Genomic DNA, 57,064 nt, shown 5'->3' with positions numbered 1-57,064 from the left:
CAGGACCCGCTCGCTTGCCGTCAGGTGATTGTAGGATGGCATCGGTGCAACACCTTTCCAGGGATTGTTATTTCTCTTTCAACCCACAACCCTAGCCGAGGTGTTGCACTTGCACTTTGAAAACGGGATCGTACGAGAACCCACAGGGGGTGAATCGGGCATCAACCCGGCCATCCCCTGTCGGTCCAACCTTATCCAGCGGTTTCGGCGGCCAGCAGTCAGCAGTAGGCGCCCCTACGGTACTGGTCCGCGTACGGCGCCTGGTCGGCGGGCACACCCAGCTTGTAGGCGGCGCGCAACGGCCAATACGGGTCGCGCAGCGCGGCACGCCCGATTTCCACGACATCCGCCTTGCCTTTGCGCACAATCTTCTCCGCCTGCTTGGGCTTGGTGATCAGCCCGACCGCGCTCACGGGAATCTCGGCTTCCTTGCGGATCGCCGCGGCAAACGGCACCTGCCAGCCGTCTGTGACCGGCACATTCACATGCGGGATGATGCTGCCGGTCGACACATCCATCAAATCGACGCCATGGTCCTTCAGGACGCGCGACAGTTCCACGGTCTGGACCAGATCCCAACCGCCGGCCGCCCAATCGGTTGCGGAGACCCGCACCACAAGCGGCATGTATTCAGGAATCACTTGGCGGACAGCATCCACGACTTCAACCACGAGACGCATCCGGTTCTCCAACGAACTGCCGTACTCGTCCTCACGCCGGTTCGTCAGCGGATCGAGGAACTCCGACAGCAGATACCCGTGCGCGGCATGGATTTCCACCATGTCAAACCCTGCGGCCACGGCACGCGCCGCAGCATCGCGGAACTGTGTGACAATCCCGTGGATCTCATCGATGGTGAGCTCGCGAGGGGCATCCAGTTTCGCATACGGGATCGGGCTGGGGGCGACGGTCTGCCAGCCGCCTTTATCCTGCGGCACATTCTCGTGGATGTACCCCAGCGAGAAACTGCCGGTATTGCCTTTTCTGCCGGCGTGGTTGAGTTGCACGCCGATACGCGCGCCGGTCGCTTTGGCGCCTTCGACAATCCAACGCCACGCTTGGATCTGGTCGTCGTTCCACAAGCCGACATCACACGGGGAGATACGCCCTTCGGGGCTTACCGCGGTGGATTCGACGATGACCATGCCGAACCCGCCAATCGCGCGCGATACATAATGCTGATAGTGGAACGGCGTCGGCTTGCCGTCCTGCGCATACACGGAATACGTGTCCATCGGCGGCAACCAGATGCGGTTGCGCATCTTCAGCCCGCGCAGGGTGAACGGCTCAAACAGCTTGACGTCGTTATGGGACTTCTCCGTCTTGCCGTTCTGCTCCTTGGCTTCTTTTTCGTCTTTTGCCATGTCGGCTCCTTTCAACGGACTGTACCGGAGGGGCATTGACCGCTCCATGCATGAATCGCCCGTATGTCGTCTGTCGTACGTGCCTCTTGTTGCATTGTAAGGTGTTCGGTTGCACATCGTGGGGCGATTCGGTGAACAGCGGACGAATAAGCATATGCATCATTGTCGGTGATGGGAGCCGTGACGGCGGGGCTGGAAGCCCTGTCCGGACGGGACCGGCCGAGGGACGCGCCAAACGCCGATCGCAGCCGGTCGGCATGGCGGCGGCACAATACGGCGGCACAATCCGACAACATCATCCGGCAGCACGCTCCACAACACCATCTGGCAACGCCGCTGCTTGAACGCCCGCGGCACGTCATCGCGTCGAAACGACCGGGAGGCGACCCGCAACCGCGAATCGCCTCCCATGTCTGTATGCCGTCCTGCCGATGCTTCAGCCGAATCACCTCATGTATTGGTCGGAGGGCGTGCCGTAACTGTCATCATTCGGCGCGTTGATTGCGGCAAGGTATGTGTCCATGAACTCCTTCCATGCCGGGGACGCGATGTACATGCCGTACCATGTGCTGTGGCTGACCCCGTTGATGGTCTTGCCGTAGAAGCTCTCCTGCACTTCGGCGTTGCCGACCGCGACGAACGCCGCCACTGTATTGGGGATGAACCCGGCCGTCAGCATGTAGGTCTGCTCGTTCGTACCGGTTTTGGCGAAGGTCTTGCGGTTGTTGTCCAGCTGCGTTGCCTTCGCCTCGCCTTTCAGCACGCCTTGGTTCAGGGCGTACGCCGTGGTCTGTGCGATTTCCGGCGAAATCGCCTGATGGCAGTTCGCACTCGGGACTTTGACGCTCTTGCCGTCCTGCTTGATGACTTTCTTGATGGCGATCGGCGTGCATTCCACACCGTTCGCGCCAAGGGTGGCGTACACGTTCGCCATGGTCAACGGGGATGCCTGGACCGAACCGATGATCATAGGCGGGTTGAACGAGTTGGCCGAATAGACGTCCTCCTGGCCAAGAATCGCGTTATGGTAGCCGACAGTCTTCGCCGCATCCGCAATCGCGCACAGGCCGATCACCTGTGTCATGGACGCCTGTGTGGTGTTATGCGATTTGATCAGACCCTGCAACGGGGTTTCCGGGCTGGTCGTGCCGCCTTCGGAGTTGTGCAACGACCACGTGCCGTGGCCGGAGAACTTCGAGCAGTTGAAGGAACTGTTGGCATACCGCGTGTATGTTCTCAGGGATTCAGTGATGGAATGCCCTTGCAACATCCAGGCGACCATATTGATCGGCTTCCATGTGGAACCGACGTTGAAGCCGATACCTCCCCCGTCTTTCTGGTCGACCGCATAATTGACGGAGGTGCGTGTCGGATCGGTTTTCGCCGCATCCGTCGCATCGTAGGTTCGGTTGATGCCGAAGCCGAGCACTTCACCCGTCCCCGGTTTTATCGCGGCTATCGTCACCTCAAAGCCCGAGGGATCGTCCACCGGAATGGTGTCGCGCGCGGCTTTCATCGCCGCATTGTTCGCATTGACATCCATCGTGGTGTAGATTTCCAGACCTCCTTCGTTCAACAGTTTCTGCCGGGCTTGCTCGGTTTTGCCGAATTCCTTGGAATTGAGGATCTGGTTGGTCACATAACTGCAGAAGAACGCCGCATCGCCGGCGACCTGGCAGCCTTGCTGCACAGACTGGATATTCAACGTGTCTTTTAACGGTGTGGCCTTTGCCTTGTCATGCTGGGTTTTTGTGATGAATTTCTCTTGGAGCATCAAATCGAGCACAATGTTGCGCTGTTCTTCAGCGGTTTTTTGATTGGCTTCGATCGATGGATCGTATTTCTCCGGGTTTTTCGTGATTGCCGCGATGGTCGCCGCTTGCACTACCGTGAGTTTCGCCGCGGTCGTATTGAAGTAGCGTTTCGCAGCCGCCTCCACACCGTACAGACTGCCGGACCCGAACTGGGCGATGTTCAGATATCCTTGCAGGATTTCATATTTTGAGTATTTCTTTTCCATCTGCACAGCGATGAGCATCTCGCGCAGCTTACGTGCGACGGTGTCCTCGGACGCATGGTATTCGGCGATCGGGTCATCGTCTTCGCGAGCCTTGACCATCAGCACGTTCTTGACATACTGCTGGGTCAACGACGAGCCGCCCTGGGTGTCGCCCTTGGCTACATACGTCTGCACGAATGCACGCAACACGCCTTGGACATCGACACCGGCGTGTTCGAAGAACCGGCGATCCTCACGCGCCACGACAGCGCGCTGCATGTATACGGAAATGTTCTTGATCGGCACGACCTCGCGGTTTTGCGCATAGAATGACGCGATCACCGTCTTGCCGTCGGACGCGTACAGCGTGGATTTCTGCGGCAGGCTGGTCACATCGAAATCAATGCCCTCAACAGTCAATGATGGTGCAAGCGCTTTCGCCGCGTTATTCGCCCCGAACACGGCTGGCATCACCATCAGGCTCACGACGACGCCTCCCGCGATGCAGAGGGTAAGATACGCGAGCAGCAAAGCGAGCGCACGTCGAGCAGTCAGGGAATTCTTCTTGGGCATGTGCCCATTCTAGGGTGTCGCCTGTACCTTTATCGCATGGCGGACTGCACAACGGCACGGTATTTGCACATTCGGCAGAAATACGAAAAACGCTGAAAACAAGCCAAAAATCAGCCTACCAACAGGCGGGTGGTTGTTGGAAAACATCATCGGATGCATGGCACCACAAGCACCCAGACCCAAGCTCAAACCCTGTCCGGAACCATGCCGGACTACGGTCGGGCGACAGCCGGCCCTGCCATATCCGACCAGTTCACAGTCGGTTCCCGTAACGGGTTCAGGGGCGGTTCAGCGCTTGGAACGCCGGATCAGCGCCCCGGGCTGATAGATGACGATGCTTCTGCCGTCGCGTGCGATCCACCCACGATTGGCGAAATCAGTCAGCGCCTTGTTCACCGTCTCACGTGAGGAACCCACCAGTTGAGCCAGTTCCTCCTGAGTCAAATCGTGCGGGATTTTGACTCCAGCCTCCACGGGTACGCCGAATCGGGATGCCAGATTGATGAGGGTTTTCGCCAGTCTGGCGGGTACATCCATGAATACCAGGTCGCTGATGCGCTCGTTGTTCGTGCGCATACGGCGTGCAAGCACCTGCAGCATGTCGACGGCGACGCGCGGATACTGATTCAGCCATGCGAACAGCGCATCATGCTCCAGCCACGCCACTTGGGTCGGACTGGAAATGGCGATTGCAGATGCCGTGCGCGGCCCGCCTTCCGGATCGAACACCGGAATCTCCCCCAGCACTTCGCCGGGAGCGTGGATACTCAAGAGTTGCACGCGGCCGTCGCTTGAGCGCCGAGTGAGTTTCACCCGCCCACGTTCCAGCAGATACATGCGGTGGTCGGTATCCCCTTCCGCGAAAATCACGCCGCCCTTGCCGAACTGCGCGCGTTGCAGATACGGCAGGAGCCGCGCAGCCTGCTGCTGGGACACCTGCTTGAACAGCGCAGTGCGCAGCAGGATATTGTCAGGCTCCGGCATCGCGTTGGGCTTGGGCATGACCATGGGCTCCTCCTTGCCGCTTCGCATGGTATCGATGCGACATATACGGCACCCATTGTATCCCGGTTCCCGCCGAATCCCACTGCATTGACCGCAAGCGCGGCGTTCACGGGCACGATGTGCGAGTGCGGCTGAGGAATCCGGGCAACCTGCCGCCGATGCCTGTCACGTGCGGATTCCGTGCACAATCCATCATGCGAACGGCATCACCGGGGGTTGTCTGCGACCTGCCGCTTCCATCAGCCGGTTGACGATTTCGCTGCGGCTCAGCCCGGTTTGCGAACGCAACGGATCGACGCGTTTGACGGCGGATTTGACTGCTTTGTCTTTCATTTTCTCGTGCGAGACCCGCAGTATGCGGGACATGGCGACCGCATCAATGTCATAGGCCATGGTCACATGGTGCAGGACAGCGCCTGGACCTTTCCCGACCGGTGGGAATCGCCGTTGGGCGGCACCCGCGATTTTCCCTGCACTCGATGAGATGTCGTTGATGGCGCTGAATGAGGCTTCGATGCCCAGATCCCGCAACGCGTCGATCAGCCATTGGTCACACAGCCGGTACGATTCCTCGATGTCCATGCCGGTGACGAAATCTCGCGGGGCATACAGGGAGTATGTGATGGTGTTCCCCGGTTCGATGAACATCGCTCCCCCGCCGGTGCATCGGCGGACGACGGTGAATCCTGATTGTTGGGCCCGCTCGAGGTTGACTTCGTCTTCGAGCGATTGGAATCTGCCGATGACGACGGCCGGTGCAGCCCACTCCCAGAATCGCAGCGTTGGAGGCATGCGCCCTGCGGCGACGCGCTCGGCGAGTTGGATGTCAAGATCCATTTGTTCTTGCGGCATGCGGGGAATGTCATGGATCACTTCAGGCGTGAGTGTCTGCCAGCGGGCGCGGCGACGCCGTTCGGCCTTCCGCTCGACTTGTTCACAGGTCCTGTGAGCGTCAGGCGATGCCGATGCGTCGGAATACGCAGGCGAGGCCTGCCGTGCCGGGCTGGGTGATTGCGCCGAGTCAGACATGCCGACCGCCCGGCGGAACGCGATGGTGAATGCGTTCGCGTCGGCGCCAATCAATCGGACGTGTGGGTGCGCGGCGAATACGGTGGCAAGATCTTCTCCATGCCGCAATGCGGTTGCCAATGCGCTCAGCATCGCCTGCTGCTCGGGTTCTTCGCCTTCCATGAAGAAATCACCGTCAATGCTGCATGATGTGACAAAGCCGGCGGGGTCACATGCAACCGTGACCCCGACGAGTTTGCCTCCCGGAGTTTTATACTCGCCGCGCATAGGCCTGTCTTTCGGTGTGTTGTTCAGTCGCGCAGCTCGTATCCTTTGGCGTCGCGATGCCAGTCACTGCCGGTGGACGAGCACAGGATGAGGATTGCTTCGATCAATGCCCAGATGCCGCTGATAATGGATCCGAAACCGAGGGTGAGGATGGTGATCAGCAGTTGTGCGACCGCTTTGCCGGTGTTGCCAAGGTAGAAGTTATGGGCGCCGAAGCATCCGAGGAAGATGCCCAGAAGGCCCGCGGCGACCTTTGATTTCGTGCCGACAGGGGCATACCCGTACCCGACGGTATTCGTCGGCGGATAGGGATAGCCCTGTGCGCCTTGGTACTGTGCACCTTGGTATGGCTGCTGGTACTGCGGCTGATAGGGCTGCTCGTACGACTGCTGATACTGGTATCCCGCACCCGCTGCGGCGCCTGCCGCCGGATAGGCGCCTTGGGCTGCAGGCTGCTCATACTGCGGCTGTTGCGCGGCGTACTGATACCCCTCTTGGTATTGGGCGTTGCCTTGGCCGTAGCTGTATTCCTGTGATGCAGGCTGGGAATACTGCGGATACTGCGATTGATCGGCCTGTGGTTGCTCGTACGCGGACTGACCATAAGCATACTGGGGTTGCTCGTACTGCGGCTGATCAGGCTGGGGCGCAGCTGGCTGTGCAACGGGTGCGCCGTGAGCTTCGTACTCTGTCGGCTGCGGCAATGCAGGCTGCGCATACGGAGACTGTTGCGGTGTCTCCTGGCTGGTGTTGTCTGGAGTCTGGCTGTTTGGGTTGTTTTCTTCCATACCGCAAGTATGGCATAACCCATACCTTTGCTGGTATCAATCGATCATCGAACATGGTCGATTCCCGCAACGCGCCCTTCAGCGGGTTTCGGCCCTTCGCCGCACAATCCGCGAACAACTGCAATGGATACGGTTGCGCCTCACGCGGACCCGTCCCGATACTGCGCCTACCGACGCCAAAACCGGTCCCGGCGTCGGCAGACGGTTGAGACGCATACCGGAATGCCTCACCTGAAACGTACGTCCATGGTCCGAACGCTTCATCATCAAACTCACGGCATTTCACCGTGGATATGGGGGCGATTACGATAAGGAAAATAAACCGCCCTGCATCCCCGTGCTGTTTGACTTCTTCCGTTGCACAGGATTGCAGGGCGGCGGCTCACACGCTTGTGGCGTGAGAGGTATCAGATGCGCGCCAAAATGTCGCGTCCCACTTCTTCAGTGGTGCGCTTGGTGGATCCGAGTTCGGCGATATCCGCTTCGACCGCGCGGTCGATTTTTGCGGCGGCCTCGTCAAATCCAAGGTGGCGCAGGAGCATCGCGCTCGACAGCACTGCCGCCGTCGGGTTGGCGATCCCCTTGCCCGCGATGTCCGGGGCAGATCCGTGGATCGGCTCGAACATCGAGGGGTATTCGTTGGAAGCATTGATGTTGCCGGAGGCGGAATATCCGACGCCGCCAACCACGGCACCCGCCTCATCGGTGAGAATATCGCCGAAGAGGTTGTCGGTGAGAATCACGTCGAAGCGCGAGGGGTTCGACACGAGGAAAATCGTGGTCGCGTCGATGTGCAGGTAGTCGTGCGTGACCTGCGGGAATTCCTCGCCGACCTTGTCGACGATCCGCTGCCACATGTCGCCCGCGTTGACGAGCACGTTCTTCTTGTGCACGAGCGTGACATGCTTCTTGCGCTTCATGGCGAGCTGGAAAGCGTAACGGACCACGCGCTCGACACCAAACGCCGTGTTGATGGACACCTCGGTGGCCACTTCGTTCGGCGTGCCGCGACGGACTGCGCCGCCGGCACCGCAGTACAGGCCTTCGGTTCCTTCGCGCACGACGACGAAGTCGATGTCGCCCGGATTGGCGAGTGGCGAGGTGACGCCGCGGTACAGCTTGGACGGACGCAGGTTGATGTACTGGTCAAGCGAGAAACGCAGCTTGAGCAGCAGGCCGCGCTCGAGGATGCCCGCCTTGATGCGCGGGTCGCCTACTGCACCGAGCAGAATCGCGTCGGTGCCCTTGATGCGTTCGAGATCCTCGTCCGGCAGAATCGCGCCGTCGCGCAGGTAGCGTTCCGCACCGAGATCAAAGTTTTCGTAAGTAAACGATGCCACGCCGTCAGCCGCTTTTTCAAGCGCGGCCTGGGCGACGGGGGTGACTTCTTTGCCGATGCCATCGCCCGGGATGACGGCAATCCGATATGTCTTGGTTGTGCTCATGTTCGCGACAATAGTCGGTTCACCCGCGGCCGAGACACGCGTATTCCGTCAGTTGGACACCAGTCCGAATGATGGAATTACGTCCGTATTTCGGCCGAATACGCGGACTTTTGCTGTGATTGTCCACCAGCGCGTTACCGCCCTGTCTATCAGTCAGACCCATGGCATCATAGAGCATTGCGCAGCGCTGTTCGGACATCCGCCACCGGGGTTTGCGCCACCGGGTTGCGCTACCGGGTGATACCCATCGTCGCCAGACACCATGCATTCTCATACGAAATCTCACGCCACTGCCGATACCTGCCGGACGTGCCGCCATGCCCCGCCTCGGTCTCGATCTTCTCGACGGCATCGACCCCGGCAGTCTGCAAGCGCGCGACCCATTTAAGCGGTTCCACAACCAGCACGCGCGTATCGTTCATCGACGTGGTCACGAAGATCTTCGGGAACCGACTCACCGACGCGTCACCGGGCAATGGCGCGTTCTCATATGGTGAATACGATTTCATGTACTCGTAGACGTCGCGGTCGTGCAACGGGTCTCCCCACTCATCCCACTCCGTCACCGTCAACGGCAACGACGGATCGAGAATCGAAGTCAACGCGTCCACGAACGGTACATCCGCCTCAATACCCGCATAGCATTCGGGAGCCATGTTTGCGATCGCCCCCATCAGCAGGCCGCCCGCCGAGCCGCCCTCCGCGACCGTGCGCGCCGGCGAAGCGAGCCCCATACGCTGCAAGGCGCGGGTCGCATCGACAAAATCCTCGAAGGTGTGCTTCTTGTTGAGCCGTCGACCCTGCTCATACCAGGCGCGCCCCATTTCCCCGCCGCCGCGGACATGCACGCACGCATACAACACGCCGCGATCGAGCAGACTGAGCCGAGCCACCGAAAAACCGGGGTCGGAACTGACTTCATACGCCCCATATCCGAGAATGAACATCGGAGAAGAACCGTCAGCCCGAATACCCTTGTATGACGGCTCGCCGGGCGCTGCGGACAACTTGTCGCGCCGCCACACCAACGACACGGGGATAGACTCGCCATCACGCGCACGCACCCAGATGCGACGTTCCGCATACCTGTCGGCATCGAAATCGCCAAGTACCTGCGCACGCTTGAGCAACGTGTCCGCACCCGTGGCGGGATCCACCTCGTGCAGTTCGCCGGGGCGCGTGTAGCTGCCGAAGGAGTACCGCATGCGCGGGGCATCATAGGACGGATTGCCCGCGGCACCGATGGAATAGAGCCGTCCGCCCTGTTCATTCCCAGCTGTCTGATCGCCCCCGGCCGCCTGATCGCGACCGGCCCCGTTCTTGCCGGCAGCGGTTTGCGTCAGCGGCGGCGGCAGCAATTCGCGGAACCGCCACGGGCGACCCGCAAGAAAGTCCTCGGCGGCATCATCCTTCGCCATCACGGCGAGATGCGGCAGGCTGTCCGCCCGGTACGACAACGCAACGAAATGCCGGTGCAGCGCGATTCCGTCAATGGACAGCCCGCGCGCTCCCTGCAAAATCCCCGGATTGCGCGGATCATGGTATGGCGTGCCGACCGGCATGCGCGACGCCCCGGCGAGCGCAGCATCACCCTGCTCACAGCCGTAGGGCGACCCGGCGGCCACGCATACGCCTTCACCGAGCCGATACGGCGGCTTATGCGACCGCATGTCGATCACATCGATCTCAAAATTCGGATTCGTCGCATTGTGGTCCACGACGGCGACCGGAATGTCTTCGCCATGTTCGCCAGCGCCCTCGAAGCACGCGAAACTGACATCGTATTCGACACCTTCCCGGCGCGGGATAAACGGCGTGAACTCCCCCGTCGGATCGCTTGCGGGAAGCATCAGCACCTCGCTGGTGGTTTTCGACCCCGTGCAGATGACCACATGCCGTTCATCGAAGCTCAAACCGACACCCACCCAGAAGCGTTCATCCTGCTCACGGAACACCTCGACATCGTCGCCGACCGGCGTGCCGACACGATGACGCATCACCGCGTATGGGCGCCAAGCATCATCCAGCAGGGTGTAGAACACCCACGCGCCATCGGCGGTGAAACATGCCCCAGCAATGCCTTTCAGCACTTCAGGCAACTCGGTGCCGTGGTCAAGGTCGCGGATCCGATAGTCGTACCGTTCGTCGCCCGCAGTGTCAACACCATAGAGCAGCCAGCGGCCGTCATGGCTGATATCCATACCGCCGACGCGGAAGAAATCATGGCCCTCCGACTCCTTGTTCGCGTCGAAATACACCTGCTCGCCGGGCATTGAACCCGGTTGCGCATCACGGTCGATATGCGGCGGATCCCAATCATCCGTGCCACGCACCGGAATACGGCAGGATGCGGCATACTGGCTGCCCTCACGGGTCCGGGAGAAATACCAGTACCCGTTGACCCGCGTAGGAACCGACATATCCGTCTCTTGGACATGCGAAGTGAACTCCTTGAACAAGGTCTCACGAAGCTCGTGCAACGGGGCCATGCGGCGTTCGCAGTAGGCGTTCTGCGCGGCGACATACGCGGCGAGTTCAGGCGAATCCTTGTCGCGCATCCACTCGTAAGGGTCTTCGAACACATCACCGTGTTCGATCCGCCGGTGAGGCTCCTGCCGGGCATACGGCGGTCGGTCACCGGAACCGGAGCCAGAACCGTTTCCACAGTCCCTTTGGGGCAGGTCGTCATTGCGCTGTTCGTCACTCATACGCACCATCGTAAGGCATGACTTGGGACGGTCCGATGACGGCGAGTTCAGACACACCCACCGCGCACCATGCGCGATACCGTCGCCGAACTCAAGCGAACTGCCGCAGATAGGGCAGCATCGTCTTCATGAGATTGGCGCCAGTCGTCCCAGTGAATACGGGCACGTCCGTCACCGGAGAAGGCTGCGACTGGGTCATGCCCGAAACCGGGCCGAACGGCGAGGATTCCCGCGGGCTGAGCTGACGAATCCCAATGGCGAGGACACGCCCCGGATACCGCTTCGCAATCGTCGCATACGTAGTCGGGTCTTTCTGCCCGTCATCGCCAATCAGAATGAACTTCATATCGGGAAAATCACCCATCAGCTGCTCGGCATACTCCAGCTTATGCTGCACACCCGAAGGGATGAAGGTCTTCGGACGGGGGTCAAGGTCACGCAACAGCAACGGCCCGGCAGGGAATCCGTAATTCTCAATGAAATGGCGGATGGAACTTTCCACATTCCACGGCGAGGTGGACAGGTAGAAGAACGGGGCGTCAGGGAAAATATCCGCAATCCGGTTGAACAACACCGCCATACCGGGGACAGACGCACGCTTCTGCGGATTAAGCAGCAGCAGATTGTAAGCCGCCTTCCACAAGGTTGGCGCTTGGGTGATCATGACAGTGTCGTCCACATCGGAAATCACACCGACACGCGTTCCAGGAGCGATGGTGAACAGGTTGGAATCGACCGCATGACGGCCCTCCACCTGATAGGAGACATGGTGAATCCCCGGTTCGAGCGCCCGGTCGGCGACCAGATCCAGATACCCGGCGGAATCAGAGACCGCGTAGTCGATACTGCGCTCGCGGATCCTGTCGACACGGTCGTAGACTTCACTCGTGCCGACTTGTACGGTTTCCACCGGGACGCCGTCGATGGACAGTTTGACTTTGACTTTCGGAGCCGGAACCGCGAGCATGCCACGCCATCCGCGCATCAGCGCACCCGGTTTGCGGCGCAAGGGCTCGTACACGGTACGGCAGATCAGCCGGGAGAAATCGCTGGTGCCGTACCCGACATAAGGCTCGACCTGCTGCCGCCAATGCAGGTTGGTCACGATTGCCGTGGAAATCTTCGCCCACAGGCTGAATATGCCAGTGACCAGGCGGCGGAATATCCTCACCGGAAGCGGTTTGACATCGATTTGCTCGTGCTTGGAGGCAGCATCGAAGGTGGTGACCACACGGCGCGCCGGAATCGGCACGGTTGCCATGTCATCCTCATCCCTTTTGTGTGGGAATTGTGTAATGCTGCTCATGCCCCCATCATACGGTGGGGTGCTGAAGAACCGATGACATGGGAACGAAAGTTCAGGATAATTTCAGGGCAACTCAGGGATATTCCCGATACGGACCGTCATGCCCCGCATCATACCGGGCAACTGGCGGCGGTCTGCGCAGCGGATTCCAAGCCCGGTCACTCGGAGATCACCGGTCACCGTTGCCGCAGGCGACAAGCCAAACGTGCGCGATCAACCACACTCGCATCATGCAGGCATGACACCCATGCGGCCAGATACAACGACAACGGTACCGTTAAGCGATAATCCCCATCCGAACAATAGTCCCGTTACAGACGACGGAGGATCGCAGCATACTCCTGTGCGGACAGCAAATCCGGCTCATCGTCATCAAGCTCGATTTTCACGATCCAGCCTTCGCCATACGGGTCATCGTTGATGATGCCGGGATCGTCAGCCGCCTCGCGGTTCACATACCGCACCGTGCCCGCAACCGGGCTGACCAGTGGTTCGACCGCCTTCGACGATTCCAGTTCAACGATTTCGTCGCCCGCCTCGACACGAGTGCCGACTTCCGGCAAATCAAGGAATACAAGGTCGCCCAACTCATTTGCCGCGTATTCGGTGATACCGATCACTGCGGGATCCACACTGGCGTCGACCCACACATGCTCGTCGGAATATTCCAGATGCTCGGGAACCTCAAGATTCGGGCGATTATCGTCCTGCTCGTTAGTGCTCATGACTTCAGCGTATCGCATGAAGCCAACAGCCATGCCGACCGCCGCCCCGGATGCATGCCGCACCGACGATGTCCCTGCATCATGCCCCTCTTGTCTCTCCTGCTTGGACTCAACCGCGCAATCAACGTCACACGCCCTGATACGTCCCACAGTTCGCATCCATAGAGTTCGCATCCACAGCAGATACGACAATGCCGACCCGTCGTGTCCGCACGCACCCTCAGGTCAGAGGATGCGCAGGACAGACAGGCCGGCATCACAGTCGGTCGGTCAGCGGTCCGTGGGCTCAGCGCACCGGAGATGTCGGCTGGTTGCCGACCACCTGCACGAGCGTGCCTTCAGGGCAGTTGTCGTAAATCCATTTCGCATCGGCCTCGTTCATATTGACGCAACCATGCGAACCATGCCCGGTCGGGTCACCGGAAGCGATGCCCGCCGCATTCCAGCTGGCAGTGTGGAATCCTTGCCCGCCATTGAAATAGCTGACCCATTTCACACCCGGGGATACGTATTGGGAGCCGTCATCGTTGGTTCCGCGCATATCCTGCACCTGGTACTTGAGGTAGATGAAATAGTTGCCGGGTGTGGTCTCGTGCTTGCCGGTTTTGCCGGTGCACACGTTGAAGGTCTGTACGACCTGATCGTTGTTGTATACCGTCGCGGTTTGCTTGGAACGGTCGACCACGATCTTCCACGTAACAGTCTGCTGGTCGGTCCCGAACTTCGTGATATCGCTTGCGACCGTCAGTGTCGCCGAACGGTTCGAGCTCAACGCGCTGTAGACTTGATCGGCGACGGTGGCCGTGTCCTTGATCGTCACACCGTTCACGCCTTTGGTCTTGGTCATGATGACATTGCCGGTGGTATCCACCAAATCGACTTGATTGGTTTTCGTCTGGTTGAGATGGTTGCCCAGCTCGCTGTTCATAAAGTCGCTGATCGCCTGCTTGTTATAGGACACCGCGATGGTGCCCTTCGCCGGGTCAGCGGTCGTAACGGTCCACGAAGCGATGGTCTCCGCCGGGACCTTGTAGGTTGTCGCATCCCCATTGTTGATGGTGATGCTGAGTCCCAGCCCGGCGTTCGCCTGATCGGCGGCAGTGGTCGCTGCAGCCTCGCTGATTGGCATGTCGGTCTGCGTATAGGTGACGCTGGCGGTGCGTGTGGTTCCCGGCGTATCAATCGCCTGATCGATCGCCTTAGTCACATTGTTCACAACCGGTGCCTGCCCGCCACGACCCACGGTCACTGTGAATTGCTTCGATGTCTGGTCGAAAGCGATGGTGGATGCGATCGCCTGGCTGTCATTGGGAATCAGCTTGCCGGTCAGGTATTCGCTGAGTGCGAGCTTGTCCACGGTTGCGACGAGCTTGACGTTCTGCTTGTTCAACGGATTGACGCGGACGAACGGGTTGCCGTCCTTCGCCGAAAGCAACGCGGATACGGTCTGTTTCTGATTGACGGTGACACCGAGGTCTTTCAAACTGGCGGTGACCGTATTGCCTTGTGAGTCAGTGACGGTGATCTTGGTGTTCTCCACTGCGTTTTTCACCGTGGCGGCAAGCCGCCCGCTGTCTTGCCCAGCGACCGACTTGCCAGCGAACATCACTCCGGGTGCCGCCTTGTCTTGGTAGTACCAACGAGCCGTGAAGAAGCCTGCAACCACGGCGACAACGAGTACTGCGAGGACAATCAGCAGGATTCTCAGCCATATGCGCTTGTGCGGTGGGCGCAGCGCGGCATCCATCTGGTCATCCGTGTCACCGTTTCCGGAATCCGCTACGGCGTAGAGCGGAATCTCCATACCGGACAACGTGTCGTCATTCGCGTTGGCAGCGGCAGCAGTCTTCCAGATGTCCCCCGGAGCATCAGGCTGCGCTGGCATACGCGTATTTTGCGGGATGCCGAATCCCCCGACTTCGTATCGTGGCACAGAACCTTCACCAGTGTTCGTCACATTGATACCTTTCCTATCCATTCCTGCTCGACTTTAGCCGTATGACATGACCATCTCAATGCGTTGACATACTGCGACGGCCATCATGTGTCGAACATCACATCAGTCGCCGCGCAACCGGCGTCTGATTGTCTTCTGGCATGCGCAGGACTGAGCTCACAGCTCGTGCCCGAGCCACTCTTCAATCATGTAGCGAGCAATGGCGGCCTTGACCGGAGGCGTGATTTCGCCCGACGCGAGAGCCTGCTCGTATTCCTCGCGAGTGAACCAGCGCGCGTCACCGGTCTCATCACCGTCCACCCGAATATCTGTGCTCAACGCCCGCGCTTTGAACGCGACCATCAGGGAAGCCGGGAACGGCCATGGCTGGGAACCGAGATATTTGACCTCGCCCAGTTCGATACCGGTTTCCTCGCGAGTCTCTCTGCGGCAGGCGTGTTCGAGGTTCTCCCCCGCCTCCACGAATCCGGCGGACACCGAATACATGGTCGGGGTCTGCCACGCGCGGTTGTGTTGCAGCAGCAGGCGATCCTGTGAGTCCACGACGGACACGATGACGGCAGGCTCGATGCGGGGGAACAACAGCCTGTTGCCGTCCTCGGCGTTGGTGCAACGCTGTGCCCAACCGCCCAGCGCGGGTTCGACTTCGGCCCCGCACGTCGGGCAGTGCCGTTGCCGCATATGCCATACGCTCAGCGACGCGGCGGTAGTGGCTTGTCCGGCTTCGCGTGCGGATGCGTGCGGCGCGAATCCGCGTACATCAACCCAGTCGAAGCGTTTCGCCGCCTGTTCGAGCGCGGACGGTACCGGACGCGGCTTGCGTGATGCGGTATCCCCCGTCGTGGCACCGAATGCGTCATCGGCCCCCTCGTAGGCGGAATCCGGTATCCGGCCGTCGGAAGCATCATGGAGCCCCGGCAAGCGTGTCACGTCGACAGCCACGACCTGTTCGCCGCGGGCGCCGCCATATGATCCGAGGAACATCGCGATGGCCTGCGGGTGCGAGGCGAGCTCTGGAAGCACATAAGAGCCAGGGAGTGTCGCCAGGCGCAACTTGACATTGTCATAATCGACCAGATCGCCCTGCCCTTTGGGAACGGCGATTTTGCCGCCATCGACAAGCATGACCGTGCAGACCGGGGATGACAACACGGAGGTGAACAGGTCCGGATCGTTCCGGCGATCCACCTGATAATCGATATCTCCCTGCGCCAAAGGCAGGAACGGCAAGACCTGAGTAAGTGCAAGCGGTGAAAACATGCTCATTGCTGATTGTCCTCGATTCGCGCGTCATGACCATTGCGTTCGCTGGTTTCGCTGTGTCGGTTTGTTTCGTTGTATTCGCTGATTTCGCTGTGCTCGCCATGCCCAGCTTGCCCGGAGCGTTCTGGGCGTTGGACGCGCGCCATCAGATCGACCAAAGCATCCGCGACAATGTCGGGATGCTCGACCGCACTGAAATGCCCGCAATCAGGAATCTGCGTGAACGAGACTTCGGTACCGGTCATCGCCTCGGCGAGCGCCCGCATCTGTTCCGGCGGGCTGGACGGGTCGCATTCGCCGCTGATAACCGCTGTGGGGGTCTGTACGGCGGCGAGCTGGTCGTTGAGATCCGGCCGTCCGGCGGCCATACGCTGACGCCAGGCGATTCCTTCTGGGCTTTGGGCTTGAATCCAGGCTGTCATCTGTTTGATGAAGGCGTCGGAACGTTTGATGCTCGAGTCGCCGTCCTGGGGTTCGGCGAAATGCATGACCGGCTCAATTGTATGGTCGCGTTCGCACTCATCGGCGATGCGAAGCCTGTTCGCTCGCGCGGCGGTGCCATCGGCGGATGCTTTGGTATCGCACATGGCGAGCCCCGCAATCAGTTCGGGGTGGCGACGCTGCATATCCATGACGACGTAGCCGCCCATGGACAGGCCGACCCACACCGCCCGTTGGTATCCGGCGTGCTTGAGCAGGGACGCATAGGCGTCAGTCATCAGGTCGAGCGCGTCCGTATACGCCCCGTCAGCGGCGACGTGTCCGCTGTCCTGGACTGCAGGGATCGGCCCTTCCCCGGCTCCGGGCATGTCTGGAGCCCAAAGCGCGAAAGCATCCAGTCCCCGCGCATCCGCACGGGTGATGATCTGCGCGGCGCAGGCATCCCACATATGGTGGTCGACCGGGAATGCATGCACCAGAATCATCGGTGTCGCCGTGCCATCGCGATAGATCGTGTTGTGGAGAGCGAAGGGTGCGTGATGGCGATCGTCAGTGTTGTGTGTCGTGCCGGATGCTGCGATGTTGACAGCGTTGACAGCGACGGCTGCACCGGCATCAGGCGCCACGCTGGTTTCGTTCTCTTCACCGGCTGCGCCAGCGACATGCGGATACTCATGTTCACGGCTGTGTTGTTCCGTGCTGTATTGTTCCGTCATCCCTGTCATTCGTTCTATCCTTCGTCTTGTCCTGTCAACTGTGCATCCCTTGCGTCGGAACCACACTACTTCACGAACATCACGATGCGTGGTCAACACACGTTTCTGAACTTCTCGGCCGCGTCGGTTTCCATATGCGCCGGCTCAAGCATCTGCTGAAGCGTATCCGGCGTGATGTTGATGTCGCCGCAACGTCGAATCCGCTTGCGTCCAGTTGGCCGTGAAACCGCTGTGCACCGCTGAATCGCCGATTCACTGGTGCACAACAGGTCATGCCCCAGCCCAAGCGAGGGCGCGACGCACAATCTCGCCGTACCCGTTGGCCATTTGGTCGATGCATTCCTTGAGCTGGTCGCCTTGGGCGTCGCACCATTCCACGTCGAGCGTCTCGTCTTGCGGTTTGCAATCACCCGGAATCGGCACCACATAGCACAGTGCGATCGCGTGTTGACGCGGGTCGTAGAACGGGGAGATGCCTGGGGTCGGGAAGAATTCCGCCACAGTGAACGGCTGCAGGCTTTGTGGAAGAGTCGGAAGTGCGATATCGCCCAAATCTTTGGAAATGTTGCGGGCGATGGCCTCGCGCAATGATTCATGGTACAGTACGCGCCCGGCGATCAACGTCCGTTCGACGGAGCCATCCTCACTGACGCACAGCAGCGACCCGACTTTGCTGATCCTGCCAAAATCATCAACACGCACCGGGACCACGACGACATAAGGCATCGGCGTTTCGCGGCGGATTCGGTTGATTTCGCCTGCGTCCAGCCATCCCGGAGGATTGCCATGGCCTGATCCGCGGATGAAATCTTCCGGCGTGATGTGGTCGAACTCGCCTCTGCGGCGATTCGCATCGTAATCGCCCTCGTCGGGCACCTCGTCATTCAGCACTGGCATACTTCTATTATTGCCCAACCCCAAGAATCTGCATCGCACTTCACCAGCAGCTTGCAACGAGCATCATCGCGGATGATCACTGACCATCACTGATCATCGCGTTTGTGTGAGCCAATCCTCACACAACCCGCATCAGCGAACGCGAATCAGCCAATCGGCGCTACACAACACCCCATTTTGTGAGCCAATCCTCACACTATGAGGAATCCGCCGTGGAATTCATCGCCGCGCGCGTGGAGCCGGCTTCCCCGACATGCCGGATGCGTATCCCGCGTTCACCGCCGCACGCATGAACACAAGCCAATTCCACCCCATGGGGACTTCCTCGAATCGACTGACGCCAACCACTTCGCAACGATGGCGGGCACGGGCGTCGGCACCGCCGAGCGTCATAGTGCCAACAAGGTGCGTCCGAAGCCATTCGTAGGTTTTGACACCTCCATGCAAACCATCAGCGTTCGGCTATCGGCGGACAGCGCTAGACTTTCCACCACGGTGTGGGATGCTGGGAACCACAAAACACCCGACACCGAGACCGTTCCGCCCCACGGCAGTCGCCCGGGAGCAGGAACATCGGGATAGCCGGAACATCGGAAAGTAAGGAGCCCACCATGGCAACCACCGCCGTCACCACGCAGACGTTCGAAAAGACCATCACCGACAACGACTTGGTGTTCGTTGATTTCTGGGCCACCTGGTGTGGCCCGTGCAAGGCGTTTGGCCCTGTTTTTGAGAAGGCGAGCGAAGAGCATCCCGATATCACCTTCGCAAAGGTCGATATCGACCAGAATCAAGAACTCGCTTCCGCGGCGCAGATCCAGGCGGTTCCCACGCTGATGGTCGTCAAAGGCGGCAAGGTTATTTTCAAGCAGGCAGGCGCGTTGCGCGGCTCCGATCTTGAGAACCTCATCGGGCAGGCCAAGGCTTATCAAGGCTGAAATACTGCTGACTTCTTCGTCAGTACATGGCCGTGCGGCTCACACACCGCACGGCCTTATTGTTTGCCGCTGTGTTGCCGACGATGTCCTGTCTGCGATTCTTGTGATTCACATCCAGCGGCATCCGCATGAGCTCGATGCCCGATGTTCACATCGCAGATTCCCCGGAAAACGAACAAAACCCACGCCATCCTGCGTCAATCAGTATCAGTATTCATGATTCGCGTGAGCCATACTTGTCGCATGGTCAATGTCAGCAGTCGCTGACACTCCGGACATCAGTAGGCATTCAGCCATATGAAAGCCAGAATCCCGCGCGATTGACGCCAGACCACAACGTTGACCGCAAAGCCAAAATTTGATGTTTCACATCAGAGCGGTAGTATAGAGAATGTGTGCAACCTGACGGCGGCAGTGTTGAGCAGTCGGCGACGTGGGGTGGTGCAGTGATATTCACCCCGGCACACGGCATCTGTAGGTCGAGCAAGGAGCGACATGGCTAACCACCGTAAGAAAGTGTCCACCCTCAGATCGTTGAGTAAACGCCAACGGATCAAGGTCATGGCGGTTGTGGCCGCAGTGGGCGTTCTTGTGGGAACGGGAGTCGTGTCACGCAACTATTACGCGGCAGAACATCACCAGTCCACGGTTACCTCATATTCGGCGACCGAAACGAATGCCCAGGAAGTCTCCCGTGGCACCACACGCAGCAGCCTTAAAGGCGCTGACGCCAATACGTCGTATATCACGGTGAAGATCAACGGCAAGTCTCGCGTGGTTCTGGGCAAGGACTTCACGAATGTCAAGTCCGTCTTGGAAGCGGGCAACATCACGCTCGAGCCGAGCGACACCGTTTCCCCTTCACTGACCACCAAGGTCACTGAGTCCACAGTCATTTCCATCGAACGTTCCGGCGCCGAGCTTGAGACCTCTGATGACGCGATCGCGTTCAACGTCGTCCGCAAGGAAACCGCTGACCTGCCCAAAGGCACCGAGAAGGTCGAAACCGAAGGCCAAGACGGTGTCATGGAGACTACAAGCCTCGTTCAGCGCGCTGGCGGCAAAGTCGTGTCCTCCAATGTGTTCGCCTCCTATGTGAAGACCGCTCCTGTTGACAAGGTGATTCTCGTTGGCACGGGCACTACAAAGAAGGCAAGCTCCAACCCGACCAGTACTGATATCGGCACCACAACCCCGGTGGGTGAGATGCAACAGTGGGCACATGATTACCTCATCTCGAACGGCGGCAGCGAGGCCGATTTCACGGCGACCGTGTACATCATCACGCATGAGTCCGGCTGGCGTGTGAACGCGACCAATGCAAGCTCCGGCGCATATGGTTTGCCGCAGGCGCTGCCCGGCAGCAAGATGGCATCGGCGGGTGCCGACTGGGCTACGAACTATCAGACCCAGCTCAAATGGTTCTGGGGATATTGCAACTCCCGCTACGGTTCAGTGCAAGGGGCATACGCTCACTGGTTGAGCGCGCACAGCTACTGACATTGTTTCCCGCTTCCGCACAAACTGGCTGCGCTGAGACCTCGCTCAGCGCAGCCAGTTTGTTGTTGTGGGCATTCATGCAAGATCTGCAATAATGTCTCTCCGGCGTGGTTTCGCACACCACAGCCCTTGATCTGCTGCGAGTTGAACGTCCGGAACGGCTTCACAACGATATCGTCTCCATATCACCGTGAGCAAACGTCATCTGCGCGGACAGCCGATTCGATCCGGACAGGCAGACTGTTGTCATGCATCAGTGGAAGGACCTTGCTGCGGTATTCCCCGGGTTATCAGTGGCGACTTAATCTCCGGTATCAGTTTCCTGTCTGAGATCCAGACTGTGTGAGCATCTGGCGGTGTGCCATTACCGGATTGGGGCTGGCCAGGCGTCGTGCCAGCCCTCACTTTGTATTACCAGTGGCTGTAGCAGATGGAGTCTGTCCTGATGACGGTGTGTCCTCGCTAGGTTGCGATGCCGGGCTCTGCGTCGTCGGGCTCTGTGTCGGGTTCGGTTGCCCCGACTGGCTCTGTGTCGGCTGCTGCGTCTGGCCCTGCGCCTGATTCTGCGCCTGCGCGGCGGCAGCGGCAGAGGCGGCTGCGGCAGCATCTGCAGCGGCACGCTGGGTCTTGTACGCTTCCATCGAGTCGTTCACCGCGTCTGAGGCTGTTTGCAGGTCGGTCTGTGCTTTTTGCACGTCAGCTAGTGCAGGCTTGTTCTTCTGCAGCAGTGCGTTGGCAGCGTCCACTGCGGATTGCAGCGTCGTCCTCGTGTTGTCATCGGCGACGACTCCTTGACTGTTGGACAGCAGGGTTGTCGCTTCGCTCGTGGTTGTCTTCAACGTGTCGACCGCCGTATTGTAATCGTTGGTCTTCTTGGTTTTTGCGCTGGTTTTCACGTCGTTCGCCGCGGCTTTCACGGTGGCATTCGCATTGACCAGCTGAGTGGCGAGCGCCTGATTGGTTTCCGCAGTCTTGTTCAACGCACTGGTGCTCATGGATGTCTTGCATACGGCAGGCTCGTCCAGGGCTTTTGCCTTGCTGACCGCAGTTTTCAGCTTCTCGACGGTCATGACATCAGCGACCTGATCCGTACCGATTTTCTGTTGCGCCGCCGTGGTTTTCAGCGTGGTTTCGAGTGTTTCGGCATTCTCTTTGACTTGGCTGTATGCTTTCGTGCAATTCGAGTATGCGTTGCTGCGATTACGATTGGTCCTGACCATGCCGGACAGATAGTACACGCCCACTCCGGCGGCGACGATGGTGATGATGAGGAATATCACCACAATGACGCGGCTGCGTGTTTTGCTTCCACGCGATGGCTCGGAGTCGCTGGCTTCTTCATCATGGTGGTGATATCCAACGGATGTTTGCTGACTGCTCTTGTCGACGAGTTCTTCTTGCAATGAACCGACTGCGTCCTGCGGACCGGTGAGATCGCTTTCAGGCGTGTGGATGGTGCGCGTGGCAGTGGTTTTCGCGGCTCCCGGTGCAGTGACCTTGGCGTTGATTGCAGCGGTCCCGGCAACGACCGCCGCGGAGGAGACTGGTGTCATGGTCACGGTTTCCGCGTTTGCGACGCGTTCACGCGCGATATCGTCAGGACTTGGAGCGGGTGGGGTAAGTAACGAAGAGTTTTCTTGCTTCATACCCATTCGTTGTGCGCTGTTCTGTTGAAATTCTGGACCAGTCGCAACAGTCGAAGTGCTGGGAATGGATGTTGTCGGTCGTGATATTTGCGGCTGCTGTATTATCTCAGTTGCCGACACAGGATTGGATGAGACAGCTTGTGTCCCGACGTTGGACGGCATCATGGCTGAACCAAACTGCTGGGTTTCCGACTGGTCTTTGTCTTGCCGTGCCGCGTTCAGCCATGCTTCGGTTTTCGTGCCGGCACGATGTTGTGGTGTTCCTATTGCTGTGCTGGATGGCGTGATTTGAGTTGAGGCAGCGGCGCCCGAAGCGACGTCAGCAATGGTTGCGGCAGATGTCACAGATGCAACGTCCGTGGAGTTGCCGGTCCCTGTGGAGTTGCCGGTCCGTGGCGAATCTGAACTGATACCGGCTATTGCGCTTATCGGGGAAACTTCTCCCTCCCCATCATTGCTAAAGGATGGGAAGGTAATCAGCGGAATATCCCAATTCGTGTCGACGATATCCCCGGGCAATACCCCGTCGTCTTCAGCAGATGCGGGGAGACTGCCGGTCATGTTTCCTTGAATAGCTGAAGTCCGGGAGGCATCGGCTGCGACACTCCCCGGGGCGTCCATGCCAGCAACCGTCGGTGATTGTGAAGCAGCAGAAGACGAAGCATGCGATGTGCTTTCAGACAGATTCGCCGATTGCTCGCCAAGTTCACGCTGACCCCCTTGATTGCCGGTATGGTCGGCTGTTGCTGTGGCATTGTCAGCAGTATGGGCATCCTCAGTCGGCTTGGCGATCGGAAACAGCAGATTCATATCCGATTGCTGATGCTCCTGTCCTGTCATCGACTTCTCCTTGTTGTTTCGCTTCACACTGTGGTTGTCGTGCGTAGCGTCACGTTCACCGTCATCTATCGTAAGTCACAGCCGGTACCACCGGGGCATGCAATCAGTAACGCTGACTGGTTGTGGGTACCCGGTGGCGCGTAAACGTGTTCGGGGGTGGCTGGAACCATTCGGCTCCTACCACCCCCGTACACGACATCACCGGTTGGCATCACCCGCTATGTTTGCTTCCGTGATGGTTGCCGGTTGATTCATCATTGTAATAATAGTAGTAATAATTACCGTCCTTGCCAGAATGCTTCTTGTTATCCGCATAGTTGAGGACAAAGCCAAGAATCGGGACATCCGCTTCCTTGAGAGACACGGCGGTATCCGCAAGGTCTTTCTTTTCGGCAACGCCACGGCCAACAACGAGAATGAGTCCGTGCGCCATGCGCCCGAATACCGTTGCGTCATTGGACACAGACAGCGGAGCGGTATCGATGATGACGTAATCGTACTGGGTGAGAGCTTGCTCGACCATTTCGGTCATGAGCTCCGAGTTGAGCAAGACACTGGCATTTGCAGGGCGCTTCCCGGCGGGCAACACGTGAAGATTCTGCTTCCAGTACTTCTGGACCACATCACGCGGGGTTGCCTGTGCGGAAAGGATATGCGACAGACCGACATGGCCTTCGATTCCCATTTCCTTTGCCACCGACGGGTGACGCAAATCAGCGTCAATGAGCAGTACGCTCTTGCCGATTTCCGCGATGGCAGCCGCAGTATTTGTCGCCATGGTGGTTTTGCCTTCGCCTGGCTTGGTCGAAGTGAAGACGAGCAGATGACCGTGTTCTTTGACATTCGGCGCGAGGAATGAGATATTCGTACGAATCCGGCGGAATTCTTCGGCTTCTTTACTGCTCGGTTGCGAGATGACGACAGGCCGCGGTTCGTCAAGCAAGTCAGAACGCTGGATGGAACCAAGTGAAGAGGATTCGGTCATCTCACGGACGTCCGAAGAACTTTCGACACGGGTGTTGATCATGTCGAGCAGCAATGCCATGCCGATGCCGCAAATCAGGCCAAGCACGACACCAGCAGTGAGGTACAGCCCGACTTTCGGCGAGCTTGGGGATTGCGGTGTGCGCGCTTTTTGTACGAGGTTGAGTTGAATAGGGGATTTGGCGGATTCATCTGTGTACAGGGATGATGAAATCTGTTCGGAAAGGTTTTTCGCGACACTGTTGGCGATCCGAGCGGACTGCTCGGCGTTGCCGTCCTGGACGGAAACGTCCACCATGAAGGTGTTGCTCGGATTGGTGGCGGTGACCTTTGCGGCGAGCTCGTCCGTGGTCATGTCAAGACCGAGTTCCTTGATGACCGGCTGCAGCACGGCTTCGGTCTTCACCAGCTGCGGGTAGGTTTTAATCTGGGTCGACAGATATGACGCGCCGGAATTCATATCCGAGGAATTCTGCGTTTCCCCTTGTGAGGCGTAGGTTGCGAACAGCTCCGCGGTCGCCGTGTACTGGGGCGGCACCAGGAACGTATACCCCGCGACCGCGGCTACAATCACGACAAATGTAACGATTGCAGCCACCATATGCTTGCGTACGGCTTGGAGCAAATCAGCGATTGTCAATACTTCCCCAATTCTCGTGGAATTTCCTCAAACTCTTATACGGTACCACTAGCCGGAGAATTCGTTCCGCCACTCCACTTCCTCTTTCACACGACCGCCTTATTCTTGCTGAACATGTAGACAGCAAGCTTGTATTCGGTCATAGTTATCGCATGGTTTGCAATATCTTGCCTGTGCAGACAATGGGAACTTCCCCAATTCCTCTTTCCAAAATATGTATTTCGATAATAATTGAAAAAATCTGCAGGAAGCATTTCAATCAACGGTATACTTTTTATTACGATATTGATGAACGCTCAGGCATAAAGCCCGGGTAAAAATCTGCGGATTCGTCCGCAGAATAATCAAGAATATGAAGGAGTACGTATGGCCTCATTACACGGATTCCAAGAGATTACCATCCGCAAGCCCGCAGGCAAGGCCGTGATGACCGTCACCAAGACGCTGATCCGGTTCAATAAGGCGACAGTAACCGCCATGGGCTGCCCGGAATATGTGAAGATTCTCGTCAACCCGGTTACTCGTCAGATTGCCCTTGAGCCATGCAAGGCTTCGGAGCGCAACGCGGTGAGATTCAGCAAAGCAAGGAACAAATCAAACGAGGGAACAGCACAGGCTTCTTCGGTTACGGTACGTGAACCTTCGGTGGTTGATGCCATCGTCTCGTTCTTCGATTTTGCCGAGGTCGATGAGGATCATGTCGCCTATCAAGCCATTAACGGGCAGATTGCTCAGGACGATCATGTCGCCGTGTTTGATGCCGCCAATGCGACCGCAGGCGTGATGAAGCGTCGCGGCCGCAAGAAGAGCCAGACCCAGGAGTAATCGTCAATCTCCCGGCGAGCGCATGTACACACTCGTGCAGCCTACGGCTTCGCCGGTTCCTCGGTTTCGCAAGCTTGTTGAACCGCAAGCCAGCGAAACGCAAGTCAACGAACCGCAAGCCAGCGAAACGATTCGTCCGCGAGGATTTCCCGTGAGTAAGGGCTGGTTCCCGGCTGAGTTTGTCGGGAACCAGCCCTTACTCGTTTCTCTTTGCATCAGTACTATCTCTTCTGCCTGCTCACCGGGCATGTGAAACGTTCGCGTTCGCGCCGCCGCCGGCTTCGCGATGATTGCGTTCACATTCAGTTATCAATCAGCCGTTAACTCGTTGTCTGCCAAGGGATTCACTTGTCTATGCCGTGCCGGTACGATATCCCCGTGGAACAGCAGCATGGACAAGGGCAGGATGCCGTTAATCTTCCTGATAGTGAGATCAATAATGTGTCCCCGTTTGCGCATTTGCTTGATACCGACGGCATTGGATATGACACGTTTATCCCCGGAGATGATGGCCTGATTCACACGCACCATACGTCTGAGCAGTATCGTGGTGCTCGCGCCGAATCCACAGCGGAGCGCCTTACCAACTCCAATGAGGAAGAATCCACAGCGGAGCGCCCAGCTGACCACAACGCGGAAGAATCCTCATCTGGCCAACCTGCCATTGACGCACAGCAGCCTTCCGCAACTCATCTGGACTCAACAGATGAAGCAAACAAGCCTGGCGACAAGTACACCGCAGACAAGACCGACACCGCAGAATCCGCGGAAAACGCCGACAGTGCAAACATCCACCTTGGTGCCGGTCATCCCAGCCGCAAGTCCCGGCGTCGGGGCGCAAAGATGCCGCATACCGCGCCAGAACAGCCCGCGACGACGACAGCGCCGGCGATGGGCACGGTGTTCAAGCCTGACGGATCTGTCGATGTCACCAACGCTTCAGTTCATGCACAGACATCACCGAACAATGCCGAGCCCACAGACGCTCAAGCTGATGCCCCACAATCAGGCGGCAATGCAACCGATGAAGTAACTGAATCGATAACCGCCGCCGCAAGCCTCGATGATTCAGAACACCCCGCACAACAACCGTGGAAAGGGTTTGCCGCTCGGCTTGGCACGGCGTGGGCCACGTTCCACGACGGGGTTTCCACGGCTTGGTCGGCAGTGGCTTCGTTCTTCTCCACGGTGTTCGGCGCAATCGCCCGTGGTTGGCACGCGTTCGCATCCGCAATCGCCCGTGGTTGGCACGCGTTCACGTCCCTGAAAGCAGTGCACGCTGTCATCTCCGCACTGAAATTTTTCAAATCCCGCATTTGGGACAAGCGGATGCGGTTCTCTTTCGCCTTCTACACCATCGTGTTCATCGTGGTGACTGCGGCGAGTGTGCTCGGATTGCAGTGGAGCGTCTACAGCGAGCCGACGTACGCCAAGGGGCAGGTTGTGGACGACCAGACCAAGGCGCTCAACTCTGTAGCCGGGCAGCTTACGAGTTTCGTCAGCCAGATCTGGCTGCACCATAGCTACCAAGCATGGCTGAACTTCATTGTGCTCGGCGTGCTGTATCTCACCTTCATTCTGGTCATCAACCGGTTCTGGGTGGCGACCGCCCTGTTCGGCACGCTGATGACCGTATTCGCCATTGCCAATAAAATCAAAGTCGAGCTGCGCAACGAGCCGATTATTCCGGCAGATTTGCAGTTCGTCACCGGCGGCAATGGCGGCAGCATCATGTCATTCACCACGAAGAAAGACATGGTGCTCATCAATTCCGCTGTCACCGGAGTCATCTGGCTGATCGTGGTATGCGTCGTGTTGCAGTTCCTTGACCGGCGCCGTGGGCTGATCCCGTACACGTGGAAGCCCTCGAAATTCGTCAGCGTCAAGAACATCACCGCAATGGTGTGCAGGTGGGCGGCTGCGGTGCTGAGCATCGTGCTGTGCGTATCGTTTACATGGGGGCTGTCTGTTACAGGATCTTGGGCGAAGAATTTCGCGACTGGATTGTCAGATGCCCCGCAGCTGTGGAGTGCTATGGGTGATGCGACAGCGAATGGCCCGGCTATGAACTTCCTGCGTCTCGCACACGTGAAAATCATGGACAAGCCAAACGGGTACAGCAAAGAAAAAATGGAATCTCTCGCCAAGAAATACGCGGGCGAAGCGGAAGCCATCAACCAGACGCGCACTGCAAACCTGACCGACAACACGGTCATCATGATTTTGTCCGAATCATTCTCCGATCCGACTCGTGTGCCAGGCGTATCGTTCACTGAAGACCCGATGCCCCAGATCAGAGCCATCAAGTCCGCGACCACGTCTGGCTTGATGCTCTCCCCTGGGTATGGAGGGGGGACGGCAAATATCGAGTATCAGGCGCTCACTGGACTCAATATGGCAAATTATGATTCAACGCTGTCTATCGCTTACCAGCAGCTGGTTCCGAAACTCAAATGGACACCGACATTCAACCAAATCTGGAATGAAGCGAACGGGAAGTCCAGCTCAATCGCATTCCACGCGTATTACCGAACCCTGTACCTGCGTGACAGCAATTACAAGAAGTTCGGGTTCTCCAAGTTCTATGCAATTGACGGGAAACCAGTATTGAATGGTTTGTCACATATCGACAATAATTGGGCTTATTATTCTGATGCTTCCTTCTATACATCAACAGTAAATACCTTGTTCGATTCATCTGCTTCATCTACAAATCAGTTTATTCAGATGGTAACCATGCAAAATCATCTTCCTTATCTTGACTGGTACTCAGACAACCCCTTCAAAGGCAACGGCGGCACTTCAACGAACATGACTGAAGACGAACGCACTAGCATCGAAACCTATGCGAGGGGAGTGAACTACACCGATCAGGCAACTGTTGATTTCCTCAATCAACTCAACCAAATCGATAGACCTATCACCGTAATCTTCTATGGTGATCATCTTCCCGGAATCTACTCAACTGCGAGTGAGGACAAAGCCAATCAAATCGCACTGCACGAGACCGATTACTTCATCTGGTCGAACGCAGCATCGGCATCCGCGACCACGAAACTGGATGATTCCACAAGCGCGTACACTTCATCCAACTATTTCATGGCACAGGCGGCAGAACATCTCAATGCCAAGGTCTCGCCATATCTTGCGTTCCTCACCGAAATGCATGCAGCGATCCCGGCAATTTCTGTTCCCGCATCCGCTGGAGATTCCAGTCAGCCGGTGTATCTGGATGCCGAAGGTAACCGCATCCGTACCAAGAATCTCACTGCGGACCAGAAAGATCTGCTTCATGACTACCAGCTCATCCAGTATGATCTCACAGCCGGCAAGCAGTATCTGAAGAACACTGATTTCATGACCGTCGCCCAGTAGACTCACTGCACATTGACCGCATTGCCGATCTGCCATCAACGCGTACACTGGTATGCTATGGCAGACAATCCGCTAGTGACCATCATTGTGCCCGTGTACAACGCCAAGCGATATCTCTCGTATTGCGTGGAATCCATACTCGGGCAGAGCTACCGCAATCTGCAGATTATTCTGGTGGATGATGGCTCGACTGATACGTCAGGCAAGTTGTGCGACATCTTTGCCGTCAAAGACCCGCGTGTAGCCGTCATTCATCAAGCCAATGGGGGTATCGGCAAAGCACAAAATGCCGGTCTTGACCATGCTGAAGGCGACTATATTGCGTTCGCCGACAATGATGACATTCTAGACCGACGAAACATCGAATATCTCTTGCATGCATTGTTGCAAACGAATGCCGATATGAGCAAAGCGCGTTGGCGACAGTTCGGAGTATCTGAGCTTGATACTGTGAAGCAGCAAGCTGCAGTCGGAGCTTCTGAGCCCGGCACCATCACGGTATTTCGCAGCCCGCTGCGCGCCTACCAGACCGTATTCTGCAAGAGTCTACGAGTGATTGGCACAGCACTAGGTCAGAAAACTGAAGCACGCTATTTCAACGAGGCGAACTGGTGCCGTCTGTATCGCCGCGAATTATGGGATGGCTTAAGGTTCCCGGAGGGCGTTTATGCACAAGACGTCATGGTCGCCGGAGAGCTGTATTCGAGGATGAACCTAGTGGCGGATCTCGACTCTGTGCTCTACAACTGGTTACAGTCCGGGAGCTCTGTGACGCATTCCGAGCGGAGCTTCAGCTTCTATCACGACAACGTCGAAGCGGGAGCAGCCAACTTTGAACTTGCGCTGAGTCAAGGAATCACACCGATGCGCAGCTACTACACCCTCATGGGATCCGTGGCTGAAGAACACGCAGCCAACGATGCAAAATGTGACCAAAACTTGCGTACCCTAGACGAAGACGTGACAAGAGCAGAAGTCCTCATTGCCAAGTTGACGCCATGTCAGCGTATGCAATGTGCGCTCACCCGCGGCTTGAGGCTGGCGGACAAGTTTGTATATGACCGCATGGTTAAAAATATGCGATAACGCTTGTGACAGCACACCTGTCCATCGACCATGGCACATATGCAACTGCCCCTTCTATCTGCATCAGTGAGCAAATCCTTTCAGAGCAACCAACATTAATGAAAATTAACTAATCAACATATTCTTGCTTTATTGGAATTGAGTCTTTTCTCAATAGTGCATAATTTGAGAGACGATAATCATTCTTGACAGAAAACAGACATGAATTCTGTTCGTTGGTAAAAGCAATCATCTTTGTCTTATATTGATTATCTGAATCATCTTCCCGCAATGACGCAACTACTTTAAAATCCGTGCTGTTAAACAACTTCATTGGCAGACTGTAACGAACTGTATGGTGCCCCTTCCGCGTTAGTCGCAGAGATCCCGAATCATATGAAATACCGCCACGTTTTGTATCCGCAAACGAAAATGCGACATAGAACGGAATATCTTCATTGAATTCATATTCCAAATCAAATTCAAAATTATCGTCACTAGTAACTATCTGATTGCTTACAGGGTGAATTCTTAGAACAGGAACACGCGCGTTGAGACCGACAGGATACTCTCTAGAATCTTTGTCGTCCTTACTACGATTTTCGACGTTCTGTGAGTTACTCTTCACTTGCATATTCTCGAGTGAATATTTATCCGCGACTTCATCTTTATCGCCTGACACGATGATGTTGCCGTCTTTTATCAAAATCGCCTTGTTGCAATATTTCTTGACTGCGCTCATGTCATGTGTCACAAGGATGACGGTCTTCGTTGGATCTTTCTTGATATTGGCGAAAAATGTATCACACTTCCGTTGAAACGCCTCATCGCCAACAGCAAGTACTTCATCAAGAACCAAAATGTCTCCCTGAGCCTTGATAGCTACAGAAAAAGCAAGTCTGACTTGCATACCGGACGAGTAATTCTTCAACTTCTGATCCATGAACTCGCCAAGCTCTGCAAAGTCTACGATGTCGTCGTACATTGCGTCGATCTCTTCGCTGGTGAACCCAAGTAATGCGCCATTGAGATACACGTTCTCCCGCCCTGTCAGCTCGGGATTGAAGCCCACTCCAAGCTCAATGAACGGGACCAGCTTGCCTTGATATCTGATGTTACCCTCATCGGGAACATAAATCCCTGAGATGAGTTTCAGGAGCGTGGATTTACCGGATCCGTTGCGCCCAACGATGCCGAAGAAATCGCCCTTGTGGACCTCAAAGGATATATCCTTCAGCACCTTCTGCTCTTTGTAGCCCTTAATGCCTTTTGTCCAATTGATAAAAGCTTGTTTCAATCCGGTGGCTTGCTCCGTGGGAAGCCTAAAGGATTTAGATACATGTTCAACGCTAAGAGCAACTTCTGGCTCAGTCAACTCACTCACCTGCTTATCAATACCCTGAGTATGCATTGTTTTGCCAATTCTGTTCGATTACATTATTTCCGCGAATTTTCTACTGTTCTTCCTAAATACATACACACCAAGAACGAACACGAACAGCACTATGGCTAGCGGAATCATCTTAATCCACCAAGAATCGATATAATTCCAAACCGTGGGCGTTGTATCAGGCGCAATCAGCCAATAACGGATATCTTGGATTGTCTGCGCTACTGGATCAATCAAGATGAACTTGGCGAACGCCGGAGAGACGCTCGTTGCCATTGACAAGGGGTAGATAATAGGGATTCCATAGAACATCGCTTGCAACACGACTTCCCAGATATGCTGGATGTCCCGGAAATATACATTCATGGTCGCCAGCAACAGTGCTACACCGAGGGCGAAGATATACAATTCTGCAATCCCGATCGGAACCAATACTACACGCCAAGTAAACTGCACGCGGGATGCAATACAAAACACCAAGACGACAACCAAGTTGATTCCCAAAGAAATCATGGCGTTAAGAGTTGCAGCCACAACGATGATGGCATTGGGGAAATGAATCTTCCGCATCAAATCGCCACGGCTGACGATAGAAGACATGCCCATGTTGGTGGCTTCCGTAAAGAAATTCCATAGCTGGATGCCAAGTAGCAACACCAATGGGAAATGCGGTGTACCGTCAGTGAACTTAAGAAACCGAACGAACACGAAATACATGACGACGAATAGCATGAGCGGTTTCAAGACCGACCAAGCTACGCCCAAAAACGAGCCTTGATATCTCAGCTTGAAATCAGTCTTGACCAATTCTTTGAGCACAACCATTGCGTAGTGGCGCTTGCTCTCTGATGCAGTATCCTTTGTATTCTTCATCACATGGAATCCTAGCATTACTTTCCGGTTACACATACATCGATGCAGAATATATACACAGTATTATCTGTCATTTCGGGCATGGGCAGTATTGACAGAGAAAGGAAGTTCCGAAACGCCAGACATCAGTGAAATCACAGCGCCTGGCAGAATGTGACAGACCGCGAACTAGCATATCAGGATACTCAATGGTTCCCGGCCTATCACAAATGCATTTGAGTCTGTTGGTTAGTCTTGGGTTTTGCTGTTGTCGACGAGGCGGATGTCGCCGTCGGCGATGCCCTGCAAATGCCTGCCGTACGGGCTCTTCCCGTACCGCTTGGCGGACTCGAGCAACTCCTCCCGGCTGATCCACCCGTTCTCGTAGGCGATCTCCTCGACCACCGCGATAGGCAGGCCCTGCGCCCGCTGCACCGTACGCACGAACTCACCCGCCTCGAACAGACTATCCATCGTACCCGTATCCAGCCACGCATACCCACGGCCCAACGTCCGCACCCGCAGCGAGCCATCCTCCAGATACATGCGGTTCAGATCCGTGATCTCCAACTCGCCACGCGCAGACGGCCTCACCCGCTTCGCATACTCCACCACACGGTCATCATAGAAATACAAGCCCGTCACCGCGTAATTCGACCTCGGGTGCGCAGGCTTCTCCTCGATCGACACCGCCCGCCCCGACTCGTCGAAATCAACCACGCCGTACCGTTCCGGGTCATCCACGTAATAACCGAACACGCTCGACCGACCCGCCTCGGCGTCACGCACCGCACCACGCAACACACGACCCAATCCGTTCCCGTAGAAAATATTATCCCCCAGCACCAAAGCGCACGGGCCGCCCGCGATGAACTCCTCACCCAACAGGAACGCCTGCGCCAGCCCGTCCGGGCTCGGCTGCACCTTATACGACAGGCGCACCCCATACCGGGAACCATCCCCCAGCAGACGCTCGAAATTCGGCAGGTCCTTCGGCGTCGAAATCAGCAGGATATCCCGGATGCCCGCCATCATCAACACGCTCAACGGGTAATACACCATCGGCTTGTCATACACCGGCAGCAACTGCTTCGACGTCACCGTCGTCAACGGGTACAGGCGCGTGCCCGAACCGCCCGCCAGAATGATTCCCTTCACGGCTTCCTCACCGCCCTTCCACGGACCCGCCGCGCACGGCGAGCTCCGCCTTCACATACGCCTTCAGGGATTCCTCCCAATCCACCGGCGTGAAACCGGTCGCCTCGATCTTGCCCAGCGACAGCGCCGAATGCACCGGGCGCGGCGCCACCGGGCCCTTCGCGGACTCGAAGTACTGTTCCGTGGAGACCGGCATGACCGCATCCCCGTTGCCGTTGGTCAGGTCGAACACCTCGGCCGCGATGTCCTTCCAGGAGCGCACGGCACCCTCACCGGTCAGGTCATACGTACCATAGGGCGCCTGCGAACCGAGCAGGTGGAAGATGGCGGCAGCCATATCCTTCGTGAACGTGAGACGCCCATACTGGTCATCCACCACGGTCACATGGTCGAGCGCCTGCTGCGGATCCGCCACACGGTCCGACAAGCCCATCATCGTCTTGACGAAATTATGTCCATCACCAATCACCCAGCTGGAGCGCAGGATGTAGTGCCGCGGGGCCTGAGCCACGGCGATGTCACCCGCCGCCTTGCTCTGGCCATACACGCCCAGCGGGGCGAAAGGCTCGTCCTCGGTATGTTCCTCCACCGTGCCGTCAAACACATAGTCGGAGCTCACATGCACGAGCGTGATGTGATGCTCACGGGCGACCTCGGCGAGCAACGCCGGGCCGCTGGCATTCGCCTTCCACGCGGCGGTGCGGCCTTCCGGCGTCTCAGCCTTGTCGACAGCGGTGAACGCACCGGCGTTGATGATCGTCCCGTACAGGTCCCAATCGAATTGACCGTAGGCAGCCGGATCGGAGAAATCGAAGGTGTCGATGTCATGGTATTCGAAACCGTGCAGGCCATGTGTCTCCGCGTATTCACGGATGGCACGGCCCAGCTGGCCGTTCGAACCGGTGACAAGCGTGCGCTTCGGCTCCATCGGCTTGGCGTCCTTGAGCATCGGATGATGCAGGTCGGCCTCGCTGCGCTCGGTCTGGTCAAGCGGAATAGGCCACTGGATGTCGAGCGTCGGATCCGCAAGATTCACGAACGTGTACGTCTTCTTCTGCTCCAGGCTCCAATGCGCGTTCACCAGATACGTGTACGCCGTGCCATCCTCCAACGTCTGGAAGCTGTTGCCCACGCCACGCGGCACGAAAATCGCCTTCGACGGATCCAACACGCACGTGTACACCTCGCCGAACGTATCCCCCGGACGCAAATCCACCCACGCGCCGAACACACTGCCCGTCGCGATCGAAATGTACTTGTCCCAAGGCTCCGCATGAATGCCACGCGTCACCCCACGCTTCGTGTTGAAGCTGATGTTGTTCTGCACCGGACCGAAATCCGGCAGACCGAGGGCGACTTCCTTCGCGCGCTGCCAATTCTCCTTGAACCAACCGCGGTTATCCCCATGCACCGGCAGATCGAACACGATCAACCCCGGGATATTCGTCCGCACGGCCTTCAAATCCTTCTCGAAATCCATGAATACGCCTTCCCTGAACCTTTCCTGCAATCCAACGTCTCCTGCAGCCGCCACGCCGACAACCACGACGGCAACCCAACCGTGGACACCACACGGAGGCGGATGCCAGACGATACCGCACGACACCCGCCCCGCAGGCTCACTGGCCTTGCTGCTTGTAGCGTTCCTCGGTCGCGGCCTTGGTCTTCTCCCACCACTGCGGGTTCTGCGTGTACCAATCGATCGTCGCCTTCAGGCCCGACTCGAAATCCGTGTGCATGGGCTCCCAACCCAGCTCCGTGCGCAGCTTCGTCGCGTCGATCGCATACCGACGGTCATGGCCAGGCCGGTCCTTGACATGGTCGAACGCATCCTCCGGCTGGCCCATCAGGCGCAGGATCAACCGGAGCACGTCGATGTTGTTCCGCTCGCCGTTCGCGCCGATCAGATACGTCTCGCCGATTCGACCCTTCGTCAGGATCGTCCACACCGCGGAGGAATGGTCCTCCGTGTGGATCCAATCACGCACGTTCAACCCCGCGCCATACAGCTTCGGGCGCACGCCCGTCAGCACGTTCGTGATCTGCCGCGGAATGAACTTCTCCACATGCTGGTACGGACCGTAATTATTGCTGCAGTTGCTGATCGTCGCCCGGATCCCATACGTACGCGTCCACGCGCGCACCAGAAGGTCCGACGAGGCCTTCGTCGACGAATACGGGCTCGACGGATGGTACGGCGTCTCCTCCGTGAACTTCGCCGGGTCATCCAACGCCAAATCCCCGTACACCTCGTCCGTGCTGATGTGATGATACCGGATCCCGTACCTGCGCACCGCCTCCAACAGACGGAACGTGCCCACCACGTTCGTACGCACGAACGGCTCCGGATCCGCGATCGAATTATCATTATGCGACTCCGCCGCATAATGCACGATCGCATCATGCCCCGGCACGATCTCGTCAAGCAATTCCGCGTCGCAGATATCACCCTTCACGAAATCCATGCGATCCGACGGGATCCCCGCCAGGTTCTCCAGGTTCCCCGCATACGTCAGCTTGTCCAGCACCGTCACATGCATCTCAGGATGGTGATCCACCACCCAATGCACGAAATTGGAACCAATGAAACCAGCCCCACCTGTCACGATGATGTTCTTCGGAGCAAACACTTCAGTCATACTTACATACTACCCCACGGTACTCATATTGTTATTTTGCACACCAAGCACCATAGCGGCATCTTCCACGCTGCAATACGAACTCAGAACTAGTCGAAAGACTCAAGCATCATCCCTGGCATATAGGAATCAAAGTTATTGCTAATAATCCCTACAGCGTTGCGGCCGTAAGCGTGTCGGGGGTGTCGGATTTGGCTCCTGCGTCTTCATGGAGTGATGAGAACACGATCGAACAAGGCCCCGGAGTGTGGATTGTGCGGGGCGAGGATGAAGAAGAACAGCCATAATCGTCTTCAACACCAGAGTGAGGCGCCTAAAGCAATAACTTTGGTTCTTATATACCTATACCGAAAGGTGTCATGCTCAACTTACACATTACAAGCGCCTCTCGACGGCATCCGGCATCCGCCACTACCAAGTCTCATACTTTCACGATTTTCAAAATGAACCTTTATTTATCATTCTATTCAAGTTCATCCATTCGATGAAGAACGCGCAATAATATTTTTATTGACTCCTGTAATTGTTCATAAGTATACTCATTCCTTAGGTTCTTTAATGTTTCTACATCAACATCTTGAGAGGGATTGTCAGTAAAATACTTTATTGCCTCTTCTTTCACATTTATCGACTCAGGATGATCAATAATATTCCGAATATAGGTCGGCAGTGTTTCGCGTGCAATCACGCATTGCGTCCACTCACCATTTTTTCTCCCTGCACTATTGAACCTTGAATATAATTTTTTCTCCTGTCCACTTAGCGCAATCCGGGGATCTCTAAGAACATTATCCACTTTCTTAAGTGTCACCTTGGATTCATTTCCGTTTGAAAAGATATGTGAGTTCTGAATTTTGCGTTGCAACATTCCATACAATTCAGAATGAAATTCTGGTGTTGGAATCTGAAATGCCTCATAGGTGATTTCCGCAAGACTGGGCCTATTGGGATGGACACATCCAAAATCAGTGGATTTCATAATCCGATTCTCGCTAGTTTTATCGTCATTGAAGATGAACAGCGATTCCGAATTACCACTCACATTTCGATTGAACGCTTGCAAAATATACGGAGAATGCGTCGAGACAATCACCTGCTCGTTCTGTGAGATATCCGCAAGCGCTTGCGCAAGAGCCTGCTGCGCCTTGGGATGCATCCATATTTCTGGCTCATCGACGCAAAGGAACAAGCTCGGCCCCGGCAGCGTTCGAGCACTTTCTTGCGAATCCGAGTCCGTGCTCGCCGAGGCTTTCTGCTGTTCGGCATACACACGAATCGCCGCAAACGCGACGGCGCGTTGAAGTCCTGAGCCTTTTTGATATAAATCTGTTTCGACCCCATCGTCAACCACTGTCCGACCCATTTTCCCGAATAGGGACTGCTCCGGAGCATCAAACGCAATCGACACCTTAATATCCGGACCAAATTGCTGCGTAGTCTTATCGGAGATTGACGAATTTAAATCTCTCAGGAGTTCTGCATATTTACCGTCATCAGCAAATACTTTTTTATAGGAATCCATGAACTGATTCCACTCATCTGTATCAGTCAAATCAGATGTTTTTGCTTTTATCAACTTACCAAGTATCTTTGTGGCGCCGAAATCCATCACCTCATCAGGCGTATCAGTGGCATGGAAAACCGTTGGAGAGAACAATGCCTTGAAAGGAGCATCTATCCCAGTCCTATTAGAGAATTCGTGTTTCTCCTTATCCAATATCTGGATTCTTTTTGGCTCAGCCAGGGACCTGCGAACAGTGAGATACCACTCACCGTTATCACCCTGGTATACGCATTCTTCCTTTAGCGTCTTTGCTTTCTTCTGATCGACGGTAGACACATCGATGACACCCGCAAGATTCGTATCCGCAAGAGTCAATTCCACATATCCGCTCTCATCTTCGTTGCTGTTTTCATTCCCGTCACCAGAAATCGTCCGAAAACTTGACGCATCCGTAAATGCCCCTCCGACAAACTCAATTGCTTGGATCACGGTACTCTTACCAGAATTGTTATTCCCTACCAAATAGTTGATGCCACGTGAAAATTCAATCTGTTGATTCCTGAAGGATTTGAAGTTTTTCATTGATAATTTTTTAATATACATCGGCCCCCATCTCCATTCGTATCATCACGCTAGGCCTGTCCCCCTGTATTTGCAACAGGAAATACTTACAGATATTATACATGTCCCCTTGTTACAAGGATGCCATGTGACACATTAAACCTCCCAAGCCGATTGGACGCCGCACGCACAACAGCCAATCAGTTCACGATTTCAGTATCAACGCAGCACTCACTCAAACACATACGTTAATCAATTGCATAAGCCCGTAAGACCATTGGATGTGCCGACAACCCAGTAAGGACTAAGCAATCCGGTCATCTATCATCATGTATTTCAATTAGGAAGTGAGCCAGTTGAGCATCTAGAATTAGCCCATGTGAGCGGTTGGTTTTAGTCCGTTTCATCACTTCGGTGGGATGAGGGCACCGGTTCCGCGCGAACCTCGGTATTTTTCCCGAATTGCAGGTTCCAACGGCTTTCGGGAAGGAAAGGAATGACGAAACCGGTGTCAGTACAGCAAGATATCAAGCTCCTTGACGCGAAGAGCGTGCCGTGGCGCGAGATAGCGCGCCGCCTGGGTGTGTCGCGGGAGACCACCAAGAAGTATGCGCAGATAGAGGATTGCTCGCCGAAACAGCCTCATACCAAGCAAGACCGGAGTCAATACGCAGTTTTTATCGATATGAATATGCTTCACGATTGATACAACTGATTCCAGTATCCATATATCCATAGTCAAGTCCGCTTATGCAGATAATCGCCGCAGCACCGAACGCCCTTTGACGAATAACGTCTTCACGCTATACCCCTTCCACACACCGGAGGCAAACATCGCGTGAGCTTTCTTGATTTTGCCAGCCACTTTTCTACGTTTAGAACCTTGGGGAAACAATACTGCAAGGGCGCGGATCGAAATACGTCCTGTCAATATCCGCCCCAATACAGTGCGTTGCATGGCTGAACGTCGAATCTGCTCAAGTCGGGCTGCTCGCTGAATCTCCTTCATATGCGCGTCAGAAGATTGCCAGATGAGTATGTCATCTCTTATACGGCTATCTTCACGATATTCAACAGCATTACATAACTTGCTGCAATATCGTATTTTTTCTGTAACCAATGGGTCCGTATCATCTGAAATCGATAATTCACTGAATAGCAACTCCCACTGAACCATCGGATCAGCGTAATCGGGGTATCCTCCGTTGTCCCAAACCCACCTCGCTCTTGCCGATAATGGTTCGGCGATAATATAAGCCGTTTCAACATCGCCCCAAGTATTCCGTAACAACTTGAATGAGGCAATCTGTTCCGACATAGGCAACCGGCCCGACCAATCACGGCCCACGATGGAAAGCGCAGTCCGCCGCATCCATCCTGCACACTGCGATACGACTTCGTCATCACGGGTATTTGCGTAATCGAGAAGCGCTGCCAACGAACTGTGAATGCCGCTTTGACCTTTTTCAAATCGCGATAAGGACTGCCTGTTGTCTCCGGATACCCCCGTTCCATATGAGTACAGAAGCCCTCGATACTCACGCATCACCTGCATACTTTTTGCAGCATCGGCTAACACGAAAAATTCGTAGGAATCCTGCATTCTTCCGATGGGGTGATTCGTCATCTGTTGAAAAGATTGTCTGAGCATCTCGCCTCTGAAGCTGCAATCGATGACGCTCCACGTGCCTCTGACATGATACTCGTCAGAAAATACCGACAAGAGTATCTCATTGTCTACACGATGACCCGTATCACAATTGAAAGAGGCTTCAAGCTTTCGTGCCGATTCTTGCGATATCTCCGGAGAAACCACTTCCCGACAAAATCGGAGAATGTCCGGGCTTTCATGCTGATATACCTCTTCCAAACGTTCACAAAGGTCAGGTTTTACCCTGTCGTCGCCGTCAACAAAAACGACATAATCGCCATGAGTCTGTGCCACGCCGCTCTTTCTAGCTATATGCGCACCACAATTCTCATTGTGTCGTACAAGCCTGCATCGCCGGTCTCCCCTGATTGTGTCAGAAATTATCGCTGCCGTATTATCTGTACTGTAATCATCGACAATCACGACTTCGATGTCACGCAGGCTTTGAGCCATCACGCTGCGCAAACAATCCTTAATATAGGATTCAACGTTATACGCAATGACGACAAACGAGAATCTGGGCACTTGACACCTCCGCTTCCGGCTTTAGTATTGATAATAATAGAACGTAGCCATGCATAATAGCCCCACACCCAGCCGCAGCCACTTCATATGTTTTCTTGATCCATCGGTAGATTGTGTTCACTCCTCATATTCGCCCACGACAATGCTACTGGGTTATTGACCCACTCTCGTGTATCATAGTGCGCGAATTGAACGTATATATTGTGGATACAGATGAGCTGTTTTCGGAAGAAAGGGAAGCACAAGTTATGTCCGAGACTTCCAGCGCTGATAATATAAAAATCTTCGTATCATGTCACAAGCCAGGGATTCACTTCCCCAACAACTCTCTTCTCCAGCCCATTCACGTGGGTGCTGCACTATCCCCCATTGTTCTTCCCGGTGTGCAGCGCGATGATGAAGGAGACACGATATCTGAGAAGAATAAGTCGTATTGCGAGCTCACTGGACAATACTGGGCATGGAAAAATACTTCCGCGGATTATTATGGGTTCCTGCACTATCGTAGGTACTTCAATTTTACAGATACAAAATTCCCGGAGCACCAAGAACCGTTCATCTTCGGCGATGTTGTCTTCGATCGCAATGATGATCAGACACTGGCCAAGATCGGATTCAATGAAGACACCATGCGGAAAGTCATCACCTCCCATGACTTCATTGCCCCAACCCCGGTTGAAGCCCTGGACCACGCCACTGTATACGAGCAATATCAAGCTTCTGCGGGGCATCACATCGAAGATTTGGATACATGCATGGCGATCATTCGTCAACGATATCCCGAAATCTGGCGCAGTGCGAAAAAATATCTTTCAAACAAAAAAGTATTCGCATGCAATATGTTCGTGATGAAAAAAGATATTTTCAACCGCTACTGCGAATTTCTTTTCTCTGTTCTCGCAGAACACGAGCGGCTTCGAGACATTTCTCATTATTCTGCCATTGGTCGGCGCGTCTCCGGCTATCTCGGCGAACGTCTGTGCGGAATATACCTGCAATATCTGTATGATGAAGGTTACAACGGGATCGACTTGCAAAGAGTGTTCTTCCGTAACCCGAACGACAGCGTCACTGACGCCGTCAAGCAGCATCAGGAAACGTCATCCAGCAATGCAATCCGCATGTCCCACATCTCACGCGGAACCGGAAAAGTATATTCGCTGATAAACATCGACGAAGACATTGCATACGATGGTGTCATCGCATCCTCAGCTTCTCTTAACGGTCATCAGCTCCCATCAAAGCTACTCACCATTAACAATAAACTGGTGCTCGTCCTCCCCCTAATAAGGGACAAGCAAACTGTCAGCATTCGCGCAGTGCGTGATGGGAAAACAGTGGAAGATAGCCAAGTTGTACTGTCGCCTAAGGGCGCGGCAGCAGAATCACGATTCAACACACTACGGCGAGATGCCGTTGCGTCTGCCATCCGCAGATGCGACGAGAATCTGGTCCCTGAAGACGTTCAGGTACATATTGAGCAAATCATTCCCGATCTCGATGGTACCGATATCGTCCATGGATCTGTTGTCATCCCCATCACCGGTATGCACAATGACCCCCATGAATTCGTCGACATTCAAGCCTTGAACGATTCCGGAGAGGCTTTCAATCTTTCGGAATGGGTATGCATGGGAGATCTGCGCGACGACACCCAAGCACAACCGGGACTCCAAGTAAGAAGAATATCCTATTCCCTTCGCGTTCCCTCGGGATCTACATTCTTCGTTTGGGCGCATTTCCCCGATTCCGACGCTCAGGACGGGTTCCAGTACTGCGACGCTGCATCCGCCATGCGCATGCGTATGCAATGGAAGCTGAATACCCTTCCCGCATGCCAAGCAGGTAATTACGACTCATGGTTCCGGAATCAGCACAAGTCGCGTCCCGACGAGCTTGAGCTCCAGCGTAAAGTCGCATTCGAGACACGCCCCAAGTTCTCCATCATCGTACCGCTGTACAAAACACCTATCTCGTTCTTGAGAGACATGGCATCATCGGTACTCAATCAGACATATTCCAGCTGGGAATTGTTACTAGTCAACGCATCCAGCGAGGATGCCCAACTTGACCAAGCAGTATCATCCCTCTGCAAGTCGGATAAGAGAATCAAAGAAATCCGTCTCCCCGAAAATCAGGGCATCACGCTGAACACCAATGCCGGAATCACTGCCGCAACCGGTGACTTCCTGTGCTTCCTGGATCACGATGACTTCCTCGAACCTGACGCTCTATATTGGTATGCTCTTGCAGTCAATAAACACCCAGAAACGGGAATGCTGTACTGCGATGAGGATAAATACGACGGCGGAACCTATCGTGAGCCGTTCTTTAAGCCCGACTGGAACCCGGATCTTCTGTTGGGAATGAATTATGTATGCCATTTCCTCACCGTCCGCAAGTCCATCATGGATACATTGGATCTTCCCGGCAAAGAATATGACGGGTCGCAAGACTGGCATATGACATTCCGCATCGGTGAACAAGCCAAATACGTTCATCACGAGCCTCGCGTGCTCTATCACTGGCGTGTCCACAGCAATTCAACTGCTCAGAACGCCGAACAAAAAAGCTATACCCTTGACTCAAGTAAGCTTGCGGTTCAGACGCATCTCGAGCGCGAACGTATCGATGCAGATGTCGAAGAATCCCCGATTGCGCCGCGCAGATTCGTGGTGAAATATCATCTCGGGAATTCTTGTGAATCGATGCATCAAGAAGATGGCAATCCCGCCGATCTTTCCGCCGCCGAACAGAGTGACAATTTCCCATCCGAAGAACTCACTCATGGCGAACCGTTGGTGTCAATCATCATCCCCAACAAGGATTCAGTGCCTGTACTCCATCGTTGTCTGATGTCCATTCGTAAATTCACGACATACCATAATTATGAAATTGTTGTTGTCGAGAATAATAGTAACGATAACGATACCTTCACATACTATGAAAAGATTCAGCATGCCGATGCACGTATCAGGGTTGTGTATGACAAGGATGTTCATGGCTTTAATTTCTCTCAAATCGTCAACTTTGGCGCTCGTAACGCTCAAGGCGACTATTTCCTGCTTCTCAACAACGACACTGAGGTAATTACCCCGGATTGGATTCAGGAGCTTGTGGGTCCTTGCACCCGCAAAGACGTTGGCATTACCGGGGCAAAGCTACTTTTCCCTGACGATACCATTCAGCACGCAGGAATTGCATGCGGCCCCGATGGCCCCGGTCATCTCTATTACCAAATGCCTTATCGGAACACAGGAAACTTCGAGGCCACTATTGTTGCCCGGGACGTTGCAGCCGTCACTGGTGCTTGCATGATGGTTTCCCGCAAGACGTTCGAGGAAGTCCAAGGCTATGATGAGGATCTTGCAGTCAATTACAACGACGTCGACTTCTGCTATAGGGTGAGAAAGATTGGAAAACTCGTTGTATTCTGCCCAACCGCAATGCTACGTCATTATGAGTCTGTCTCCCGCGGCCCTGAGACTTCTGGGCCGAAAGCAATTAGGTTCCAGAAGGAGAGAGGACAACTCATGGAACGTTGGCCTGAGACCTTCTCTGCCGAAACAGCACCCTATACCAATCCGAATCTGATATTCGGGAATATGTATGAAGTACTGAATCCTGCGCCAACCCCGGTCAAGGAGTGGTGACACGTTTGCGTAACAAATACTTTTCGATGCATCCTATCGGTGATGATAAGGGTAGTCTATTCTCCCACATCACTTTATCAAAGAAGCAATGTATCCTAGCGGTTATTTTTGCTTCCATTACTGGGGTGATTATGTCACTCTGCGATGCAATTGATACGCATGGATATTTCAATTTCAATCATGCTCTCGGGCATACAATACTCCTGATTTGTATATTGACAGCATTCTTCGTATCACTGGCACTTATCGGTCCGCTTATCGCCTCTGAAAAGAAGAATTCTTGTACCCGCACAACAGAGAAACTGTCCATTAAGAATATCTTCTCATATGCTTTAATTATCTTTATCTGCTGGCTGCCTTGGCTCGTGGCACTATATCCCGCCAATTTTCTCGGAGATACTCTCATCTCAATCGGCTGGTTTACTGGACTGATTGACGGTAAGCCCAACATGCTTTCCGACCACAATCCGATTTTCACAGTGCTGTTATTTGGCGGCATGGCCCAGCTAGGCAAAATCATCCATAATGCAGGTTTAGTATTCTTCGCCTTCGTTCTGGTTCAAGCCGCTGTTTCAGCTGTCATCTTTGCCATCTCCGCAGAATTCATATATAGCAGGGGAAATGTCAAGGTTTTATACCGCAACATCTTGATTGCATTCTACGCACTTTGTCCGCTGTTTCCAGTATGGTCAACATTTCTTGCAAAGGACACCCTGTTTGCCCCAGCGTTCTTGTTGTGGTTTATATATTTCATCGCAGCATTGAGATCCGATGGGACAATATTTTCATCAACTACACAGACCGTGTTGTTCACGCTGCTGACAATCTATGCATGCTTAGTAAAAAAACTCGGAACGTACATACTTATTCCTTCCATAATTGCAGCACTTGCATTTTTTGTTTTACGTTACAAAAAGAAACATTCCAAAGACGATCTCAAAGAAACGCGATATCTGCGGAATCTCACCATAAGTACGTGCATATCGCTATTGATACTCTTAGTTCTTCTGCCGAAAATAGTATTGCCTTTATGCGGAGTAAAGCCATCGGAACATTACGAAATGTTATCTGTGCAGCTACAGCAGACGGCCAGATATTTTTCAGACCATCCAGATGATATCACTCCATACGAGTATCAAGCGATAGACAAACTTCTGGATTGCACAGATCTGGCAACACGCTGGCAATGGTTTCTCTCGGATCCGGTGAAATACAGAATCAAGGAACCAACAGATGCATATGGCGATTGGAAAAAAGCCTACATCGCCGAGGGCTTGCGACATCCCTATTCTTATTTCCAAACATATGTTGCTTTGGAAAGCGGTTTTGGGAAGAGCGATTCCACCATCGCTGTCCAGCTTGATTCAAGCTTCATGAAGGATTACGATTCTTCATCCATTCCCGGCGCATACACATCAACGGGGTGGAGTGTCAAGTCCGGACAAGTAGCGGACAACATATATCATCGTATCGAGACGATGCCAATAATCCATCTCCTGTTTCTTGCCCCCGTTTACACGCTCATCATCCCCATGATGTACGTATACTCGCTGTTTGCCGGCAAACGAAAGAAACTAGCTCTTTTCATTCTCGCAATTCCTTTGCTCCTGACTGAGGCAGGATTGTGGATTTCGCCAATCTCAATCTGGGTGCTGGGAAGCCGCTACCTCTTGCCGTTGCTCTATATCGGACCGCTGTTGCTTACGGAGGCACTGCTTTCTTTCAGCAATGTGACGAATCAAGAAGTCGAACCATCGGATTCATCGCAATCAGATCCTCGACTTCGGCCTTCGCATCAATAAGTATCTATATACTTCATTCTCAATAGAGAGTAGATATCGTGACTCACTTTGATAACAACCTTGATGACTCCACAATCATGATTGACCTAACCGTGCGACGTTACCATCTCTCACCTTCGGATATCGTGATATCAGCCATTTTGGGCATCATCATCGGCGCATCACTCTCAATCGGTAGGGAGTTCTATCACACAGCGGGTGCTCCGAATTTCGGCTCTGCGCTGCTGTGGCTATCTGCCATCGCAATTACGCTTATTGCGACGTTCATATCGCTCCTCTGTTTGGCGCTCTGGAATAGTTACTGGCGCCCAAGAAAAACACGTAAATACAGCCTACTCATCCTGTTGTCATCTCAAATCCGCACGACAAAACCAGCCCTTCTACGAATCACTGTATTCATCATTATTCTTGTACTTTGGATTCCTGCCGCCATAGCCTTCTTCCCCGGAAATTACTCCAGTGACGCGCCATTGCAACTACACGCACTCTTCAACAATCATGAGCTCGACGCACACTGGCCACTTGCTCACACACTCGTACTGGCTGGTTGCATGCAAATCGGGCAGGCTTTATTCTCTAATTTGAGTGCAGGAGTCTTTATCTACTGCATTATTCAAGCTTTACTGCTTGCCTTCGCACTGAGCCTCTCGTTGCAACAGGTTATTTCTTGGGGATGCCCACCCATTGTAGCGGTGATTTGTCATTTTATGATTATCATCAATCCCTACGTGCAGACCTACGTAATGACCACTTCAAAAGACAGCATGTTCGCAAGTTTTTTCATAATGACACTGCTTTGCATTATTAACATGCTTCAAACTCCCACTGCCTTGAAATCATTGAAAAAATGCTCTGCCCTGTTTTTCAGCGCTTTGGGGATGTCACTCATGCGAAAACAAGGACTCTACATTTTCATTATTGTTTTTATTATTCTCTTTTTTGTCCGTAGGATGAAGCCCGTCAGATGGCAGATGTCGCTTGTTGCCATTCTTGTGTTGTCTGTGACAATACTTTTCCCCGCCTGCCTAGGCGCCACGTTCACCATACGGGAAAACACCGTGATGGATCAGCTTTCCTTGCCCAGCCAACAAATAGTCGCGACATATATGTACGACCACGCCGAGCTCAGCAAACAAGACATCGATGAAGTCGGAAAGTACTATGATTTACAGGCTCTTGATGCAGGTCTCAACAGTGATAAACCCTGGGAGGGTATGGCAGGCATCGGGCGCTACTACAACAGTGACACAGGCACCGGCTATCTTGAGCCCCTTGCCGACCCATCCAAGGCTGCTCTGATTTCTGATGCGGTGAAACAAGACATGACAGGTTATGTAAAGTTGTACTTCAGCTTTGCCATTCACCACCCATACCGGTATCTCACAGCAATGCTGTGGGATACTGCCGGCTATATTTATCCGACTTCGCTCGCCGATAACCGTTGGTCAGGTCTAGCCCCCTGGAATGAATTCAATGTGACACTCGATGTGGCATCGGAGAACCAACAACCTCAGGACTATCACCAATCTTGGAAACCGCAATGGCTTGTGAAGTGGTTTACTGATGCCGCGGAATTCTATGCTCCGCGCATTGCAGCCGCCAAGCAATCAGGCCGCACTTTCTCTGGATATTCCTTACTGGTTCCGTGGGTTTCGCCTGCGCTCGTTTTTTACGTACTACTAATCTCCTGCGCTCTCATTTGCAGCAGACGCAAATTCGCAAATCGTCTTCCCAACACGAAGCATCATCGACAAACGTTACACGCTCAAGAGCATCACACAGGAGGGGAAGCAAAGCCTGACATCTCCACATCAAAACCCAGTCCACTGATACTACTCATTGCATGGGGCTACGCAGCGTTATACTGGTGTAGCCTTCTGTTGGCGCCAGTAATGTGCGGACGATATATATTCCCATTATTCATTTCAATACCAACATTACTGTGCCTTCCTTGGATTACGGTAAATCGCAACTTCTCGTCCGATTCCAGTGGAAATCTGGATGGTATCGAACATGGCATACTTGACAGAGAGCAGAGCGCTCCAGATGAGAATGCGAAGAAGATGTTATCACGCCATTGATAGTTTAATCGGCTACAGAGTATTGAGAAAACTTGAAACTATGTGCGAAACCAAAAACATCACAAACGGCATACGCAAATCGTGCCTTCAGAATGTATGGATGCCAGCACATGGTCGCTTGCAACGACATATAACTGCGAGTTCCATTGTTCGCGTGATTTTCTGCATCATCATGGCGCTTCTCTCGGGACAAATCGTTGCTTATGCGAATCAGATCGCTTGTGAAGCGAGATTGGATTTCACATGGATGGTCACACGCGACGGCTTGAGATATGGCGTCATGTTGCTTGTGTTCTTCGAGATTATGTATCACGTGTATCGGCTGTGGAGTTCCCGTTTGGCGCGTACCTCAGTCGCCTCGCCAACCACCGGCATTCCCATATGCTCTTCAGCCATACGTTATACGGGGTTCCGATGGTCCACGCTGCGCACGCTTCTCAGCGGCATCTTCCTCCTGTTGGCATGGTCGCCTTATGTCTACTGGTATTATCCAGGAACTTTGTGGTATGACACAGGTGACCAGATTCTGCAATTCTTTGGTTATCAGGTTCTTGATAGCTCTGGACAGTACATCACAACGCATCATCCGCTCTTTGACACACTGCTGTTTGGCTGGTTCGCACAGATTGGATCTGCCCTATTCAATAGCAAGGCATTAGGACTGGCTCTTCTCATCGGCATCCAGATTATGGTTGGAGCGTTCGAACTTTCATATGCGGTCGAATGGTTCCGCTCACATGGTACGGGATGCATCGCCCGTGCACTGTTGCTTCTCTTTTTCGCGTTCTTCCCTTTCTTCCCCACTTTCTATTGCGGTCTCGTCAAAGACAGTGTGCATGCGCTGTTTCTAGTGCCTTGGCTATTGATGTATTTCGACGTTGCGCTGACGCATGGTACGGCGTTATCACGCCCGTGGCCAGCGATATTATTCGGATTACTGAGCATTGGCAATGCACTCACCACTGCAACTGGCATGTATATCACTGCGCTGTCTTTGCTGGCGGCGATGTTCTTCGTTCCGGGCCGCGTCCGCAGGATAGGCTGCACCATAGCAAGTGCAGTGCTTGTCGTGTTCTGCCAGCTGGTATTCCCCGCGGTTATCCCCACACCGTATCCAGTTCAAAAGAGCGATGCGCATCAGATGTTTATTCTGCCAATGCAGATGACTGCACGATATTCGTCGCAGTTCCATGACGATGTAACGTCTACAGAGCGCATTGCAATTGATGGTTTCAATATGGTGTCATTCGACGAGATGCCACAACAATACAACCCATATCTTGCCGACCCTATCATCCATTTGGAATTGGGAGATCCGTCATATCAGAATCAATATGTCCGGGCGTGGATCTCTATGGGATTACGCCACCCTGACAGTTATCTTCAAGCGTTCCTCTGCATGGAGAGCGGCTGGTTTGCAACCCGGAAGTCGTCCGAGCCTGACCCAAGTCAATATATGTCGGATACTTGGCTTCACATACATGACAAAGTGGAAGCCCACAGTTTGGAATATTCATATCAACACCGGACACCGACATATATGAATTTCACAACTGAAACAGCGATTCCGGGTTATGTTTCCGTGAACATGCCTGACTTTGAGACTCATACAGTCAGGAATAGCGCGGCAATAGACAAGGCGATTGATATGTTCAAAGAACTGCCTGTGGCGAATACATTAATGGTGCAGTCGATGTGGACATTCATTCTGCCCATGATGATGTTGTATGCGACGATTCGCGGCGGCAAGTTCACGAAAATGTTCTGGCTGTTCGCACCGATGATGCTGACACTTCTCTCATTGATTCCAAGTGGCATTTCACTGCCCCTCAAGCCGACGGGAAGCCGATACATGTTCATGCTCGTTATCATTGTGCCAATCATGATGATGTTGATGTTGAGCACGTTCGCACGCGACAACATTGGCACCCGAGCAGCAGACTTCGGTGACATGATACGAGACGGTTCAGTCACTCGCACATCAGTCAAGTCGAAGTTGCCGCATGACATTAATCAATCCGCAACAAATTGACGCCGTCCAGCATCATGCTGCAAAGGCCGCACGCATCCCAGCATTATCCGTCTAGAAGCTATCATAATGATTATGAGAATAAGCGTTGTCGGTACCGGTTATGTCGGTCTTTCGTTGTCTTGCCTGCTGGCCCAGCACAATGAGGTTCGAGCCTTGGATATTGTCGAGCGGAAGATCGACCTAATCAATCATGGCATCTCCCCTATCAAGGACAAAGAGATCAGCGAATTCCTCGCGTCGGGAAAACTCAATCTCCACGCCGGCCTCGACACGAATTGGGCCTATGCCCATCCCGATTACGTGGTGATTGCCACCCCGACCGATTACGACGAGCAACGCAACTTCTTCAACACCAGCTCCATCGAATCGGTCCTCGACGAACTCGTGCAACGCTCCTGCACGGCATGCATCATCATCAAATCCACCATTCCTGTCGGCTATACCGAGCACATCCGTTCCCTGTACCCTACACTCAATATCGCGTTCTCCCCCGAGTTTCTGCGTGAGGGCAAAGCATTATATGACAACCTGCATCCGTCACGCATCGTAGTCGGTATTCCGCGCGACAGTTCGGAAGAGCAGCAAACGAAGGCAAAGGGATTCGCTTCTCTGCTTGCCGAAGGTGCTGTTGAGCAGGATATTCCGACACTCATCACCGGCTCCACCGAGGCGGAAGCCATCAAACTGTTCGCGAATACCTATCTGGCATTGCGTGTCGCGTATTTCAATGAGCTTGACACGTATGCTGAATCACGTGGTCTGGATACGGCCAGCATTATCCGTGGCGTCTGCCTTGACCCGCGTGTCGGTGACTTCTACAACAATCCGTCCTTCGGCTATGGCGGATATTGCTTGCCGAAGGATTCCAAGCAACTCCTCGCAAACTTCAAGGATGTTCCTCAGAATCTAATCCAAGCGGTCGTCACAGCAAACGACACGAGGAAAGACTTCATTGCTCAGAAGATCATCGAACGTAAACCGCGGCAAGCCGGAATCTACCGGTTGGTCATGAAAGCCGGATCAGATAATTTCCGGCAGAGTTCCATCCAAGGTGTCATGGAACGACTTGATGCCGCCCACGTACCCTATGCGATCTACGAACCGATGATTGAGGACGACACGTATCAAGGTCATCCGGTCATCCATGATCTCGCCCAGTTCAAATGCGAATGCGATCTCATCGTCTGCAACCGGTACACGCCGGAACTCGCTGACGTACAGGACAAGCTTTTTACGCGTGATTTGTGGCATCAGGAGTAGTTACACATCAACATCACTACGTCACGCCACGTCATTAGACAAACAAGAACTGTCTATATTACTTCTGATTGCGACTACATATTATTTATAGAGATCTAAGCTCTTACGCGCTTGTGAAGGACACCCGCTATAGTTGTATCCGTGCAAGAGAATACGAGGGTCGCGGTGCTTCTGCCGTGCTATAACGAGGAAATCACCATCGGCAAGGTAGTGCGTGATTTCAAGGCCGCGTTGCCAGGTGCGGACGTGTATGTGTATGACAATAACTCCACCGACCGCACCGCGGAAATCGCTACCGCCGAAGGCGCAATCGTCCGCAAAGAACCGCGGCAAGGCAAGGGCAACGTTATCCGGGCCATGTTCGAAGACATCGATGCCGATGTGTACGTGATGGCGGACGGCGACGACACGTATCCAGCAGACGCGGCCCCAGCCATGGTTGAGAAGATTCTTGAAGGCTACGACATGGTGATCGGCGACCGTCTGAGCTCCACGTACTTCCAAGAGAACAAGCGACCATTCCACAACTTCGGAAACCGGCTGGTTCGTGGCTCGATCAACGGCCTGTTCGGCGCCCACGTCACTGACATCATGACCGGGTACCGCGCGTTCTCCTTTGGATTCGTGAAAACCTACCCAGTCTTGTCGCGCGGCTTCGAGATCGAGACAGAGATGACGATTCATTCGCTCAACAACAATCTCCGTCTCTACGAAATGCCTATTCAATACCGGGACCGTCCCGCCGGATCCGTCAGCAAGCTCAACACTGTCGGCGACGGTGCGAAGGTTATGTCCACAATCTTCCGCATGATCCGCGAATACAAGCCGCTCCCCTTCTTCGGCGGATTAGGCTCGATTATCGGAATTATCGGGATCATCCTCTGTGGACAAGTGGCGTCGGAGTTCTGGGCGACAGGTATGGTCGCTCGGTTCCCCACACTCATCGGCGCGGTCATGCTGGTCATTGCAGGACTGCTGCTCATTGTCGCAGGAATCATCCTTGACGTCATGGCTAAGAACGACAGGAAGACTTTTATTCTCGAAGCCAACCGTTTCGCGTATCTCAAACGGCATCTGTCCAACCGACACGAGATCGATTGACAGTAACATAGAAAGCTTGTGGGCGGCGCCAATGACGCCGCCCACAAGCTTATTCCCGCATAGAAGACTGCTCTTCTGCGTCTTCTATGCACTCTACATGGTCACTTCCGTACCCAGCGTTGCGCCTTGGTACCATTCGACGCATACACCTGCACGTTCGCACCATTCGCTCTCGACGCACCCGCAACATCAAGCACAAGACCATACTTCAGAGCCGAATGCAGAGTAACCGTACCATCGCCATTAGAGACGGCGATCCACTTCTGCGCCCATGTGTTATTCGACGCATACTGCTGCACGTTCGCACCATTCGCGGTGGACGCACCAGCAATATCGAGTACCTTGCCCGAAGCAGCATTGCGCAGTGTAACGTAGCCTTGACTGTCGTGCGAAACAACCCAACGCTGCGCTCCCGTACCATTGGATTGGTACAGCTGAACGTTAGCGCAACTCGAACGTGACGCACCGGACACATCAAGGGCTTTGGAAGCTGAAAGCGCAGACACCATGGTCACCGTACCGTCAGAGAGCACGCCCTTATTTTGAGCGGCGAGATCATTGAGCTTATCACGCTCGCTTTTGACTTTCGTCACCGTCCACTGTTGAGCTTTCGTTCCGTTCGCGGAATAAATCTGCAGTTTGACTGATGACGAGGCATTACCAGCGGGAATATCGACCGCCTTGCCAGAAGCATTGCTGGTCAACGAAATCTTGCCACTGCCATAATCGATAAGTGACCAGTGCTGTGCAGCAGTACCGTTCGACGCATACTGCTGTACAACACCCCCATTGGCAGTGGATGCCCCGGCAACATCCAACACTTTTCCAGAAGCAGCGTTTGTGAGACTATATACTCCATTGCCCACCTGTTGCGCATTGAATATCTGTGCATCAGACCCATTCGCCTGGTATATCTGCATCCTCGTCCCGTTCTTGGTGGAAGCGCCAGGCACATCCATAGTCAATGATGTGTTCTCCACGGAAGAGATTTTGAGACTGACATTGGTCGGAATTGCAGCGGTAGCCGAAGACAAGGTGAATTTCTGGGCTTTGCTTGCATTCGGAGTATACAGGCGGATACTGGTTCCATTGGCCGATGAGCCGTTGGCAATATCAAGTACCCAATTGCCCAGTGCTGACTGGATGCAATACCCCGATCCGGTATCCCTGATATACCAGCGTTGCGCCTTGGTCCCATTCGGTGTGTATTGCTGAACCACTGTGCCATCACCGGCCAGACCACTAGCGACATCGAGCGCTTTGCCACTCAACGCATTGGTAATCACATAGCTGCCGTCACTTTGCTTCGTGAATACGAACTTCTGTGCCGATGAACCGTTAGCCTGATACAACTGGGTCCGCGCCCCGTTGCTTGTGGACGCACCAGGGATATCGATGCCGGACGAATCTTTCACCATCGAATTGATGTAATACGTGCCGTTGGGAATGGTGACTGCGGACAGCGTGCGGACATCATAGACATTGCCAAAGGCGTTCAAATCCACACGACCGGAAATACCCGGAATTGTCCCATTGTCCGAATACTGCCATCCACGAACACCGTTAGCAAAAGCGAAACCCACATGTGAACCATAGCTAGCAGCCCAGCGAGTCTTGGAATGGATATCATTCGTGTTCAACGGTCCGTTGAGATAACTGGTATATGAGTAGACGCTCAGGTTTGTGAATCCAGCTGAGTTGAGATGCGACCACCAGGTGCTCACAAGACCTTGATAGACCGATGGACTGGTCGGCGGGTTGTGCCCGCTCCACACCCACTTCTCCAAGTCATAGAATACGGGGTATGACAAATCTGAAGGGCTGACACCGAGCTCTCGCAGTTGCGAAACCAGCGTCTCAGCTTCACGTTGCGCCTGATCATTCTGATACGCATACGAATACCAGTAAATACCAAACGGAATACCGAGCCGTTTGCACTCACTAATATTTCGTTGCGCTTGATAATCCAAGCGGTTCCCCCAACCAAAGCCGAGGCGGATAATCACCCCCTGTACCCCATTGGCCTTCGCTTTCGCCCAATCGATGGTTCCATTATGCTCCGAAACGTCAATTACACCTTGAGCATTCTGGGCAAACAGCGTGCCGCCTTTTTCAAAGAACGCTTGTGTACCGCCGTAGGTTCCCCAGTATGCTCCGTAGCTATTGTTCTGCAACGCAGTCTGCTTCACCGACGCCTTCGTGCTGGATTTCAACACGGCAGACATCACACTTGAACCTGCGGATGACAGTGTTGTTGACTTCGATGCCGAGGTCTCAGTATTCGTCTGCTTCTCGATTGCTTTGCGCACGGTGTTCACCGACACTGGAATGAACCGCTGTCCGTTGGTCTTGGCGAGCGGATCCGGGGGCGTATCTTCAGTTCCGACAATCTTAGGATCAGTCACGGTCTCACCGGTCTCGAGATCCTTCACTGTACCATCTTTGGTAACAGCAAGATCTGAAGAAACCACAGTCGCATTGTTCGGAATCGACGAATCCACCGAGTCCGGCAGCTCCTGAGAAGGGTTTCCCGGCATGGCATCAGTCGCATCAGACGTATTTCCAGCGGCAGTAACCGCCGAAACGCTACTGGCTCCGTCCGATGATTCCGACGCGGATAGCACCGTATCAACCACCTTACCCGCTGCAGAACCTGATGTTCCGCATGAAGCAAGCACCCCCGCGCAAATCATTGTCGCAGACACTGTCGCCACGACTGACCGCATTCTCTTCCAAGCCATGTAGAAGTGTTCCTTTCCTCCGCCTCTCACCGGTGACTCCGTATGCGAAGACTTCGCTCCGAATCAGGGCACACATATACATATATGGTATTCACGAATCCGACGTATCGCCACCGAGATATCCCGTTCTTTTCGATTCCGCCATGAGAGCAGATGAATCGCTCTATTGCCTGAATGACAACGCCGGAAAGTAGGATGGCGAATCGCAAGGGATTCACCGTCTGCCAGCAATGGCATTGGGAAGAGGGGACATATGGGGAACCGTCGAAGAACATTGGGCTTGGCTATAGGTGCCACGCTCATCGTTATCTGCGTCATGGTCGCCTTGATATTCGTGCATTATTCCAAAATAGACGATCACGCCGCTCAGCCTACGCCAGGGAGCACTCAATCGTCGGCTACAACACCGCAACCTTCCGGTCCTCCTACCTCTACCAAAATGGCGAAATCGCTCAACGAAGCATATCAAGCATGTGACAAAGGCGTGGCATTCGATGAAACTGCCACCACGACCGAGGCTCTTGTGCTCGAAGACGGCGGCAAGTCACTAACCGTCTTCTCAGGGAACGCTTCGGATTTCTCCACCTTTACATGCGTCGCCAATCACTTGAACATTCCCGCGAACTACACTGCAGAAATGCTCAAGAAGCAGGACAACCCCAGCATGGTATCCATCAGCTGGGACGGTTATTCCGCCCAATGGACATACAACACACGCAGCGGGCTTGATTTGTACATCACCAGTAAAGACTGAACAAGTCACGGGGGAGAACAATGAAGAAGAAACAAATGGTGACCGGCACTCGGTCAACTCGCTGGGTAGCAGCAGTCGCGACAACCTGCATTGCGGTCTTATGCCTTGGGCTGACTACAGCTCCGATGCAACAGGCACATGCAACAGACGCCATGGCGCCTACACAACAACAGCCAACCAGCGAAAGCTCCGAGACGACCTCGAGCCAACCTACGGAAACGGATCCGGGCAAGTCCACGGGAACAGGCCAATCCACGGAAACACATACAAGCCAACCCACTGAACCGGATTCTGGCCAGTCCGCGGAAACAGGCCAACCCACGGAAACGAATCCAGGGCGACCCACGAATACGGATCCGTCCAATGGCGCAATCAACGTATACGCCGCCGCACACACATGGCTTGGCACACCAACAGGTGAGATTACCGCCATCACAGCTCGCAGCGAGGGCGCTATGCGCACATATCAGCATGGCACCGTCTATTGGTCCGCCAACACCAAAGTTCACGCAGTGGCTTCCAATATCGACAGCTGCTACCAGAAGCATTTACAAGTCCTCGGCTTCCCGGTCAACGACGGGATGAAACTCAACGGCGGGGCATCCCAGGCATTCCAGAATGGGCAGATCCACTGGTCCCCACGCACCGGAGCCCGCTTCACCACAGGAGCCATCCAACAATACTGGAGCGCCCACGGCTGGCAGAACGGCTGGCTCGGCTGGCCCACCGGAGACGAACTCACCGTCAAAGGCGGCGCATCCCAGACCTTCCAACACGGCACCCTCTTCTGGTCCAACAGCACCGGAGCACACGCCATCAAAGGCGGCATCCTAGGCGAATACGCACACATCGCCTACGAACAAAGCAAACTCGGCTTCCCCACCACCGACGAAATCAAACTCAACGGCGGGGCATCCCAAGTCTTCCAATACGGACAGATCCACTGGTCCCCACGCACCGGAGCCCGCTTCACCACAGGAGCCATCCAACAATACTGGAGCGCCCACGGCTGGCAGAACGGCTGGCTCGGCTGGCCCACCGGAGACGAACTCACCGTCAAAGGC

At 54.6% G+C, this 57,064-nt stretch carries 36 protein-coding genes and 1 pseudogene; 14 read left to right on the top strand and 23 right to left on the bottom strand.

Features of this window, described 5'->3' with window-relative positions; genetic code table 11:
• Positions 1–218 precede the first annotated feature (218 nt).
• The 13 genes and pseudogenes from DSM100238_RS06405 to DSM100238_RS06345 all read right to left on the bottom strand — a co-directional run bounded on the left by DSM100238_RS06405 (position 219) and on the right by DSM100238_RS06345 (position 18,483).
• Positions 219–1,364, bottom strand: a complete 1,146-nt coding sequence (locus DSM100238_RS06405; protein WP_167511080.1) for an NADH:flavin oxidoreductase/NADH oxidase — start codon at positions 1,362–1,364, stop codon at positions 219–221.
• Positions 1,365–1,809: 445 nt separating this feature from the next.
• Complete coding sequence (locus tag DSM100238_RS06400; RefSeq protein WP_152355853.1) at positions 1,810–3,936, bottom strand: transglycosylase domain-containing protein; 2,127 nt, start codon at positions 3,934–3,936, stop codon at positions 1,810–1,812.
• A gap of 288 nt (positions 3,937–4,224) precedes the next feature.
• Entirely contained in the window at positions 4,225–4,944 is a 720-nt protein-coding gene (locus tag DSM100238_RS06395) for a Crp/Fnr family transcriptional regulator (RefSeq protein ID WP_152355852.1), read from the bottom strand.
• A gap of 189 nt (positions 4,945–5,133) precedes the next feature.
• Positions 5,134–6,237 (bottom strand): lipoate--protein ligase family protein, encoded by a 1,104-nt coding sequence (locus DSM100238_RS06390; protein WP_152355851.1) that lies wholly within the window; start codon positions 6,235–6,237, stop codon positions 5,134–5,136.
• A gap of 23 nt (positions 6,238–6,260) precedes the next feature.
• Entirely contained in the window at positions 6,261–7,025 is a 765-nt protein-coding gene (locus DSM100238_RS06385; protein ID WP_152355850.1) for a TM2 domain-containing protein, read from the bottom strand.
• A gap of 407 nt (positions 7,026–7,432) precedes the next feature.
• On the bottom strand, positions 7,433–8,470 hold the full coding sequence (locus DSM100238_RS06380; RefSeq protein WP_015449955.1) for a 3-isopropylmalate dehydrogenase: 1,038 nt from the start codon (positions 8,468–8,470) through the stop codon (positions 7,433–7,435).
• A gap of 230 nt (positions 8,471–8,700) precedes the next feature.
• The gene (locus DSM100238_RS06375; protein ID WP_152355849.1) at positions 8,701–11,178 is read right to left on the bottom strand and encodes a S9 family peptidase; all 2,478 of its coding nucleotides are present in this window, start codon (positions 11,176–11,178) and stop codon (positions 8,701–8,703) included.
• Between the two features lie 91 nt (positions 11,179–11,269).
• Positions 11,270–12,484: an App1 family protein gene (locus tag DSM100238_RS06370; RefSeq protein ID WP_167511079.1), complete on the bottom strand. Its 1,215-nt coding sequence runs from the start codon at positions 12,482–12,484 to the stop codon at positions 11,270–11,272.
• Between the two features lie 311 nt (positions 12,485–12,795).
• Positions 12,796–13,209: a glycine cleavage system protein GcvH gene (gcvH, locus tag DSM100238_RS06365; RefSeq protein WP_152355861.1), complete on the bottom strand. Its 414-nt coding sequence runs from the start codon at positions 13,207–13,209 to the stop codon at positions 12,796–12,798.
• Positions 13,210–13,495: 286 nt separating this feature from the next.
• A complete protein-coding gene (locus DSM100238_RS06360; protein ID WP_240812388.1) occupies positions 13,496–15,166 on the bottom strand; it encodes a L,D-transpeptidase in 1,671 nt (556 codons plus the stop codon).
• A 156-nt stretch (positions 15,167–15,322) separates the two neighbouring features.
• Positions 15,323–16,432, bottom strand: coding sequence for an NAD(+) diphosphatase (nudC, locus tag DSM100238_RS06355; RefSeq protein ID WP_152355848.1), 1,110 nt, complete (start codon positions 16,430–16,432; stop codon positions 15,323–15,325).
• Between the two features lie 125 nt (positions 16,433–16,557).
• A pseudogene (locus DSM100238_RS06350) lies at positions 16,558–17,355 on the bottom strand (alpha/beta fold hydrolase); the annotation flags it as partial.
• 501 nt (positions 17,356–17,856) lie between these two features.
• Positions 17,857–18,483 carry a DUF4916 domain-containing protein gene (locus DSM100238_RS06345; RefSeq protein WP_152355847.1) on the bottom strand — a complete coding sequence of 209 codons (627 nt, stop codon included), beginning with the start codon at positions 18,481–18,483 and terminating at the stop codon, positions 17,857–17,859.
• Between the two features lie 611 nt (positions 18,484–19,094).
• Between DSM100238_RS06345 and trxA the strand changes: the two genes are divergently transcribed.
• Positions 19,095–19,421, top strand: coding sequence for a thioredoxin (trxA, locus tag DSM100238_RS06340; RefSeq protein WP_152355846.1), 327 nt, complete (start codon positions 19,095–19,097; stop codon positions 19,419–19,421).
• Positions 19,422–19,916: 495 nt separating this feature from the next.
• Entirely contained in the window at positions 19,917–20,921 is a 1,005-nt protein-coding gene (locus tag DSM100238_RS06335) for an aggregation-promoting factor C-terminal-like domain-containing protein (RefSeq protein ID WP_152355845.1), read from the top strand.
• Positions 20,922–21,322: 401 nt separating this feature from the next.
• Here DSM100238_RS06335 and DSM100238_RS06330 read toward each other — a convergent pair whose 3' ends face one another.
• Both DSM100238_RS06330 and DSM100238_RS06325 read right to left on the bottom strand, forming a co-directional pair.
• Complete coding sequence (locus DSM100238_RS06330; protein WP_152355844.1) at positions 21,323–23,407, bottom strand: FIVAR domain-containing protein; 2,085 nt, start codon at positions 23,405–23,407, stop codon at positions 21,323–21,325.
• 211 nt (positions 23,408–23,618) lie between these two features.
• Positions 23,619–25,031: a tyrosine-protein kinase domain-containing protein gene (locus DSM100238_RS06325; protein WP_152355843.1), complete on the bottom strand. Its 1,413-nt coding sequence runs from the start codon at positions 25,029–25,031 to the stop codon at positions 23,619–23,621.
• 366 nt (positions 25,032–25,397) lie between these two features.
• On the opposite strand from DSM100238_RS06325, the gene DSM100238_RS06320 reads away from it, so the two are divergent.
• The 3 genes from DSM100238_RS06320 to DSM100238_RS06310 all read left to right on the top strand — a co-directional run bounded on the left by DSM100238_RS06320 (position 25,398) and on the right by DSM100238_RS06310 (position 30,317).
• Positions 25,398–25,856, top strand: coding sequence for a hypothetical protein (locus DSM100238_RS06320; protein ID WP_152355842.1), 459 nt, complete (start codon positions 25,398–25,400; stop codon positions 25,854–25,856).
• Positions 25,857–26,234: 378 nt separating this feature from the next.
• Positions 26,235–29,231: a sulfatase-like hydrolase/transferase gene (locus DSM100238_RS06315; protein WP_240812387.1), complete on the top strand. Its 2,997-nt coding sequence runs from the start codon at positions 26,235–26,237 to the stop codon at positions 29,229–29,231.
• Between the two features lie 57 nt (positions 29,232–29,288).
• Positions 29,289–30,317, top strand: a complete 1,029-nt coding sequence (locus tag DSM100238_RS06310) for a glycosyltransferase family 2 protein (protein ID WP_152355841.1) — start codon at positions 29,289–29,291, stop codon at positions 30,315–30,317.
• Positions 30,318–30,426: 109 nt separating this feature from the next.
• Here DSM100238_RS06310 and DSM100238_RS06305 read toward each other — a convergent pair whose 3' ends face one another.
• From DSM100238_RS06305 to DSM100238_RS06280, 6 genes are all read right to left on the bottom strand, one after another.
• Positions 30,427–31,707, bottom strand: coding sequence for an ABC transporter ATP-binding protein (locus tag DSM100238_RS06305; protein WP_152355840.1), 1,281 nt, complete (start codon positions 31,705–31,707; stop codon positions 30,427–30,429).
• 21 nt (positions 31,708–31,728) lie between these two features.
• Positions 31,729–32,559, bottom strand: a complete 831-nt coding sequence (locus DSM100238_RS06300; RefSeq protein WP_240812386.1) for an ABC transporter permease — start codon at positions 32,557–32,559, stop codon at positions 31,729–31,731.
• A gap of 228 nt (positions 32,560–32,787) precedes the next feature.
• Entirely contained in the window at positions 32,788–33,696 is a 909-nt protein-coding gene (gene rfbA, locus DSM100238_RS06295; protein WP_152355839.1) for a glucose-1-phosphate thymidylyltransferase RfbA, read from the bottom strand.
• 7 nt (positions 33,697–33,703) lie between these two features.
• Entirely contained in the window at positions 33,704–35,176 is a 1,473-nt protein-coding gene (locus DSM100238_RS06290; protein WP_152355838.1) for a sugar nucleotide-binding protein, read from the bottom strand.
• 139 nt (positions 35,177–35,315) lie between these two features.
• Positions 35,316–36,335 (bottom strand): dTDP-glucose 4,6-dehydratase, encoded by a 1,020-nt coding sequence (rfbB, locus tag DSM100238_RS06285; RefSeq protein ID WP_152355837.1) that lies wholly within the window; start codon positions 36,333–36,335, stop codon positions 35,316–35,318.
• A gap of 463 nt (positions 36,336–36,798) precedes the next feature.
• Positions 36,799–38,442 (bottom strand): AAA family ATPase, encoded by a 1,644-nt coding sequence (locus DSM100238_RS06280; RefSeq protein WP_152355836.1) that lies wholly within the window; start codon positions 38,440–38,442, stop codon positions 36,799–36,801.
• Positions 38,443–38,896: 454 nt separating this feature from the next.
• Here DSM100238_RS06280 and DSM100238_RS06275 point away from each other — a divergent pair, with 454 nt between their 5' ends.
• Positions 38,897–39,106: a hypothetical protein gene (locus tag DSM100238_RS06275; protein WP_152355835.1), complete on the top strand. Its 210-nt coding sequence runs from the start codon at positions 38,897–38,899 to the stop codon at positions 39,104–39,106.
• A gap of 42 nt (positions 39,107–39,148) precedes the next feature.
• Here the strand turns inward: DSM100238_RS06275 and DSM100238_RS06270 are convergent, their stop codons facing one another.
• Positions 39,149–40,576 carry a glycosyltransferase family 2 protein gene (locus tag DSM100238_RS06270; protein ID WP_152355834.1) on the bottom strand — a complete coding sequence of 476 codons (1,428 nt, stop codon included), beginning with the start codon at positions 40,574–40,576 and terminating at the stop codon, positions 39,149–39,151.
• 188 nt (positions 40,577–40,764) lie between these two features.
• Here DSM100238_RS06270 and DSM100238_RS06265 point away from each other — a divergent pair, with 188 nt between their 5' ends.
• From DSM100238_RS06265 to DSM100238_RS06240, 6 genes are all read left to right on the top strand, one after another.
• Complete coding sequence (locus DSM100238_RS06265; RefSeq protein ID WP_240812385.1) at positions 40,765–44,229, top strand: DUF4422 domain-containing protein; 3,465 nt, start codon at positions 40,765–40,767, stop codon at positions 44,227–44,229.
• Entirely contained in the window at positions 44,226–46,031 is a 1,806-nt protein-coding gene (locus DSM100238_RS06260) for a DUF6020 family protein (protein ID WP_152355833.1), read from the top strand. Before DSM100238_RS06265 ends, DSM100238_RS06260 begins: the two co-directional genes overlap by 4 nt.
• A 38-nt stretch (positions 46,032–46,069) precedes the next feature.
• Positions 46,070–48,112 (top strand): DUF6020 family protein, encoded by a 2,043-nt coding sequence (locus DSM100238_RS06255; RefSeq protein WP_152355832.1) that lies wholly within the window; start codon positions 46,070–46,072, stop codon positions 48,110–48,112.
• 100 nt (positions 48,113–48,212) lie between these two features.
• Positions 48,213–50,144 (top strand): DUF6020 family protein, encoded by a 1,932-nt coding sequence (locus DSM100238_RS06250; protein WP_152355831.1) that lies wholly within the window; start codon positions 48,213–48,215, stop codon positions 50,142–50,144.
• Between the two features lie 72 nt (positions 50,145–50,216).
• Positions 50,217–51,404 carry a nucleotide sugar dehydrogenase gene (locus DSM100238_RS06245; RefSeq protein WP_152355830.1) on the top strand — a complete coding sequence of 396 codons (1,188 nt, stop codon included), beginning with the start codon at positions 50,217–50,219 and terminating at the stop codon, positions 51,402–51,404.
• A 141-nt stretch (positions 51,405–51,545) separates the two neighbouring features.
• Complete coding sequence (locus DSM100238_RS06240) at positions 51,546–52,505, top strand: glycosyltransferase family 2 protein (protein WP_205730701.1); 960 nt, start codon at positions 51,546–51,548, stop codon at positions 52,503–52,505.
• A 101-nt stretch (positions 52,506–52,606) separates the two neighbouring features.
• On the opposite strand, the gene DSM100238_RS06235 is transcribed toward DSM100238_RS06240, so the two are convergent.
• On the bottom strand, positions 52,607–55,042 hold the full coding sequence (locus DSM100238_RS06235; protein WP_240812384.1) for an RICIN domain-containing protein: 2,436 nt from the start codon (positions 55,040–55,042) through the stop codon (positions 52,607–52,609).
• Between the two features lie 688 nt (positions 55,043–55,730).
• Between DSM100238_RS06235 and DSM100238_RS06230 the strand changes: the two genes are divergently transcribed.
• Both DSM100238_RS06230 and DSM100238_RS06225 read left to right on the top strand, forming a co-directional pair.
• The gene (locus tag DSM100238_RS06230; protein ID WP_152355828.1) at positions 55,731–56,000 is read left to right on the top strand and encodes a hypothetical protein; all 270 of its coding nucleotides are present in this window, start codon (positions 55,731–55,733) and stop codon (positions 55,998–56,000) included.
• A gap of 152 nt (positions 56,001–56,152) precedes the next feature.
• Positions 56,153–57,064: LGFP repeat-containing protein (locus DSM100238_RS06225; protein ID WP_240812383.1), on the top strand; the 912-nt coding region annotated here is incomplete at its 3' end.

This window comes from Bifidobacterium apri, from assembly GCF_009299485.1.
In the GTDB taxonomy this organism is placed as follows: domain Bacteria; phylum Actinomycetota; class Actinomycetes; order Actinomycetales; family Bifidobacteriaceae; genus Bifidobacterium; species Bifidobacterium apri.
The sequence above is the reverse complement of the archived record's forward strand: the minus strand, read 5'-3'. Positions and strand labels throughout refer to the sequence as shown.

Coding starts and splice junctions, on each gene's coding strand:
- DSM100238_RS06390 (WP_152355851.1), bottom strand. CDS start 6,237: ATGCGCGGCGAGTATAAAACTCCGGGAGGCAAACTCGTCGGGGTCACG.
- DSM100238_RS06395 (WP_152355852.1), bottom strand. CDS start 4,944: ATGGTCATGCCCAAGCCCAACGCGATGCCGGAGCCTGACAATATCCTG.
- DSM100238_RS06320 (WP_152355842.1), top strand. CDS start 25,398: ATGGCCTCATTACACGGATTCCAAGAGATTACCATCCGCAAGCCCGCA.
- DSM100238_RS06305 (WP_152355840.1), bottom strand. CDS start 31,707: ATGCATACTCAGGGTATTGATAAGCAGGTGAGTGAGTTGACTGAGCCA.
- DSM100238_RS06400 (WP_152355853.1), bottom strand. CDS start 3,936: ATGCCCAAGAAGAATTCCCTGACTGCTCGACGTGCGCTCGCTTTGCTG.
- DSM100238_RS06370 (WP_167511079.1), bottom strand. CDS start 12,484: ATGAGCAGCATTACACAATTCCCACACAAAAGGGATGAGGATGACATG.
- DSM100238_RS06330 (WP_152355844.1), bottom strand. CDS start 23,407: ATGACAGGACAGGAGCATCAGCAATCGGATATGAATCTGCTGTTTCCG.
- DSM100238_RS06310 (WP_152355841.1), top strand. CDS start 29,289: ATGGCAGACAATCCGCTAGTGACCATCATTGTGCCCGTGTACAACGCC.
- DSM100238_RS06300 (WP_240812386.1), bottom strand. CDS start 32,559: ATGAAGAATACAAAGGATACTGCATCAGAGAGCAAGCGCCACTACGCA.
- nudC (WP_152355848.1), bottom strand. CDS start 16,432: ATGAGCATGTTTTCACCGCTTGCACTTACTCAGGTCTTGCCGTTCCTG.
- DSM100238_RS06335 (WP_152355845.1), top strand. CDS start 19,917: ATGGCTAACCACCGTAAGAAAGTGTCCACCCTCAGATCGTTGAGTAAA.
- DSM100238_RS06385 (WP_152355850.1), bottom strand. CDS start 7,025: ATGGAAGAAAACAACCCAAACAGCCAGACTCCAGACAACACCAGCCAG.
- DSM100238_RS06250 (WP_152355831.1), top strand. CDS start 48,213: ATGCCAGCACATGGTCGCTTGCAACGACATATAACTGCGAGTTCCATT.
- DSM100238_RS06375 (WP_152355849.1), bottom strand. CDS start 11,178: ATGAGTGACGAACAGCGCAATGACGACCTGCCCCAAAGGGACTGTGGA.
- DSM100238_RS06345 (WP_152355847.1), bottom strand. CDS start 18,483: ATGCCAGTGCTGAATGACGAGGTGCCCGACGAGGGCGATTACGATGCG.
- DSM100238_RS06235 (WP_240812384.1), bottom strand. CDS start 55,042: ATGCCGGGAAACCCTTCTCAGGAGCTGCCGGACTCGGTGGATTCGTCG.
- DSM100238_RS06280 (WP_152355836.1), bottom strand. CDS start 38,442: ATGTATATTAAAAAATTATCAATGAAAAACTTCAAATCCTTCAGGAAT.
- DSM100238_RS06405 (WP_167511080.1), bottom strand. CDS start 1,364: ATGGCAAAAGACGAAAAAGAAGCCAAGGAGCAGAACGGCAAGACGGAG.
- DSM100238_RS06380 (WP_015449955.1), bottom strand. CDS start 8,470: ATGAGCACAACCAAGACATATCGGATTGCCGTCATCCCGGGCGATGGC.
- gcvH (WP_152355861.1), bottom strand. CDS start 13,209: ATGAGCACTAACGAGCAGGACGATAATCGCCCGAATCTTGAGGTTCCC.
- DSM100238_RS06275 (WP_152355835.1), top strand. CDS start 38,897: ATGACGAAACCGGTGTCAGTACAGCAAGATATCAAGCTCCTTGACGCG.
- DSM100238_RS06290 (WP_152355838.1), bottom strand. CDS start 35,176: ATGGATTTCGAGAAGGATTTGAAGGCCGTGCGGACGAATATCCCGGGG.
- rfbB (WP_152355837.1), bottom strand. CDS start 36,335: ATGACTGAAGTGTTTGCTCCGAAGAACATCATCGTGACAGGTGGGGCT.
- DSM100238_RS06245 (WP_152355830.1), top strand. CDS start 50,217: ATGAGAATAAGCGTTGTCGGTACCGGTTATGTCGGTCTTTCGTTGTCT.
- trxA (WP_152355846.1), top strand. CDS start 19,095: ATGGCAACCACCGCCGTCACCACGCAGACGTTCGAAAAGACCATCACC.